50 protein-coding genes (1 of these 50 running past the window's edge) are annotated in these 57671 nt (G+C 51.9%); 16 read left to right on the top strand and 34 right to left on the bottom strand.

All coding sequences use genetic code 11. From position 1 onward, the window contains the following. Positions 1-582: 582 nt before the first annotated feature. On the top strand, positions 583-1185 hold the full coding sequence (locus MHN33_RS21680) for a hypothetical protein (protein WP_239401310.1): 603 nt from the start codon (positions 583-585) through the stop codon (positions 1183-1185). 89 nt (positions 1186-1274) lie between these two features. Here the strand turns inward: MHN33_RS21680 and rplQ are convergent, their stop codons facing one another. The 19 genes from rplQ to MHN33_RS21775 form a co-directional block, all read right to left on the bottom strand. After that, on the bottom strand, positions 1275-1676 hold the full coding sequence (rplQ, locus tag MHN33_RS21685; RefSeq protein WP_239401312.1) for a 50S ribosomal protein L17: 402 nt from the start codon (positions 1674-1676) through the stop codon (positions 1275-1277). Positions 1677-1715: 39 nt separating this feature from the next. Continuing rightward, on the bottom strand, positions 1716-2702 hold the full coding sequence (rpoA, locus tag MHN33_RS21690) for a DNA-directed RNA polymerase subunit alpha (protein WP_010386933.1): 987 nt from the start codon (positions 2700-2702) through the stop codon (positions 1716-1718). 24 nt (positions 2703-2726) lie between these two features. After that, positions 2727-3347 carry a 30S ribosomal protein S4 gene (gene rpsD, locus MHN33_RS21695; protein ID WP_046006900.1) on the bottom strand — a complete coding sequence of 207 codons (621 nt, stop codon included), beginning with the start codon at positions 3345-3347 and terminating at the stop codon, positions 2727-2729. A gap of 22 nt (positions 3348-3369) precedes the next feature. After that, positions 3370-3756, bottom strand: coding sequence for a 30S ribosomal protein S11 (gene rpsK / locus MHN33_RS21700; protein WP_010386935.1), 387 nt, complete (start codon positions 3754-3756; stop codon positions 3370-3372). 13 nt (positions 3757-3769) lie between these two features. Next, positions 3770-4126: a 30S ribosomal protein S13 gene (gene rpsM / locus MHN33_RS21705; RefSeq protein ID WP_010386936.1), complete on the bottom strand. Its 357-nt coding sequence runs from the start codon at positions 4124-4126 to the stop codon at positions 3770-3772. Between the two features lie 129 nt (positions 4127-4255). Continuing rightward, the gene (gene rpmJ, locus MHN33_RS21710) at positions 4256-4369 is read right to left on the bottom strand and encodes a 50S ribosomal protein L36 (protein WP_002959476.1); all 114 of its coding nucleotides are present in this window, start codon (positions 4367-4369) and stop codon (positions 4256-4258) included. Between the two features lie 22 nt (positions 4370-4391). Next, a complete protein-coding gene (secY, locus tag MHN33_RS21715) occupies positions 4392-5720 on the bottom strand; it encodes a preprotein translocase subunit SecY (protein WP_046006901.1) in 1329 nt (442 codons plus the stop codon). Positions 5721-5731: 11 nt separating this feature from the next. After that, the gene (gene rplO, locus MHN33_RS21720; RefSeq protein WP_046006902.1) at positions 5732-6166 is read right to left on the bottom strand and encodes a 50S ribosomal protein L15; all 435 of its coding nucleotides are present in this window, start codon (positions 6164-6166) and stop codon (positions 5732-5734) included. A 4-nt stretch (positions 6167-6170) separates the two neighbouring features. Next, on the bottom strand, positions 6171-6350 hold the full coding sequence (gene rpmD, locus MHN33_RS21725) for a 50S ribosomal protein L30 (RefSeq protein ID WP_010378276.1): 180 nt from the start codon (positions 6348-6350) through the stop codon (positions 6171-6173). Between the two features lie 6 nt (positions 6351-6356). After that, positions 6357-6863 carry a 30S ribosomal protein S5 gene (gene rpsE / locus MHN33_RS21730; RefSeq protein ID WP_046006903.1) on the bottom strand — a complete coding sequence of 169 codons (507 nt, stop codon included), beginning with the start codon at positions 6861-6863 and terminating at the stop codon, positions 6357-6359. Between the two features lie 9 nt (positions 6864-6872). Beyond that, entirely contained in the window at positions 6873-7223 is a 351-nt protein-coding gene (gene rplR, locus MHN33_RS21735) for a 50S ribosomal protein L18 (protein ID WP_046006904.1), read from the bottom strand. Between the two features lie 9 nt (positions 7224-7232). Further along, positions 7233-7763, bottom strand: coding sequence for a 50S ribosomal protein L6 (gene rplF / locus MHN33_RS21740; RefSeq protein WP_125721220.1), 531 nt, complete (start codon positions 7761-7763; stop codon positions 7233-7235). Positions 7764-7776: 13 nt separating this feature from the next. Beyond that, the gene (rpsH, locus tag MHN33_RS21745; RefSeq protein ID WP_046006906.1) at positions 7777-8169 is read right to left on the bottom strand and encodes a 30S ribosomal protein S8; all 393 of its coding nucleotides are present in this window, start codon (positions 8167-8169) and stop codon (positions 7777-7779) included. A gap of 20 nt (positions 8170-8189) precedes the next feature. Next, complete coding sequence (gene rpsN / locus MHN33_RS21750) at positions 8190-8495, bottom strand: 30S ribosomal protein S14 (RefSeq protein ID WP_010386944.1); 306 nt, start codon at positions 8493-8495, stop codon at positions 8190-8192. A gap of 10 nt (positions 8496-8505) precedes the next feature. Next, positions 8506-9045, bottom strand: coding sequence for a 50S ribosomal protein L5 (rplE, locus tag MHN33_RS21755; RefSeq protein WP_010386945.1), 540 nt, complete (start codon positions 9043-9045; stop codon positions 8506-8508). A gap of 15 nt (positions 9046-9060) precedes the next feature. After that, positions 9061-9375 carry a 50S ribosomal protein L24 gene (gene rplX / locus MHN33_RS21760; protein WP_010386946.1) on the bottom strand — a complete coding sequence of 105 codons (315 nt, stop codon included), beginning with the start codon at positions 9373-9375 and terminating at the stop codon, positions 9061-9063. Between the two features lie 10 nt (positions 9376-9385). Continuing rightward, positions 9386-9754, bottom strand: coding sequence for a 50S ribosomal protein L14 (gene rplN / locus MHN33_RS21765; RefSeq protein ID WP_239401314.1), 369 nt, complete (start codon positions 9752-9754; stop codon positions 9386-9388). Positions 9755-10054: 300 nt separating this feature from the next. Continuing rightward, positions 10055-10897, bottom strand: a complete 843-nt coding sequence (locus MHN33_RS21770) for a polysaccharide deacetylase family protein (RefSeq protein ID WP_239401316.1) — start codon at positions 10895-10897, stop codon at positions 10055-10057. 350 nt (positions 10898-11247) lie between these two features. Continuing rightward, on the bottom strand, positions 11248-13194 hold the full coding sequence (locus MHN33_RS21775; RefSeq protein WP_239401318.1) for an AsmA family protein: 1947 nt from the start codon (positions 13192-13194) through the stop codon (positions 11248-11250). A 211-nt stretch (positions 13195-13405) separates the two neighbouring features. Between MHN33_RS21775 and MHN33_RS21780 the strand changes: the two genes are divergently transcribed. Beyond that, on the top strand, positions 13406-14572 hold the full coding sequence (locus tag MHN33_RS21780; RefSeq protein WP_239401320.1) for a hypothetical protein: 1167 nt from the start codon (positions 13406-13408) through the stop codon (positions 14570-14572). A gap of 239 nt (positions 14573-14811) precedes the next feature. Then, positions 14812-15498 carry a TorF family putative porin gene (locus MHN33_RS21785; RefSeq protein WP_239401322.1) on the top strand — a complete coding sequence of 229 codons (687 nt, stop codon included), beginning with the start codon at positions 14812-14814 and terminating at the stop codon, positions 15496-15498. Positions 15499-15515: 17 nt separating this feature from the next. On the opposite strand, the gene MHN33_RS21790 is transcribed toward MHN33_RS21785, so the two are convergent. Both MHN33_RS21790 and purT read right to left on the bottom strand, forming a co-directional pair. Then, positions 15516-16403 carry an aldo/keto reductase gene (locus MHN33_RS21790; RefSeq protein ID WP_239401324.1) on the bottom strand — a complete coding sequence of 296 codons (888 nt, stop codon included), beginning with the start codon at positions 16401-16403 and terminating at the stop codon, positions 15516-15518. Continuing rightward, a complete protein-coding gene (purT, locus tag MHN33_RS21795; RefSeq protein WP_239401326.1) occupies positions 16400-17587 on the bottom strand; it encodes a formate-dependent phosphoribosylglycinamide formyltransferase in 1188 nt (395 codons plus the stop codon). The genes MHN33_RS21790 and purT overlap by 4 nt, the downstream gene beginning before the upstream one ends. A gap of 186 nt (positions 17588-17773) precedes the next feature. Between purT and MHN33_RS21800 the strand changes: the two genes are divergently transcribed. Genes MHN33_RS21800 through MHN33_RS21815 form a run of 4 tightly spaced genes read left to right on the top strand, consistent with a single transcriptional unit; the run spans position 17774 to position 34584 of the window. Next, a complete protein-coding gene (locus tag MHN33_RS21800) occupies positions 17774-22783 on the top strand; it encodes a non-ribosomal peptide synthetase (RefSeq protein WP_239401328.1) in 5010 nt (1669 codons plus the stop codon). Position 22784: 1 nt separating this feature from the next. Beyond that, positions 22785-29171, top strand: coding sequence for a non-ribosomal peptide synthetase (locus tag MHN33_RS21805; RefSeq protein WP_239401330.1), 6387 nt, complete (start codon positions 22785-22787; stop codon positions 29169-29171). An 11-nt stretch (positions 29172-29182) separates the two neighbouring features. Continuing rightward, positions 29183-33304 carry an amino acid adenylation domain-containing protein gene (locus tag MHN33_RS21810; RefSeq protein WP_239401332.1) on the top strand — a complete coding sequence of 1374 codons (4122 nt, stop codon included), beginning with the start codon at positions 29183-29185 and terminating at the stop codon, positions 33302-33304. Next, positions 33301-34584: an MFS transporter gene (locus MHN33_RS21815; protein ID WP_239401334.1), complete on the top strand. Its 1284-nt coding sequence runs from the start codon at positions 33301-33303 to the stop codon at positions 34582-34584. The genes MHN33_RS21810 and MHN33_RS21815 overlap by 4 nt, the downstream gene beginning before the upstream one ends. Here MHN33_RS21815 and MHN33_RS21820 read toward each other — a convergent pair. Continuing rightward, entirely contained in the window at positions 34574-35239 is a 666-nt protein-coding gene (locus MHN33_RS21820) for a fumarylacetoacetate hydrolase family protein (RefSeq protein WP_239401336.1), read from the bottom strand. The two genes, MHN33_RS21815 and MHN33_RS21820, sit on opposite strands and share 11 nt — an antisense overlap. A gap of 252 nt (positions 35240-35491) precedes the next feature. On the opposite strand from MHN33_RS21820, the gene MHN33_RS21825 reads away from it, so the two are divergent. Continuing rightward, positions 35492-36169 (top strand): nitroreductase family protein, encoded by a 678-nt coding sequence (locus MHN33_RS21825; protein WP_239401338.1) that lies wholly within the window; start codon positions 35492-35494, stop codon positions 36167-36169. Here MHN33_RS21825 and MHN33_RS21830 read toward each other — a convergent pair. Genes MHN33_RS21830 through MHN33_RS21840 form a run of 3 tightly spaced genes read right to left on the bottom strand, consistent with a single transcriptional unit; the run spans position 36132 to position 40856 of the window. Further along, positions 36132-37232, bottom strand: a complete 1101-nt coding sequence (locus tag MHN33_RS21830; RefSeq protein ID WP_239401340.1) for an efflux RND transporter periplasmic adaptor subunit — start codon at positions 37230-37232, stop codon at positions 36132-36134. The genes MHN33_RS21825 and MHN33_RS21830 overlap by 38 nt on opposite strands. Further along, positions 37225-40551, bottom strand: a complete 3327-nt coding sequence (locus MHN33_RS21835) for an efflux RND transporter permease subunit (RefSeq protein WP_239401342.1) — start codon at positions 40549-40551, stop codon at positions 37225-37227. The genes MHN33_RS21830 and MHN33_RS21835 overlap by 8 nt, the downstream gene beginning before the upstream one ends. Beyond that, entirely contained in the window at positions 40548-40856 is a 309-nt protein-coding gene (locus MHN33_RS21840) for a metalloregulator ArsR/SmtB family transcription factor (protein WP_239401344.1), read from the bottom strand. The genes MHN33_RS21835 and MHN33_RS21840 overlap by 4 nt, the downstream gene beginning before the upstream one ends. Before the next feature lie 117 nt (positions 40857-40973). Between MHN33_RS21840 and MHN33_RS21845 the strand changes: the two genes are divergently transcribed. Further along, entirely contained in the window at positions 40974-41162 is a 189-nt protein-coding gene (locus MHN33_RS21845; protein ID WP_046006921.1) for a DUF2892 domain-containing protein, read from the top strand. 3 nt (positions 41163-41165) lie between these two features. Further along, the gene (locus MHN33_RS21850; RefSeq protein WP_046006922.1) at positions 41166-41513 is read left to right on the top strand and encodes a rhodanese-like domain-containing protein; all 348 of its coding nucleotides are present in this window, start codon (positions 41166-41168) and stop codon (positions 41511-41513) included. Here the strand turns inward: MHN33_RS21850 and MHN33_RS21855 are convergent. Beyond that, the gene (locus tag MHN33_RS21855; RefSeq protein ID WP_239401346.1) at positions 41498-42004 is read right to left on the bottom strand and encodes a DUF6653 family protein; all 507 of its coding nucleotides are present in this window, start codon (positions 42002-42004) and stop codon (positions 41498-41500) included. The two genes, MHN33_RS21850 and MHN33_RS21855, sit on opposite strands and share 16 nt — an antisense overlap. 194 nt (positions 42005-42198) lie before the next feature. Between MHN33_RS21855 and MHN33_RS21860 the strand changes: the two genes are divergently transcribed. Next, entirely contained in the window at positions 42199-44787 is a 2589-nt protein-coding gene (locus tag MHN33_RS21860) for a serine hydrolase (RefSeq protein ID WP_239401348.1), read from the top strand. Here the strand turns inward: MHN33_RS21860 and MHN33_RS21865 are convergent. From MHN33_RS21865 to speA, 5 genes are all read right to left on the bottom strand, one after another. Beyond that, on the bottom strand, positions 44784-45602 hold the full coding sequence (locus tag MHN33_RS21865; RefSeq protein ID WP_239401350.1) for a transporter substrate-binding domain-containing protein: 819 nt from the start codon (positions 45600-45602) through the stop codon (positions 44784-44786). The genes MHN33_RS21860 and MHN33_RS21865 overlap by 4 nt on opposite strands. Positions 45603-45711: 109 nt before the next feature. Then, complete coding sequence (locus tag MHN33_RS21870; RefSeq protein ID WP_239401352.1) at positions 45712-46917, bottom strand: mechanosensitive ion channel domain-containing protein; 1206 nt, start codon at positions 46915-46917, stop codon at positions 45712-45714. Next, positions 46914-47834: an acetyltransferase gene (locus tag MHN33_RS21875; protein ID WP_239401354.1), complete on the bottom strand. Its 921-nt coding sequence runs from the start codon at positions 47832-47834 to the stop codon at positions 46914-46916. Before MHN33_RS21875 ends, MHN33_RS21870 begins: the two co-directional genes overlap by 4 nt. 25 nt (positions 47835-47859) lie before the next feature. Next, on the bottom strand, positions 47860-48783 hold the full coding sequence (locus MHN33_RS21880; protein ID WP_239401356.1) for an acyltransferase: 924 nt from the start codon (positions 48781-48783) through the stop codon (positions 47860-47862). Positions 48784-48937: 154 nt separating this feature from the next. Next, the gene (speA, locus tag MHN33_RS21885) at positions 48938-50818 is read right to left on the bottom strand and encodes a biosynthetic arginine decarboxylase (RefSeq protein ID WP_239401358.1); all 1881 of its coding nucleotides are present in this window, start codon (positions 50816-50818) and stop codon (positions 48938-48940) included. A 238-nt stretch (positions 50819-51056) separates the two neighbouring features. Here speA and speE point away from each other — a divergent pair, with 238 nt between their 5' ends. Further along, positions 51057-51923, top strand: a complete 867-nt coding sequence (gene speE / locus MHN33_RS21890) for a polyamine aminopropyltransferase (RefSeq protein ID WP_239401360.1) — start codon at positions 51057-51059, stop codon at positions 51921-51923. A 71-nt stretch (positions 51924-51994) separates the two neighbouring features. On the opposite strand, the gene hemE is transcribed toward speE, so the two are convergent. After that, positions 51995-53062, bottom strand: a complete 1068-nt coding sequence (gene hemE / locus MHN33_RS21895; RefSeq protein WP_239401362.1) for a uroporphyrinogen decarboxylase — start codon at positions 53060-53062, stop codon at positions 51995-51997. A gap of 641 nt (positions 53063-53703) precedes the next feature. On the opposite strand from hemE, the gene rsd reads away from it, so the two are divergent. Next, positions 53704-54177 (top strand): sigma D regulator, encoded by a 474-nt coding sequence (gene rsd, locus MHN33_RS21900; RefSeq protein WP_239401364.1) that lies wholly within the window; start codon positions 53704-53706, stop codon positions 54175-54177. Between the two features lie 113 nt (positions 54178-54290). Here the strand turns inward: rsd and fkpA are convergent, their stop codons facing one another. Continuing rightward, the gene (gene fkpA / locus MHN33_RS21905; protein ID WP_239401366.1) at positions 54291-55067 is read right to left on the bottom strand and encodes an FKBP-type peptidyl-prolyl cis-trans isomerase; all 777 of its coding nucleotides are present in this window, start codon (positions 55065-55067) and stop codon (positions 54291-54293) included. A gap of 268 nt (positions 55068-55335) precedes the next feature. On the opposite strand from fkpA, the gene MHN33_RS21910 reads away from it, so the two are divergent. Both MHN33_RS21910 and MHN33_RS21915 read left to right on the top strand, forming a co-directional pair. Beyond that, positions 55336-56328 carry a hypothetical protein gene (locus tag MHN33_RS21910; RefSeq protein ID WP_239401368.1) on the top strand — a complete coding sequence of 331 codons (993 nt, stop codon included), beginning with the start codon at positions 55336-55338 and terminating at the stop codon, positions 56326-56328. Between the two features lie 2 nt (positions 56329-56330). Continuing rightward, positions 56331-56543, top strand: coding sequence for a SlyX family protein (locus tag MHN33_RS21915; RefSeq protein ID WP_239401370.1), 213 nt, complete (start codon positions 56331-56333; stop codon positions 56541-56543). A gap of 58 nt (positions 56544-56601) precedes the next feature. Here MHN33_RS21915 and MHN33_RS21920 read toward each other — a convergent pair whose 3' ends face one another. Continuing rightward, on the bottom strand, positions 56602-56802 hold the full coding sequence (locus tag MHN33_RS21920; RefSeq protein WP_010386993.1) for a YheV family putative zinc ribbon protein: 201 nt from the start codon (positions 56800-56802) through the stop codon (positions 56602-56604). 172 nt (positions 56803-56974) lie between these two features. On the opposite strand from MHN33_RS21920, the gene MHN33_RS21925 reads away from it, so the two are divergent. Further along, a protein-coding gene (locus tag MHN33_RS21925) for an ATP-binding cassette domain-containing protein (protein ID WP_239401372.1) crosses the window boundary here: on the top strand, positions 56975-57671 show its beginning. Its footprint extends 1226 nt past the window's final position; the window shows 697 of its 1923 coding nt (coding positions 1-697); the start codon lies at positions 56975-56977; its stop codon lies beyond the right edge, outside the window.

Genomic DNA, 57671 nt, shown 5'->3' on the forward strand with positions numbered 1-57671 from the left:
TTTTGAAACCGAAGTTTCGTGCTCAATGAATTCTGATTTTGTCTGTTTCTACTTTTCAAAAAAGTAAAATCAAAACGAATTGACTATGTTAGTCACTCAGTTCAGTTGAGACTCTAAATTTTTGTGCGTCATTCAGTAAAACTGAAATCTGCTGTTAGAACTCAATCTGTACGAGTGCCCACACAGATGATTGCTTCATATTTTTAAAGAACAAAATAACTAACCCTGGTTAGTTACCGCAGCCTTGCTGCGAAGTGGAGCGCCATATTAACCGCTTCACTTTTAAAGTCAACTAGAAAATTTAATTTTTCTTAATTAAGCTTTCCGCTTGGCTTCACGTCACTTGGCGCGTTGCTTTTCAGCGTTGTGCCCCGTGTCGGTGGATGCGCATTATAGGGAAATCGAAACCCAGCGCAACCCCTTTTTTGAAGAAAAGTGAGAAAAACAGGTTGTTCGCGCAAAAACAAAGCAAAACGTTCATTTATGCACCTTTTCCTAGCGGATATTTCCTCATTTTCTGTACAAGCATTCTGATTTTATACAAAATCCCTGCCGAATCATTTGATTAAAAATAGGAAGATAATGAAAAAGTTCAGTCTAGCAGTCATAGCAGCGCTCTCCACAACGACTTTTGCATCGGAAGAAAGCCCCAGCCCTTTTTCCTTCTCTGCAACTGCAGGTTATACTTTTGGTGGTGATACACTCGGAACACTGGTATATGAAGACGATAGCGACAACAGCGTAAAAGCAGGGTCGGGGTTGATCCTTGGTGGTGGATTCAACTACGCGCTAAGCCAGAAGTTTGATGTTCGCCTGAACGCGGCAATACACCTTGATTCCGCCGATGCAGAAAACGGCGACTTCACATTTAGCCGTTTAGCATGGGAAGCCATTCCATATTATAAAGTAAGTGAACAAATCAAGCTGGGACTCGGCGCAGGTATAGACTCAGCTGTAGAGCTAGAAAATGACTTTGGTGACGACCTCGAGTTCGACAGCGCAGGCAAATTCATCGTGTCAGGTATGTACAGTTTTGAAAACTGGAGTGCCAGTCTTGAGTTCAGATACAGCATCGTAGAATATGAAGTAGCAAAAGTTGGTAGGTATTCTGTTGTAGACGATCTTGCACGTGAAAATAAAGTAGATGCAAATCACGTTGGTATTCTGCTTCACTGGAACTTTTAAGCCAATGAGATAATTCAGGCGAAATGCGTTACAGCAGACGTAGAAAAGCCGGGCATTGCCCGGCTTTTCTGTGTCTTAACTAGTAAGACTTACTCTGCAGACTGCGCGTCTTCTTGAACTTCTTTAGTCGCAACTGGGCGATCTAGTAGTTCAATGTAAGCCATTGGCGCATTGTCACCTGCACGGAAGCCACACTTCAGAATACGAGTGTAACCACCTGGACGATCCGCGAAACGAGGACCGATCTCAGAGAACAATTTACCAACTACTTCTTTATCACGCGTGCGAGCAAACGCTAAACGACGGTTTGCTACGCTGTCAGTCTTAGCCAGTGTGATTAAAGGTTCAATTACACGGCGCAACTCTTTCGCTTTAGGCAAAGTTGTTTTGATGATTTCGTGCTTCACCAAAGAACCAGCCATGTTGCTGAACATCGCTTTGCGATGGCTGCTGTTACGGTTTAATTGACGACCACTCTTACGATGGCGCATGACCCTATCCTTCTAACTAAACTAATATAGTAACTTAGATTACTCAGCCAGACTTGCAGGTGGCCAGTTTTCCAGGCGCATACCCAGAGAAAGACCACGTGAAGCTAGCACGTCTTTAATTTCAGTCAGAGACTTCTTACCAAGGTTTGGTGTTTTCAGAAGCTCAACTTCAGTACGCTGTACTAAGTCACCGATATATTGAATTTGCTCGGCTTTCAGACAGTTCGCAGAACGTACAGTTAGCTCTAAGTCATCGACTGGACGAAGCAGAATAGGATCGAACTCTGGCTTCTCTTCTTTTTCTTCCGGCTCAGAAACATCACGTAAGTCTACGAATGCTTCCAGCTGCTCAGCAAGAATAGTAGACGCACGACGGATCGCTTCTTCAGGATCCAAAGTGCCGTTCGTTTCCATATCGATGATTAGTTTATCTAAGTCTGTGCGTTGCTCAACACGAGCTGACTCAACCGAGTACGCAATACGCTCAACCGGGCTGAATGATGCATCAAGCAGCAAACGGCCGATTGGACGCTCATCGTCATCAGAGGATAAACGACTAGACGCCGGTACATAACCGCGACCACGCTCAACGCGAATGCGCATGCTGATCTCACTATTGTCAGCCGTAAGGTGACAGATCACATGCTCAGGGTTGGCAATAGTCACGTCTCCGTCGTGCTGGATATCAGCCGCAGTCACAGGGCCTACACCAGACTTAGTCAGGGTAAGGAAAACTTCATCTTTACCTTCTAGAGATACTGCCAGACCTTTCAGGTTCAACAGAATTTCAATGATGTCTTCTTGTACGCCTTCTTTCGCGCTGTACTCGTGCAATACACCGTCAATTTCAACTTCTGTCACAGCACAACCAGGCATAGATGAAAGAAGTATACGACGTAGAGCATTGCCTAGTGTGTGGCCGAAACCACGCTCCAGAGGCTCTAAAACTACTTTAGAACGCGTTGAGCTTACAGCGTCGATATCGACTAATCTTGGTTTTAGGAATTCGGTTACAGAACCCTGCATTTTATCCTCTCTTAACTCTTAACTTTACTTCGAGTAAAGTTCGACGATTAGTTGTTCGTTAATGTCCGCAGACAGATCAGAACGCTCTGGTAGGCGCTTGAAAGTACCTTCCATTTTTGAACCGTCAACTTCAATCCAAGTTGGCTTTTCGCGTTGCTCAGCCAACTCTAGAGCAGCGATGATACGCGCTTGCTTTTTAGACTTCTCGCGAATTACTACCACGTCTTCTGGAGTAACTACGAAAGAAGGGATATTAACAACACGACCATTAACCATAATCGCTTTGTGGCTTACTAGCTGACGAGCTTCAGCACGTGTGCTTGCAAAACCCATGCGATATACAACATTGTCCAGACGTTGCTCTAGAAGCTGAAGCAGGTTTTCACCTGTGTTGCCTTTAAGGCGAGCAGCTTCTTTGTAGTAGTTACGGAATTGCTTTTCAAGTACACCGTAGATACGACGAACTTTTTGCTTTTCACGTAGCTGTAGACCGTAGTCAGATAGACGACCTTTACGTGCGCCGTGCTGACCAGGTGCTGTTTCTAGTTTACACTTAGAGTCAATAGCTCTTACGCCGCTTTTAAGGAACAGGTCAGTACCTTCACGACGACTCAGCTTGAGCTTAGGGCCCAAATATCTTGCCATGTTCTTTCTCCTAACCTATTAATTATACGCGACGTTTCTTCGGTGGACGACAACCATTATGTGGGATTGGCGTCACGTCAGTGATGTTTGTGATACGGAAACCAGCAGCATTCAATGCACGAACAGCAGACTCACGGCCTGGACCTGGACCTTTGATGAATACTTCTAGGTTCTTAAGACCGTACTCTTGAGCAGCAGTACCTGCACGCTCCGCAGCAACCTGTGCAGCGAAAGGAGTAGACTTACGAGAACCACGGAAACCTGAACCACCTGCAGTCGCCCAAGAAAGAGCATTGCCTTGACGGTCAGTGATGGTCACAATCGTGTTGTTGAAAGATGCATGAACGTGAGCCATGCCGTCAACAACCTGCTTTTTGACCTTTTTACGACGAATTGGTGCTTTTGCCATAACTTACCCCACCTTATTTCTTGATAGGCTTGCGAGGACCCTTACGAGTACGCGCGTTAGTCTTAGTACGCTGACCACGTAGTGGAAGCGAACGACGGTGACGTAAGCCACGGAAACAACCAAGGTCCATAAGACGCTTGATGTTTAGTGTAACTTCACGACGAAGATCACCTTCAACAGTGTACTTGCCAACTTCTTCACGAAGGATGTCAAGAGTTTCGTCGTTTAAATCGCCGATTTTAGTAGTTTCAGCGATACCTGTCGCAGCTAAGATAGCCTTAGCGCGAGTTTTACCTACACCATAGATGCTTGTTAAACCGATAACAGCATGCTTATGATCAGGAACGTTAATGCCTGCGATACGGGCCACTAACATATCTCCTATAAATAAACCTGATTATCATCTTGCTGGAAAGCCCGTATAGGATACCCAACCGACATTCAGGTTTTACCAATGAAACAGGCTAAGTAGATTACTTAGCCTGCACGACTAGATTTCTTAGCCTTGCCTTTGCTTGTGCTTAGGCTCACTGCAGATCACGCGTACCACACCGGCACGTTTGATAACTTTACAGTTACGGCAGATTTTCTTAACGGAAGCACGTACTTTCATTACTCAACTCCGTAAACAGACCTTAGCGGCCGTAGCCTTTAAGGTTCGCTTTTTTCAGCACAGAATCATACTGATGAGACATCAGATGGGTCTGTACTTGTGCCATAAAGTCCATGATAACCACAACGATAATCAAGATTGATGTACCGCCGAAGTAGAACGGCGTTTGCCACGCCATGGTCATAAACTCGGGCACCAGACAGATAAAGGTAATATACAACGCACCGGCCAAAGTCAGGCGTGTCATTACTTTATCAATGTATTTAGATGTCTGCTCACCTGGGCGAATGCCTGGAATAAATGCGCCAGATTTCTTCAGGTTGTCTGCTGTCTCACGCGGGTTAAATACCAACGCAGTGTAGAAGAAGCAGAAGAAGATAATCGCTGCTGCAAGTACCATCGCATACAGAGGCTGACCAGGAGTCAACACTGCAGAGACGGCTTGTAAGAAGTCAGCAACTGGACCTTCACCTTGACCGAACCAGCTTGCAATTGTACCAGGGAACAAAATGATGCTGCTAGCAAAGATTGGTGGAATAACACCCGCCATGTTTACTTTCAATGGTAAATGCGTGCTCTGCGCTGCGAAGACCTGACGGCCTTGCTGACGTTTTGCGTAGTTAACAACGATACGACGTTGACCACGCTCAAAGAACACTACCAAATAAGTTACAGCGAATACGATTACCGCAATCACAACCAAAGCTAATACGTTCAGATCACCTTGACGCGCCATTTCTGCTGTCGAACCGATTGCAGACGGCAGGTTAGCTACAATACCAACAAAAATCAGAACTGAGATACCGTTACCAATACCGCGCTCTGTGATTTGTTCGCCCAACCACATCAGGAACATAGTACCGGTTACTAAGCTCACCACAGCGGTGAAGTAGAAACCGAAACCAGGATTTACGACCAACCCATCCATCATATTAGGGAGGTTAGTGGCAATACCGATAGACTGGAATGTAGCAAGCACAAGCGTACCATAACGCGTGTACTGACTGATCTTCTTACGACCTTGCTCACCTTCTTTCTTAAGCTCTATCATCGCAGGATGTATGTGCGTTAATAGCTGCATAATAATTGAAGCTGAGATATAGGGCATAATACCCAGCGCGAGTACCGAGGCACGCTCAAGCGCACCACCGCTGAACATGTTGAACATTTCAACAATGGTGCCCTTTTGTTGCTCGAAGAATTCGGCAAGTACGGCGGCATCAATCCCAGGGATCGGCACGAACGAACCTAAACGGTAAATAATGATAGCACCCAATACAAACAGTAGTCGGCGCTTCAGTTCCGCTAGCCCACTCTGTGCGCTTTGCATATCTTGACCTGGTTTAGCCATAGTGTACTTCCTTAGTCTTCTACCTTGCCTCCGGCAGCTTCGATAGCTTCGCGAGCACCTTTAGACACTTTGATGCCTTTAACGGTAACTGCGCGTGAAACTTCGCCAGATTTAACAACTTTTACGAACTGGATGTTCTTTTTAACGATACCAGCTGCTTGTAACGCGTTTACGTCTACCACATCGCCTTCAACTTTAGCGATTTCGTATAGGTTAACTTCTGTAGATACTAGTGATTTACGAGAAGTGAAACCGAACTTAGGCAGACGACGTTGCATAGGCATTTGACCGCCTTCGAAACCAACGCGTACTTTACCGCCTGAGCGTGATTTTTGACCTTTGTGACCACGACCACCAGTCTTACCAAGACCAGAACCGATACCACGGCCAACACGCTTACCAGCTGTCTTTGCACCAGCAGCAGGTGAAAGTGTATTCAAATGCATCGAATTAACCCTCTACCTTAACCATGTAAGAAACTTGGTTGATCATACCGCGAACTGCTGGCGTATCTTCTAGCTCAACAGTGTGGTTGATACGACGTAAACCAAGGCCACGTAATGTAGCTTTATGCTTCGGTAAACGACCGATTGAGCTACGTACTTGAGTTACTTTTACTGTGTTTGCCATGGTGTCTTACCCCAAAATTTCGTCAACGCTAAGACCACGTTTAGCAGCAATGCCTTCTGGAGAATTCATGTTCTCTAGAGCGGCAACTGTTGCACGAACGATGTTGATCGGGTTAGTAGAACCGTATGCTTTTGAAAGTACGTTCTGCACACCAGCAACTTCTAGTACTGCACGCATCGCACCACCGGCGATGATACCTGTACCTTCTGATGCAGGCTGCATGTATACTTTAGAACCAGCATGGCGACCCTTGATAGGGTGCTGCAAAGTATGACCGTTAAGGTCTACTGAGATCATGTTACGACGTGCTTTTTCCATTGCTTTTTGAATAGCAGCTGGAACTTCACGTGCTTTACCGTAACCGAAACCTACTTTACCTGCGCCGTCACCAACTACAGTCAGTGCTGTGAAGCTAAAGATACGACCACCTTTAACTACTTTAGACACACGGTTTACCGCGATTAGCTTTTCAGCCAATTCAGGCTGTTGTGCTTTTGCTTCTACGTTAGCCATTGTCTACTCCTAGAATTGCAGACCGGCTTCACGCGCTGCATCAGCAAGCGCCTTCACACGGCCGTGATATTTAAAGCCACTGCGATCAAAAGCGATTTTTTCAACGCCTTTGTCAGCTACGCGCTCAGCGATTGCTTTACCAACTGCTTGAGCCGCTTCGATGTTGCCTGTGCCTTTAACTGTTTCAGCAATTGCTTTTTCAACAGTAGAAGCAGCAGCCAGCACAGTACCCTCAGCGTTGATCACTTGAGCGTAAATGTGACGTGGCGTGCGGTGGATAACAAGGCGAGTTGTGCCCTGTTCGATAATATTTCTACGAGTGCGCTTAGCACGACGTAGACGAGCTGTTTTCTTATCCATCGTCTTACCTTACTTCTTCTTAGCCTCTTTACGACGCACGTATTCGTCAGCATAACGTACACCTTTACCTTTATAAGGCTCTGGCTCACGGTATGAACGAATGTTCGCAGCAGTTTGACCAACAAGCTGCTTGTCTGCGCCCTTAACAACAATTTCAGTCTGGCTTGGAGCTTCGATAGTGATACCCTCAGGGATCTCGAAGTTCACAGGGTGAGAGAAGCCAAGAGTTAAGTCTAATACTTTACCCTTAACTGCCGCACGGTAACCAACACCTACTAGTTGTAGTTTCTTCTCAAAACCTTCGTTAGCACCGATGATCATGTTGTTGATCAAGGCACGTGCAGTACCTGCTTGAGCCCAAGCATTAGCAACTTCACGTGGAGCTGTAGTGATAACGTTGTCGTTAAGTGAAACTTCAACCGCATCGTTGATCGTGCGCGTTAATTCACCATTTTTGCCTTTAACTTTGATGTCCTGGCCGTTAACTGTAACTTCAACACCGGCAGGAACAGTAATAGGAGCCTTCGCTATACGAGACATAGTTCCCCTCCGATTAAGCTACAAAGCCAATGATTTCACCACCAACACCAGCGTTACGCGCAGCGCGGTCTGTCATCAGGCCTTTAGAAGTTGATACGATAGCGATACCTAGACCACCCATTACCTTAGGTAATTCGTCACGTTTCTTATAGATACGTAGACCAGGGCGGCTAACACGCTGGATGTTTTCGATAACAGCTTTGCCTTCGAAGTACTTAAGTTCGATAGTCAATTCTGCTTTAACGTCACCAGATACTGCGAAGTCACCGATGTAACCTTCGTCTTTTAGTACCTTAGCAATAGCTACTTTCAGCTTTGAAGTTGGCATAGTTACAGATACCTTCTTCGCAGTCTGACCGTTACGGATGCGTGTAAACAAATCCGCAATTGGATCTTGCAAGCTCATGTCTTACTCCCGTGATTCTATTACCAACTAGCCTTTTTAAGGCCAGGAATTTCACCGCGCATAGCAGCTTCGCGAACTTTGATACGGCTCATGCCGAACTTGCGAAGGTAACCATGTGGGCGGCCCGTGATGTTACAACGATTACGTTGACGTGAAGGGCTAGAATCGCGTGGTAAAGACTGTAGCTTTAACACTGCATCCCAACGCTCATCATCAGATGCATTAACATCGCTGATGATAGCTTTTAACGCAGCACGCTTTTCAGCATACTGAGCAACTAATTTAGCACGTTTTACGTCACGTGCTTTCATTGAATTCTTTGCCATAACCCTACCCTTACTTTTTGAATGGGAAGTTGAACGCTTCTAACAACGCACGGCCTTCGTCATCTGTTTTCGCAGAAGTAGTGATTGTGATGTCCATACCGCGAACACGGTCGACTTTATCATAATCAATTTCTGGGAAGATGATTTGCTCACGTACGCCCATAGAATAGTTACCGCGACCGTCAAAAGACTTAGCGCTAACACCGCGGAAGTCACGAATACGTGGCATCGCGATAGAGACTAAACGCTCTAGGAAATCCCACATACGCTCGCCGCGTAGGGTTACTTTACAGCCAATTGGGTAACCTTCACGGATCTTAAAGCCAGCAACAGATTTGCGTGCTTTAGTTACCAGAGGCTTCTGACCAGAGATAGCTTCTAAGTCTGCTACTGCATTCTCTAGAATTTTCTTGTCAGCTAGGGCTTCGCCCACACCCATGTTTAGTGTGATCTTTTCGATCTGAGGGACTTGCATGACAGAGCTGTAACCGAACTTTTCGAAAAGTTCTTTTACTACTTTGTCTTTGTACACTTCATGCAGTTTCGCCATCGTCTACTCCAACTATTAGATAGTTTTACCAGTAGACTTGAAGAAACGGACTTTTTTACCGTCTTCAAATCTAAAACCTACACGATCTGCTTTGCCAGTTTCGGCATTGAAGATCGCGACATTAGATACGTCGATAGACGCTTCTTTCTCAACAATGCCGCCAGCTTGCTGTAGTTGTGGTACAGGCTTCTGGTGCTTTTTGATGATATTGATGCCTTCGACAAATACTCGACCAGTTTCAGTTACAAGAGAAAGCACTTTACCGCGCTTACCTTTGTCTTTACCGGCTAGTACGATTACTTCGTCATCACGACGGATTTTTGCTGCCATGATCGACTCCTTATAGTACTTCTGGTGCTAGTGAAACGATCTTCATGAACTTTTCGTTACGTAGTTCACGAGTCACAGGGCCGAAGATACGAGTTCCGATCGGCTGTAGGTTATCGTTAAGGATAACAGCAGCATTACTGTCGAAACGGATCAAAGAACCGTCTGGACGACGAACGCCTTTTTTGGTGCGCACAACTACTGCGTTTTTAACATCACCTTTCTTCACTTTACCGCGAGGAATTGCTTCTTTAACAGAAACTTTAATGATGTCGCCAACCGCTGCGTAGCGACGGTGCGAACCACCTAAGACTTTAATACACTGCACTTTGCGAGCGCCGCTGTTATCAGCAACGTCCAGCTGAGTTTGCATTTGGATCATCTTGATGAGCTCCGGTGTAATTACAACACGCCTAGATTTTGTTTAAAACCCAAGCATTTAGATTAATTTCCACTCAAAATACGAACGTGTCGTGCTTCAAGGGCGGGCAATTGTAACAGCAAAGCAGCGCTAAAGATAGTTCAATTTTTAATTAATTTGAGTACGCCGCTATGCCGAACTTGCTGTAAAACAGGGATATGGGGACAAACCAAATCTTCACAAGTCACACTGCCAAACTAATTATGCAAAACGATTACAAAGGCAATCTACATAACCTCTTATCTGCGAACAAAAAATAGACTAACCGGGTTCTTTGCGGTGCATTTTTATGTAACTGGCGACCTTTTCGACGGTGTCCACCCAGTAACCGTTTTCAGGCGCTTTTAAATATTGAATTAGTTGTGACAACACCCTGGCATCGACACTATAGAGGCCATTTTCACCTACTTCATGGCCTGCAAGGATGATCCATTTATTGTTTTCTCGCAGTGTTTCCAGGGTTGTTTTTAGTTCGTCAAAGGTCATACCATCCATTCTTATCCCTGTGAGTTGAGCAAAATCAGTGTAAGCCGGGTTATTCGCTGTTTCATCCAGCCAGGTACGGCCGGTATCAAAATGACGGGCGATCAGCGGCACATAACTTTTCACATTTGCGCCACGGCCAACAAAGGTATTGCCGCACGGATAGGCAAAGCTTCTAGGTTCAATACCAAGCTGGGTTTTCAGGTATTGGTTCGTCGTCAAGATATCCTGTTCGAGCCAGGCCAGATCGACCTGTTCCAGCCCTTTATTCTGCGCTCTCAGCCAGGCGAAGTTGCCCGTGCACAGGTGAGAATGTGTGTGATTGCCCAACTCATGGCCCGCCGCAACCACTTTACGCCAATCAGAAAGGCGTGCGCTCACGGGCGCCGACATAACATAAAAAGTGGCTTTGACCCCGAGCTTTTCAAGTATAGGAACGCCCACGTCGAGCTGACTCTCTCTGGCATCATCAAACGTCAGGCTAACGGCGTATCGGGCACCCTGTGGATATTGGAAGTCATCGCTCAGTTGTTTACCCGGCTTATTATGGCTATCAGCCAGGGCAAAAGACTGGCCCAGCACACAACTCAGCAGAGTCAGCAGTCTTATCATTTTTATCATGGATTACTCCGGAGGAAAGAAAAGAGAAAATCATAGTCAGGAGTTCAGTGTGGCCAAGTCAAGAGAGTGACGCCACTTAAGGTTTTATGAAGAAAGCTTATGATGGGCTAGCGCTTTGAATTTATAGCAAAATACCAATCTGTATAATTAAGTAACTAACCTTGAGGCGAGGAAGTCTCGGCGATAACAAGGCATAAATTTGAGACCATTTGTCTAAGGTTTAGGTTCTAAATAAGAAACTTCTAATTTAATTATCGGCAGATTTAATCACTCTAATTCGTTACGTATTATTTCGGGTTGGTATTGTACACCGAGCCGGGTGGCCCGGTGTAAGCTGTATGTATGCCAGGTTATCCGCCAAAAAACCCTTTCAGTTTGTCTTTTAGCTTATCTTTTACGGCATCTTTGGCTTTGTCTTTAGCCGCACCACTTAGGTCCAACTTAGTTTCTACTTGATGAAATGGCCCTTTAATTCTGACCGGTACTTTAAAACCGGTGCTGTCGTCCTGGCTCTGCTGACCTTCAATGGTGTCCACAATTCCAGTTACAACCCGATAGTTAACATAAGTTTTCGGCAGATCGACCTCTCCTTCCCCGGTAATTCGGATCAACGGGCTCGCCAGATTCAGGTCACGGTTACGGCCAACCCCATTGAGAAACTGAAAGCTGCCTGTCAGTGCAGAAAAGTCCGTTTTCTGGTTCGGGTCAAAGTCTGCATTCAGCCCTTCAGAGACAGAAGAAAAGTCCCCTTTGAGCATCTCCTTGCCTTTGCGCACCATTTCTGCCAGGTTGGCACCTTTGACGCCACCATCTTTAAACTCAAACGCCAGTTCCCCGGCCAATGCCGAGACAAACTGTTTCTGGCTGACGCCACGCGTTTCCAGATCCCAGTTCAGACTACCTTTACCCAGCACCTTGTCAAAACCAATCGCATCGGTCAGCAGTGGCTCAGCATTGATGCTGTTAAGCGCAAAATTAGTGGTGATTTGATACGGCTTAGACGCTGCATTGACATGAACTACCCCTTTGCCGTTGCCTTCATAGGCAGTAAATTTGTCCATCGACAGCTTTGCCTTGCCCTTGTTCAGCGCCACAGAGAACTGATTTGCCCCCAGTTTAACCTCTCTGGCAAGCAGACCGCTGGAGCGGATCACCACGTTGGCATCGAGCATATTGAGCGCCGATAAATCCATTTCGCTGTCATCCCAGACAATCGGTTGCGGTTCACTAGATGATGTGTCTGGCTGCTCTGGCGCTTTAACAGGCTCAGGCAAATATGGATTAAGGTCGAGCATACCCAAATCGACATTCGCCTCAACACGCAGGCGTTCACCCAGTTTAATCTCACTACGGCCCTGGATTTCCAGCTTATCCAGTTTCGCTTGTAATGATTGCAACGAAAAAATATCGTTCGCAAAACGCATTTCCCCGGCGACTTCAAACTGGTTAAAAGCCTCGGCCTTAGCCTTGAGATCGACTTTTTGCCACTGCGCAATATCTTTCACTGAATCGCCGGCTAATGTCAGCGCCCCACTGAACACCTTACCCTGCTGAGTTATTTGACCATCAAAGGTCAGATTGACCAATCGTGATTCCAGCGTTTGTGCAAAACTAAAGTCTTTGTTTTCGATGGCTTTAGCAGGTGTGTCGACGGTCATATTCAACGCAAACGTTTCCCCCTGAAAGGTTACTTTCCCCTCCAACTCCAGCGCTTTGTAAAGTGAGGGTAGCGTGATGATTACATCCAGCCCGGATAATTCCTGGCGCGCACCCGACATACCATCAATATAGATGAGCTCCCCTCCATAAATCGCCACTTCTCCAAGGGAAATATCGAATCCGGCTGGCAATTTGACAGGGCCAGATGCCCCTGCTTGCTGTGCAGACTGTGCGGATGCTTCCCCTGCGCCCAATGCCAGTACCCAATTAGCCTGCCCCGCTTTATTCTTCTCAAGTAAAATTTTGGGATTGCGGATCACAAACTGTTCCAGCTGAAACTCCCCTGAGAACAGAGAAACCCAGGGAATGTGTACAGCCAGCTGGTCCATCGTCAGCATATGGGGTTGGCTGCCCCCCGCCATATTCTCAAAACGCACATCATTGAGGGTAATATTCAGGCGTGGCAGAATGCTGAGTTCACTATCACCTGCGATTTCCAACTTGCGTCCGGTATTCGCCTCAACCTGTTGCTCCAGCTGCGCAATAATGGTGGAGGTCGGGATCAGCATTGGGGCTACCACGACGGCAATCACCAGTAACAGTACCAGAGCGCCAGCCAGTTTGAGCACGCGTTTCATAACTCTTCCTTTAAAAATCATCTATGACTCATTCTATGATAGCGATTTAGTTAATAAATTCACCTTCACGCGGCAAGATTTTTTAATCCGCCCGATCTCGCATTGCACTTGCGGGAGATCCCGGTATGATCCACGCCCTTGTCAGTTTTACCGACCTTTCGCTAAACTGAATAGTCTGTATTTAATCCTCTAGTTGGAGAACCGTTGCGACATGAAGAAGCTGCTCATTTCACCGTCGAATATGGCTTTGGGCGAACAAGAAAGTCAGATTTACCAGAACATCCTGAAACAGGCCACCGAGATCAGCCTTAACCTGATGGCCGTTAAGGTCGAGAATCATCCGGAAGATTTTCTGGGATGGTGCTATGAGCTACTGGATGTAGCCAAGAATCGCATTAATTTTGAGCTGCTTGACGATCACCAACTGCCTATCGTTAAGAAGCTTCAGGACATGCTGATCAGCGCGATCAGCTTTTTGCAGCTAAAAACCTTACGGATTGCGCCCTGGCCTGTGATCTGCGAATTCATTCGTCAACGCGAGACGGAGCTGGCACTGGACGAACAGCTCAAGCTGGTTGACTATCTTGCCTCATTACGTGCGACCCCGTTACAGGACATGATCAGTGAAGACCGTCTGGCGTTCAGCGGCAAGCACGCCGCCAGCCTGGATACGGGTGTGTACCAGTTCGATGTCGAGTGGTTTGCCTCAACCAAAAGCGCCAAAGGGTTCCATCAGTTACTCGCCGACTTGCCGGGTGAGTTCGATACTGCACTGGCGTCTATTCCACTGGAAGGTGAGGTAACTGCGCAGCACTATCAGGAGTTTGTGCTGGCTTACCTGATGGCATTTAGTCACAGCGATGAGAAGCCCACTCTGGCGCCCGCCACACGCCTGCTGGCAATGCGTCGCCCGGATGTGTTTACGCCGCTGGTTAACAGTAAATTGGATGCCCTGTGCCAGGCATTAGGCATTGCGAAACTGACCAACCGAGACTTTGAACGTTACTGGCAGGATGTGGTGGTGGCCATCAACAAGATGCCCTGGTTTGCAACGGGCAGCGCCGCTGACGAGCTTGAAACCAGGCTGAGTGCCATTAAAGCTTTACTGCCGTGCTTCTTCTATTATGCAGACAAAGACACGCCGCAAAGCTCCAACTATTACAAATTGCTTAATAAGCCAAAGCGGACCACAAGCAGTGGCGGGACTAAAACCACGCGTCGCAGCAAAGAGTCGGCAGAAACTCTGGTTGACCGCGCCTTGAGTGATGAGAGCATCCCGGAGCATATCCGTGCCAAGCGTGACTCTATCATCGCTGAAGTCGAAAAAGGCCGTAGTGTCGATGAGACCATTTCACTGATGCGCGCCATCTTCGGTTAATCGCTCAGAGACGATTATCAGGCAGTCAACGATACTGCCTGATAATTGTGCAATCTCAGCTATCTATGCACCAGCGACGTGCATACTCGCCCCCACTTCAAGCTACTCTCCAATACCTAGAAACCTAAATATATTAATAAAAATCAAACTATTAAAATTTAAAAGCGCATTTTTTTAAGGCTGGCTTAGCCATTGCAACCTCGTGCACGACAACAATTTTGTGCTCCAGAGGACTCTACATGAATAATAAATACTCACTTTTTTGTGCAATCTCACTGCTGTTCACCCACGCGCAGGCATTCGCCGACAACCCCAGCTCTGTCAGCGCTAATGTCGCCGCCAGCTCCAATTATTTCTGGCGCGGTATTACCCAGTCGGATGATGGTGCCGCCGTCTCAGGCGGGCTGGATTACGACAGCGGCAAAGGCCTTTACATTGGCACCTGGGCATCCAACGTGGATTTTGGTGATGCCGCCAGCACCAGCTATGAACTGGATCTCTATGCAGGTTTCAGTGGCGAGTACAATCAGCTCAGTTACGACCTGGGTTATATCCATTACGCCTATCCGGATGCGGCCGGGGATATCGACTTTGGCGAATTGTACGCCTCACTCGGCTGGCAATTTTTCACCGTGAAGCTTAGCCACCTGACCACAGCGCAGGATGACTCAACCAGCGAAGAAGATATGCTGTATCTGGAGTTCAATGCCGCATTTGCGGTGTTTTCTGAATCTGAGTTGGGCCTGCATATCGGCCGCTCCAGTGGTGATACCGTCATGGAATGGACCGGTGAGGATGACAGCTATATGGATTATGGTGTCAGTTTAAGCACCGGAGGACTCACGCTGGGACTGGTCAAAACAGACCTTGATGCCGATGATGACATCAAGGCCTATGTGAGTTACGCACTGGACTTTACGCTCTGAGCCCAGCAGCCACTGAGTTAAGGCACACTATGGCCGGTCGATGCCTGCCAGATACGGTACCATTGCTCGCGGGATAAGGTCAGCGTACGTGCCGCCACGGCCGTACGTACCCGCTCAATGTTACCCGTGCCCAGCACCACAGAGGGCTTGCTTGGGTGCATCAGCAACCAGGCATAGATCACCGCGTCGATGCCGCTGGCACCCACTTCTGCTGCCACCTCACTCAGACAAGTACGTAAACGCACCGCTTTGTCATCTTGTGCTGCGAAGATACGCCCACCCGCCAGCGGTGACCAAAGCATGGGGTGAATACGCAGCTGCTGACACTGATCTAAGGTGCCATCATTCAGGGCCTTGAGCTCATAAGGTGAAAACTCTATCTGGTTGGTGAGCAGGTCAAAGTCTAAGCGAGACTGCAGCAGGCTCAGCTGCGAAGGGGTGAAATTCGATACCCCAAAGTGCAGCACATCACCCTGTTGTTTGAGCGTGTTAAACGCCTCAGCCACTTCGTCGGCATCCATCAGATAGTCGGGACGGTGGATCAGTAATGTATCGATGCGATCTGTGCCAAAGTGCTTTAAAGACTGCTGCACCGAGGCAATGATATGGGCTTTACTTGAGTCATAATGATTGGCTTTGCCCCCCAGTCCCTTACTTGCCAGAGCCGGACGAATGCCGCATTTGGTGATGATACGGATCTGCTCACGGACCGACGGCTCTAATGCCAGCGCACGACCAAAAGCCGCTTCGCATTCATACTGGCCATAGATATCGGCGTGATCGGTGTCACGTATACCCAGCTCTGTCAGTTGCTTTACAAAATCTAAAGTCTGAGCCGGGCTGTGCTGCCAGTCCAGTAAACGCCAGAACCCGGCGACCAGATCGCCCATTACCTTGTGTGTCATAAAATCGTGCCTATGGTTGAACTTACTCGTTTTGCTTTCTCTGTGGCCAGTTCACAGCTTTCATCACGCGCCAGTGCAACCCCCATGCGGCGTCGGCCTGCCACTTCAGGTTTACCAAACAAACGTAAATCGGTGTCGGCTTCAGTGAGGGCCTCGGCAACCTGGGTGAAACTCAGCTGTTGTGACGTGCCGTCGACCAGTATAACACTGGATGCCGACGGGCCGTGACAATGAATATTGGGGATAGGCAGCCCCAGAATGGCCCGCACATGCAGAGCAAATTCACTCAGATCCTGAGAGATCAGGGTCACCATGCCGGTATCGTGTGGCCGCGGCGACACTTCACTGAAGTACACGTCATCGTTTTTAATAAACAGCTCAACCCCGAACAGGCCTCGGCCACCCAGCGCTTCAGTGATTTGCTCGGCCATCGCTTTAGCACGCGATAATGCCAGCTCAGACATCGCCTGCGGCTGCCAGCTTTGCTGATAGTCGCCATCCTGTTGTACATGTCCAATCGGCTCGCAGAAACTGGTGCCATCAATATGACGAATGGTCAGCAAGGTAATTTCATAGTCAAAGTCGACAAAACCTTCAACAATCACTCTGCCCTGGCCGGCACGCCCGCCCTGCTGTGCATATTCCCAGGCAGCGTTGAGATCAGCCTCAGTGCGCACTACACTCTGCCCTTTACCTGAGGAACTCATAATCGGTTTCACCACACAGGGCATGCCAATTTCGCCAACTGCCGCGATGAATTCCTGCTGGGTATCGACAAAACGATAAGGCGATGTCGCCAGTCCCAGCTCTTCAGCAGCCAGCCGGCGGATCCCCTCACGGTTCATGGTCAGTTGTGTGGCTTTGGCACTGGGGACCACAGTAAACCCCTGTTGCTCCAGTGTCACCAATGTGTCGGTCGCGATTGCTTCGATCTCTGGCACAATATAGTCGGGTTGTTCCTGCTCTATAATTGCAGCCAGTTTATCACCATCCAGCATAGATAAAGTGTAACTACGGTCGGCAACCTGCATGGCGGGTGCATGTTCATAGCGGTCCAACACCACCACCTCTGCACCCAGGCGCTTAAACTCAATCACCACTTCCTTGCCAAGCTCCCCGCCACCACATAACAACACCTTGCACGCGGTCGCACTAAACGGCGTACCCAACTGTTTAATTTTCATAATTTATTCCTAAGTAACGATGCGTTTGAAGTATGCACTACAAAATAACATAAATTGCAATACCGAAAGCACAAAAAAAAGCGTGAAAACACCCAAATAAAAACAATAAAGACACATTTTGCACACAGTTAAGACACATTATTCACACTCAACCAAGTTGAACATGTTAGCGAAGGACTAGAAGACGTGAACACGAAGCATTTTTCAGACAGTGGGATGCCTCCACTGGCGAAGACTCTCTCACAGGTTTATGGCAAATTTGCGGATCGAACTGCACTTATTTATGAAAATAATCATATCAGTTATCAGGAACTAGCGCAGCGAGTCGTTTTTCTTGCCGGACACATTCGCCAGCAACTTCCTGATCAGGCACAAACAGCGCCTTCTTCTCAGTACATTGCACTCTATCACGAGCGCGGTATTGATATGGTCGTCAGTATGTTGGCAGTTCTGCATTGCGGGTTTGGCTATATTCCTATTTCCACTGATGCGCCTGCGCAGCGAACGCAATTCATTTTACAAGACAGCCAGCCAGCGCTGATCCTGACTCACAGTGACCTAAGGGCAGCAGACGCCATTACGGGCCATCCTGTGCTCTGCGTTGATAAGCTGAGCACACAAGCCGTGCTTGATACTGCCCCCGCCCAAACGCAAGATGCGGTAGGGTACGTGATTTATACCTCAGGGACAACCGGACAGCCGAAAGGCGTTCAGATCCCCGCACAGAGTATTTTACACCTGGCCGATGCGCATATCGATTGGTTCAACACAGGGCAATATCAGCGCGCCTTGTTGTTTGCCTCGTATATCTTTGATGCCAGCGTGTTCGAGCTGTTTGTTCATTTATTACTGGGCCAGAGCGTGTATATCACCAGCGAACACGAGCGCACAGATGCGCAGGCGCTGAGCAAGCTGGTACAGCAAAATGACATCGAATTTGCTTCCATCCCGCCCGCGCTGCTGGCCTTGATCCCGCCGCAGCAACTCAGTGCACTGAAGTGTCTGATAGTCGCAGGTGAGACGCCGAATGTGGCCATGCTCGAAGCCTACAGCCAGGTCACTGCAATCTATAATGGTTATGGCCCGACAGAAAACACGGTTGCCACCAGTTTGCATCGCTTTGCGCCACAAGACAGCGAATTGAATATTGGCCAGCCACTGAACGATACCCGGCTATATGTGCTGGACCCTCAGCTGAATCCCTGCCCACAGGGCGAAGTAGGAGAGCTTTATATCAGTGGCCCACGGCTGGCGCTGGGCTATCTGAACCGGGACGACCTGACCCAGAGCCGCTTTATCGCCAACCCTTTTTACGACCCTCAGTGCGATCCGGCGGGTTTCAGCCGCTTATATAAGACGGGCGATCTGGCTTCTTTTGACGGTCAGGCATACCACTTTGCCGGTCGTGATGATGGCCAGGTTAAGTTACGTGGCTTTCGCATTGAGCTTGAGGAAGTCGAACAAACCATCGCGACTTTGGATAGCGTCAAACTGGTCAGCTGCGTGATCAAACAACAGGGGAATCGTCGCTTACTCGCCGCCTATGTAGTGGCACAGGACAGCGACGCTGAGCAGACTCAGCACATCGCCGCTCATCTGAGCCGTACCCTGCCAGATTATATGCAGCCCGACCTGATAGTGCTGCTCGACAAGTTACCGATGACGGAAAATGGCAAAACCGATAAGCGTGCACTGGCGGCCCTGCCTGTTGAGGTCGAACACACTCACGTGGGTGCCCAGTTATCTCATACTCAGCAGGTATTTTTAAGCCTGATGCAAGGTTACTGCCCGGCTGAGCTGCACTGGCACAGCGACTACTTTGAGCAAGGTGGCGACTCGATTTCTGCTATCCGTATTGCCAATGAAGTTCAGCAGCAACTTAAGCTGCACCTGGACACTCAGCTGATTTACCGGCTGCGCACCCCGGCGCAGATCTGGCAGGCCCTGTTGACGCACAACGTCCGTCCGCCTGCTGCCATTGCACATCGCCCGGCGCACCACCAGCACACGGCACCTCTTTCGGCGCAACAAAGCGGGTTATGGTTTTTAGCGCGCCAGGCACCGGACAACCTTGCCTACCACTCGGTCAGCCGACTGACGCTAAACGGTGCCCTGGCGCCATCCAGATTGCATGCGGCGCTCAGCGCGCTGGTTCAGCGCCATGAAATTTATCGCACGTCGTTTGATTTGCACGAACCGCTTCAGCATATCCACCCGGACTATGTGCCTGACCTGCCGCTGCTGGATTACAGTGAACTGAGCGAAGCCGAAGCCGAGTCGCAGCTGACGCAGCAGCTAAATCAGCTGAATGTCCCGTTTAAGCTTGACTGCCTGCCACTGGCACGCTGGGCGCTGGTGAAGCTGAGTGACCAAAAACATGTGCTGCTTCAAATCGAGCACCATCTGATCCACGATGGCTGGTCGGCCAATCAGTTTGCAAGCCAGTTGCTGGCCCTGTATGCCCAGCTGGATAATGGCGAAACCCCTGCCGCCCAGCCAAACCAGATCCAGTATGCCGATTACGCCTGTCATCAGGTGCAGTGGCTCAGTGGCGAGCAGGCACAGCAGCAGCGCATGTACTGGCAAACCCAGTTAGAGTCAGCGCCGCCACGCATTAACTTACCCGTTTCTCAGCTGGCGCAGGATGTGCCTGTCAGTGCAGGTACTCATCAGATTGAGCTGCCCAGAGCACTGTGGCAACAGCTACAACAGTTTTGTCAGCGCAACCAGGTCACGCCGTTTTCTGCCACTTTGGCCACATTATATCTGGTACTGTCGCGCTTTAGCGGCGATGAGGATATCTGTATTGGCTCGGCTTTGGCTAACCGGGCGCACCCGCAACTGGAAACCACACTGGGGATGCTGGTCAACACTGTGGTGCACCGCCTGCAAAGCGCGCCTCAGACGACCATTGATGAGCTGATCCAGCAGAGTTTTGAAGTATGCAGCGAAGCACAGGCAAACCAGGCACTGCCTTTCCCGGCGCTGGTTGAGGCCCTGAATGTGCCGCGCATCCCCGGTGTGAACCCGCTGTTTCAGGTGTGCTTTACCTTTCAGGATACGCCGCTACCGACGCAGCACCTGGATACCTTTACGCATATTGCACTTGAGCACGGTGCACCAGCTCAGGATACCAAGTTCGAGTTGAACATTGCCCTGCAGGACATCCACAGTCAGAATCCGGAGCGTCCGGTTATCATGCAGTGGGAGTATGACCGCAGCCGCTATGATCTGTGGTTTGTTGAGTCCATGGCCAGCAACTTTGCCCACCTGCTGGCGCAACTGGTGAACTGCACCTCGCAATCCGAGCTGATGCAACCGCTGAGTGCGCTGGTACCTGCGGCAACGCTGCCTGAGCCACTCACCACGCCACTGTATTCAGAGCAGAGTCTGACAGACTTATTTGCTCAACAGGCGCAGCGCTACCCCAACAATACCGCCCTGCTCACCACAACGGGCACCATGAGTTACGATCAATTGGCGCGCCGGGCCAATCAACTGGCCCAGTGGCTGGTTGAACAGAATATGAGCGGCCAGTTTGTCGGCTTATATTTACCACCGGGCCCGGATACGCTGGTCGCCATTCTCGGGGCCTTAAAAGCCGGTGCCGCCTATGTGCCTTTATCGACCCGGGCACCGGCCAGCCGCAATGGGTTTATTCTCGACGATGCCGAAGTGCAGGTGGTTATCAGTTATCGTGAACTGAGCGAGGAACTGGGCGCCCCGCAGCTGACGTATCTGCTGCTCGACGACGAGGCAACACTGTGTGACTATCCGGACACGCCGCCCGCATGCAACATCAAAGGCGCCGATCCGGCCTATGTTATTTATACCTCTGGCACCACGGGCAAGCCTAAAGGTGTTGTGCAAACCCATGGCAATGTCGCGCGCCTGCTCAGTACTGCCGAGCAGCATTTTAGTTTTTCAGAGCAAGACACCTGGGTGCTGTACCATGACTACATCTTTGACTTCAGTGTCTGGGAGATCTGGGGCGCGCTGGCCTATGGCGGCAAGCTGTTTATTCCCGACTACCTGGAGATCCGCGACAGCATGCAGTTTGTCGGGCAATGTCAGCAATATGGCGTCACCGTACTGAACCAGACGCCCAGCGCATTCTATACCTTTACCGATATCGCCAGCACAGCTCAGGTGCCACTCAATACCCTGCGCTATGTGATCTTTGGTGGCGAGCAGCTCAATTACAGTAAGCTGGCCCCCTGGTGGCAGCACTATGGTGACCGTATCACACTGGTCAACATGTATGGCATTACTGAGACCACAGTGCATGTTACCGCCCTGACCCTGAGCGCAGCCATGCCGCGTCATATTGCCGACATCGGCAAGCCATTGTCTGACATGCAGGCGCTGGTGCTGGATGAACAGCATCGACCTGTGCCGCTGGGCTGCCCGGGCGAGCTGTATATTACCGGCGCGGGCCTGGCAAGCGGCTATCTCAATCGCGAGGCACTGAGTGCCGAGCGCTTCTTTACCCTTACGACGGGTTCGCGTCAGTGTCGGGTGTATCGCACCGGCGACAAGGCACGGCTGCTGCCAACCGGACACCTGGAATATCTGGGCAGACTGGACGACCAGGTGAAGATCCGCGGCCACCGCATAGAGCTGGGCGAGATAGAAGCGCAGCTGCTGACCTTCAGCGAAATCTCTAAGGCCTGTGTGCTGACCTATGACAATCAGGGGCAAACGGCACTGGTGGGATATATCGTCACCACCGGCAATGCGCATGAGTGCGAAACGCTGCGTCAGCGCCTGGGCACACGCCTGCCCAGTTATATGATCCCGGATCAGTTGATTGCACTGGAGACCCTGCCACTGACGGTCAATGGCAAGCTGGATAAAAAGGCGCTGCCTGCCTCCAGCCTGACACCTCAGGGCGGCTATGTGGCACCCGAAACCCCATTACAACAGCAACTCTGCACGCTCTGGCAGCAGGTGCTCGGCGTCAGCCAGGTTGGCATTCAGGATGACTTTTTCCAGCTTGGCGGCAACTCCATTCTGGCTGTTAAGCTGGTACGCGAAGCACAGGAGTCCTTGCAGCTGGCCATCCCGTTATCGGCCCTGCTGAGTTACCCCAATATTGCCGCTCTGGCAGAGCACCTGAGCAGCACTCAGGTAAACACCATAGTTCGTTCACAGCATGCAACACAGACCAGCGCGAAGCAGGTCATGGAGCTTTAATATGTTATCTTTTGTTCAAAAACTACACACACAAGGCCTGCGGGTCTGGCTGGGTGACAACAATTCGCTGGCACTGGGATATGAGGAAACCGTCGCAGCTGAATTGATTGCCGAGCTAAAAGCCAACAAGCCTGCCTTGCTGGCTTTGCTTGAAGAGCATCAGATACACTCGGAGCAGGCCTTTTTAAACTGGTCTGTGTTGCAGCTTTCTTTACTATCTAATGCTCAGGCACGACTGTTGTTTGTCGACCGCTTACAGCCACAGCGCTGTGCCTATCATATTCCGATGCTGGTCGAGCACCAGCAAACGGACATGGTAGCCAAACTGGACAACGCCATTCAGGCACTGACGGTACGCCACCCGATCTTAAACAGCCAGATTGTGGAGCACGACGATCAGCTCTTTTGTCAGCCCCGCAGTCGCGCACTGACCTCAGTACAAACACGGTGCAACGATCCTGAGCAACTGAAAGCGCAGGTTCAAACGCAGGTGCTGACACCGTTTGATTTAAGCCAGGATGCGCCGCTGCGAGTGGTGCATTATCACTGTGCCTCGAGCACTTACACGCTGTTTTTATGGCATCACATTGCCTTTGACGGCTGGTCTATGCAGTTGTTTTTCAAAGAGCTCAGTCAGCTGATGGCCGACCCTTTATGGGCGCAGCAACAGCCATCGCCTTTGTCCTACTTTGACTACGCAAGCTGGCACCGGACACTGGATCAGCAACAGGCGCATGATTACTGGCAGACACAATTAAAAGATGCGCTGCCAACCCGGCTACCCAAAACGCTGGACGCGCCTTTAAATGAGCCACTCACCCGTGGCAGTAATCTGTATTTTACTTTGCCCGACACACTGAGCACCCAGCTTCGTCAGCTGGCAAGCTCCCTCAGTGCCACGCCATTCAGTGTCCTGCTCAGTGCCTACTATTATACGCTGATGCTCTTTACCAATCAGAACGATATCCTGCTGGGAGTGCCATCAGACAACCGGGATCACCCGCAAACCCAGGACATTATGGGCTTTTTTGTCAATACCCTGGCGTTACGGGCAGAGCTTGATAAACAAGCCAGCTTTGCGCAACTGGTCACTCAGGTGAAAGACACCCTGCATCAGGCCAAACGCCATCAAGATCTGCCATTTGATGAGGTGGTTCAATACTTTACACAGGGCGACCGTGAGCAAAGCGCACTGCAGATCATGTTCAGTGTGCAAAAACTGGCCAGCCAGCTGGACCCGGCGTTGTCACTGCCCTTTTCAGTCAGCCCATTGCTCAGTGATGATGAGCTGTATCAGCCCATTAAAGTAGACCTGTTGCTGGCACTGGATGACAGTGAAGCGACTATCTCAGGTCAGATTGATTACAACCCAAACCGCTTCAGCCAGGCTTATATTGAGGCATTTCGTCAGACCTTTATCCACCTGCTTGAGTGCAGTGTTGCCTCGCCCCACCAGCCGCTGCAATCGCACACGTATGTGCCGCCGGGTCAGTGTCTGAGCGAACCGCAGACACCTGACAAACCTGCCTATGAGAACCTCTATGCACGCTTTGTTGCCCAGGCCAAACAAACTCCGCAGGCCAATGCCCTGATCTACCAGGAGCAGGAGATAAGTTATCGCACCCTGGCCCGGGAAGTAAAAACGCTTGCAAGCCATATACGCGCACAGATAGCACAGCATGACGACCCTAAGGTCGCTTTGATGTTTGTTCGTGGACCACAGATGGTCACCGCGATTCTGGCCACCTTAGCCGCAGGCGCGGCTTATGTGCCACTAAGCCCGACTCAGGCCAGCAGCCGTAACCAGTTTATCCTTAATGATTCGGGGGCGGCACTGCTACTGACCCAATCTCAGCTGGCGGCACAGGCGCAACAACTGGCCCAGTCCGATGCCACCCCAGTACTGACAACCGAGGCCCTGCTGTCAGACCCTGCGGAATATGACTTAGCACAGGGCGATGCTGGGCAACTTGCCTACGTTATTTATACCTCGGGCAGTACCGGCCAGCCTAAGGGCGTGATGGTCGAGCATGGTCATGTTGATGCGCTGGTACGCAGCACCAGCGAGGTCTATCAATTTGCCAGCGACGAGCGGACCTACTGGCTAACGCCCTACTTTTTTGATGCCTCAGTCGAGCCGCTGTTTATGACTTTACTCAATGGTGCCTGCCTGGTCATTCCCTGCGAGCGCAGCTGCAACGACCCGCTGGCCATGCGAGAGGAAATTCTCGACAGAGCCGTCACCCACCTGGTGGCCTCACCATCGCATTTACAAGCGATTGGACACTGCGGCAAAGCCAGCGCCATTCGGCGGGTGGTGTTCGGTGGTGAATCCTGTAGCCAAAGCCTGGTCGATACCTGGCAACAGCGCCTGTTCAGTGAATATGGCCCTACCGAAGCGACGGTCACGGCCACAGTGCACAGGCAGTTTGCTCAGCAGCAAAACCTCAAGGCCATTGGCCAACCTTTGCGCCATGTTACCATCGACATAGTCGACGACGCACTCGCTTCTCTGCCGGTCGGTTGCCCCGGTGAGATCCTGATCTCAGGCCACAGTGTTGCCCGTGGCTATCTCAATCTGCCAGAGCAAACTGAAGCACGTTTTATTACCACAGCGCGCGGGCGCGCCTATCGCACCGGCGATATGGCCCGTCGGCTGCCCTGCGGTAACCTGGAATTTATGGGCCGCAATGATGCGCAGGTTAAACTTCGTGGCTATCGTATTGAGCTCAATGAAATCGAAGTGGTGCTGCTTAAGCACCCGGATATTGAGCAGGCCTGTGTGAAAGTGCAAACTCTGGCACAGGGGCCTGCGCTGGTTGCTTACCTCGGCACCACCAGCATGCTAGCGCTTGATGAGTTGCTGCCCTGGCTGAACGAACGGCTGCCCGATTACATGCATCCGGCAGCACTGCAATGCAGCGCGACTTTGCCCTTACTGCCTTCGGGTAAGGTTGACGCCCGCGCACTCGCACCGCTGGATATCAGCGTCAGCACTACCTATGTCGCCCCGCAAAGCGCGCTGGAAAAAGATCTCTGCGCCTTGTGGGCCGAACACCTGGGGGTTGAGCAGGTAGGCATGCAGGACAGCTTTTTCGCGCTGGGCGGAAACTCGCTAAGCGCCATGACCCTGGTGGCTAAAATGCAGCGTACTCTGGCGCTGCCTGTCACGCTCAAAGCGCTGCTGAGCCACAAGACACCGGCCGCTATTCTGGCTAATCTGGATACCCAGCACCGCATCGAGCCCATTCCCGTACTCGCCGATCCAACTCAGCCTGTGGCAGTCACCCCTCAGCAGCAAGCTATGTTACTGAGTGAACGCCTTGCCACCACTGCGGGGGCCTATCATATTCCTCTGATGCTGAGCTGCGAGTCGCTGGCACAGCAGCAGGCGCTGATGGAAGGGGTGCAGCAAGTGATCAGCCGCCATCAAATATTACAGCAGGGCTACGATCAGGATGAGCAGGGACACTGGTTTATCAGTCAGACGCGCTACCCGGTGCCCTGTCAGGTGCTGGCGTTACAGAGCCATAATGACAGTGCCTTGCAGGAATTTGTCAATGCGCCGTTTACGTTAGACACCTCAGCGCCGGTGCGAGTGGCGCAATTGCGTGTAGGCCCACTGCCCAGCTACAGGTTGTTACTGGTGTTTCACCATGTAGCCTTTGACGGCTGGTCGGTCGAGCGCTTTATTCGTGAACTGGATCAGCAAATGGCCGGTCAGGTACTTACCCCGCCCACACTGACTTACCGGGACTATGCCCACTGGCGCAGCACCCTGGACGAGCAGGCAGAGCTGGATTACTGGCAACAGGCGTTTGCCGGTATTGACTTGACCCCATGGGAGAGCGACTTTAGCCGCAGCGCCAGTTATGATCCCCAGGGCAAGGCGCTGAGCTTTACCCTGCCCGACGCACTGACCCGCTCGTTGCGTGCGCTGGCACAGCAACAGGGGGTCAGCCTTTATGCAACCCTGCTCAGCAGCTTTCAGCTCGCCGCAAGTTTCTGGGCCGATCGGGATGACATTGTCATTGGCACACCGAGCGACAACCGCGCCCATCCGGACAGTCACGAGCTGATGGGATATTTTGTCAATACCCTGGCACTGCCGCTGCGCCTGGACAGCACACTCAGTTTTACGGCATTAATGAAACAGGTGCAGACCCAGGTGCACGATGCAAAAAGCCATCAGGGCACCTCTGTGGATGTGCTGGCTGATGCGCTCAACGTTGAGCGCCAAAGTGGCCTGTCGCCGCTGTTTCAGCTGTTTTTCACACTGGATCAGTTTAACCCGCTGACTCAGGCATTTAACGGCTTTGAGGTGATCCCGGAGAACCCGCAAGATTACGCCTATACGCCGGCCAAATTTGAATGGAATATGGTGTTTAAGGACGACGGCGACCAGCTGCAAGGCCAGTTTACCTATGCCACAACCCGCTATGATGCCACGCGCTGTGAGCAGTTTCTGGCATTTTATCAGGTGCTGTTAGACAACCTGATGGCGGCCCCGGAGCAGCCGGTGCGCGACTGCCCGCTGCTCAGCCACGCGCAATTTCAAACCCTGGTGACACACCAGGCACAGCAACACAGTGATCCACACACAAACTGGTTAGCCTGTTTTGCACAGGCCTGCGAGCGTGCGCCGCACAATATTGCCTTGTCGTTTGAAGATCAGCAACTCAGCTATGGCGAGCTGGATAGCCTGTCATCACAGTTGGCTGCCACACTGCATCAGCGCCTTGGTGCGCCGGGTGCCGAACCCGCCCGCGTCGCGCTGCACTTTCACAAAGGCTGTGACATGATCATCGCCATGCTGGCCACGCTCAAAGCCGGTGCTGCTTTCGTTGCCTTGTCGCCCAACCACCCGCAGGCACGCCGTGAAACCCTGTTGCAACAGGCGCAGTGCACACTGCTGCTCAGTGATGATGCGTTAAGCTGGTCAACGGTGCCCACCTTGCTGTATCACTGGCGAGACTGGCCAGAGACACAGACCGAGCATAATGATATTAACTTCAACCACAACCCGGACCGCCTCGCCTATCTGATCTATACCTCCGGCACCACAGGCACCCCCAAAGGGGCCATGCTCAGCCACCGCGGCCTTATCAACCTCTCAGCACACATGATGCACAGCCACCGCTTAATGGGTCAGTCACGTCAGGTGGTTGCCAGCCAGTATGCCGAATATGTCTTCGACGCCTCCATCATCGAAATTTTCCCGGCGCTGGCTGCGGGTGCGCGACTGGAGATCATTCCTGAGCCCATACGTCGCGATGTACCCAGGCTGTGTGAGTTCTTGCGTCGCCAGCGCGTGGATGTGGCCTTTGTGCCCACCGTGCTGGTCAATCAGTTTGCGGATCTGCTGGCCGGTTGCCAGCTGGATGTGTTGTTTGTTGGTGGCGCGCCGCTCAACCCGGTGCATCAGCCCCTGGCAAGCACACTCTACAACGAATATGGACTGAGTGAAACCAGCGTGTGTGTGACTCAGGCTGAGGTCACACCCCGGCAACCAGTCACCATAGGGCGCGCCATTCGCAATACCCGTCTGTATGTGCTGGATAAATATCAACGACCTGTGCCACCGGGCGGCTTTGGCGAGTTGCACAGCGCAGGCTGCAGTACCGGGCTGGGATACTGGCAAAATGCCGACAAGACGGCGGCCCACTTTATCACCCTGACAATGCACCATGGTGCGCAACAACTACATGAGCAGGTCTATCGCACCGGAGACTTAGTGCGCCGGGTTGATGCGGACACCCTGCAGTTTGTGGCACGGACCGATCAGCAGCTGGAGATCAATGGCTACCGCATTGAGCCGGGTGAGATCGAGGCAAAATTATTGACCCACCCGGATGTCGGCCAGGCCGTGGTCTGTCAGGTTCAGGGGCATGCACAGCAGCTGATCGCCTACTGTATGTTGAACCAAAGCGCCACCTCCCCTGTAGCAGACTCGCACTCGCGTGCCCTGCTCAACTGGCTGAACGCCCAGCTGCCGCCTTATATGCGACCAAAACATTTGTTGTTTGTGTCTCATTTCCCGCTGACCTTAAACGGCAAGCTGGATCTTAAGCAGTTGCCACAGCCTGAGCTGGAGCAGCTTCAGGTTGAGCAGCGCGCCGTGCAAACGCAAACCGAACAAACCGTGCTCGAACTTTGCCAGCGCTTGCTGGGCGTGTCTGAGCTGAATATCAATCATGACTTTTTCGAGCTGGGCGGTTCTTCTGTACAGGCTGCGCGGCTAATCGCCGAGTGTGAAAAAGCCTTTGTGGTCAACATTGAACTGGCCACCTTACTGACTCATCCGGTGCTGGCCGAGTTTGCCGCCGCCGTTGATCGGCTGCTGACGGAACAAGCCATCCCCGACGCCGAATTTGAAATGGAATTATAATGAGGTTCTCCATGCACCAGTTAATGTATACCCTAAAAGCCCAGCAGATCAGTGTCTGGCATGATCAGGGCAAGCTGAAGCTTGCCAGCCAGAGCGATGTTAGCCAGTCAGACATAGTGGCAACGATCCGGGCACACAAAACCCAGCTGCTGGATTATTTGCAGCGTCATCACATCAACAGCCGCCTGTGCTTTGAACAAACTCAGATTTTTGCCAGCGAAAGTGATGCCGCACCGCTGACACTGGGCCAGACACAAATGCTGTTTTCTCAGCAGGTCAGCGATCAGACCCATACTTATCACATTCCCTGCCTGCTCAAGCTCAGTGCTGAGTGCGATATGGCGACTATGGAGCAGGCGTTGCAGCGCTTGTGTCAGCGACACAGTGCGCTGGATACCTGCTTTACCAGCAACGCACAAGGTCAGATGCAACAGCTACGTTGCACAACGCCCTTTACGCTGACACAACAAAACTGCGATGAAGCGGCGCTGGCGCCAACATGTCAGCAGCTGTTTACCCAGCCTTTTGCATTGCATGAAGCGCGCCCGTTTCGTGCCACCTGGATAAGCACACAGTCGCACCAATATCTGTATCTGGTGTGGCATCACATTGCCTTTGATGGCTGGTCGCTGGGGGTCTTTTTAGCGCAGCTGCAAGCCAGTTACCAGCAAACGCCGCTGGCAGACACCTTGCAGTTTAATGACTACGCACACTGGCAGGCACAGCGCCTCAGTACCCTGCGTATTGCTACACTGAAAGATTATTGGCAAACACAACTGGACAGCCACAGCGCCCTGCATCTGCCCTGTGCCAACGCAAGACCCAAAGTCTTTGACCACAGCGGGAAAAATATCACACTGACCCTGCCTGAGGGCAGTGACGAGCAGCTCCAGGCACTGGCAAAACGTCACAAGATCAGCACCAACACGCTCGGTCTGGCGGCCTGGTTCCATACTTTGTGTTTATACAGTGGCCAGCAGGACCTGATCATCGGTCTGCCCAGCGATAACCGCCCTAACCAGGCCTGTCAGCAGATCCTTGGCTACTTTGTTAATTCCCTGCCGATCAGATTACAGGCTGAACTGACCCTGTGTGTGAGCGACTGGCTGGCACTGGTGCAGCGTCAGGTCAATGAGGCCAAAGCCCATCAGGACTTGCCTTTTGAAGAAATCAAATCGGCGCTGGCGGTGACCATGGACACCAGCCGCCACCCAATATTCCAGACCATGTTCACCTCCAGTCAGTTTCAGCAAGGCAGTGTGCACACGCTGTGGCAACAACACCACACAACAACGGATGCCGATGTGACCGCTAAGTTTGACCTGACCATGCACCTGGAATTGGCTCCCGGACAGGCGCAAGTGAACCTCAACTATGCCAGCGCGCTGTACAGTGAGGCACATGCCAAGCGTATCGCCACCTTATATACCCGGATATTAGCCGCTTACGCAGACAGCCTAACAACTCAGCAGACGCCGCTGTTTAACCTGCCGCTTCTCAGTGAGGCCGACCTCGCGGAGCAACAGCAGCTAAGCGGCATGTCAGAGGCTTTTCCGGCACCGCACACCATCACTGAGCGCTTTGCTGACATGGCATCGCGCTGTGCGCAGCGCCCTGCGCTGGTCACGGCTGAACGACAGTGGACCTATCAGCAGCTGGATCAGGAAGCCAATCGTCTGGCTGCGCAGATCCAGGCCTTTGCGCCTCAGGCTCGGGTCGTCGCCCTGCATTTACCGGGCGATGCCGCTTTGGTCATCGCCATGCTGGCCACGCTCAAGGCCGGGGCTGCTTACACTACCTTGCCCTGTAAGGACCCGTTGCCACGACGTGCCTATCAGCTGGAAGACAGCCAGGCAGCGCTGCTGCTCACCCAGGGCACCCAGGTTGAAGAGGCAGAGATGTTGGCCGACGCAGCCCAGCTGCCGTTACTGAATGTCGACGACATCATTGGCAATACCTCACTCAGCACACAACCGGTGCGCAGTGAAATCACGCCACACAGCCTGGCGAATATCATTTATACCTCGGGCACCACGGGACAGCCCAAAGGCGTGATGGTCAGTCACTATGGCTGTACTTCTTTAACCCTGGATAACACTTATATTAGCGTCTCGCCTCAGTCGCGCTTTATGCAACTGGCAAACCCGGCGTTTGATGCCACCACCTTTGAGGTATGGATGCCGCTGCTCAATGGCGCGAGCCTCTACTGTGGCTATAACGACCTGCTGAGTCAGGTGGCCGGGTTTAAGGCGCTGCTGAATGAGCAAGGCATCACTACACTGTGGCTGACCCGGGCATTATTCGACACGCTGTATCAGCAAGACCCCACGCTGTTTGCCTCGCTGGAACATCTTCTGGTGGGCGGTGAAGCCCTGACCTGCGAGCTGGTCAATCAGCTGCTCAGCTCCGCTTATGCTCCGGCACATTTTATCAACGGCTATGGCCCGACCGAGTGCACCACCTTTACGACCTGCTATGAGCTCAGCGAAGCACATGCTCAGATCCCGATTGGGGCACCCATCGCCGGACGCGCTGCGGTGGTACTGGGTCAACAAGGCCAGCTGCTGCCGCCTGGCTGCCCCGGCGAGCTATACATCACCGGAGCCGGTCTGGCCCAGGGCTATCTCAACCGCGAGGCGCTGAGTGAAGAAAAGTTTGTCACCCTGAGCCTGTTTGATAAGGCTCAGCGTTACTATCGCAGTGGCGATCTGGTGTACTGGCAAGCAGAAGGCACGCTGGCCTATCTGGGCCGCAATGATGAGCAGGTCAAGATCCGTGGCCACCGCGTGGAGCTGGGAGAAATCGAGCAGCAACTCAATGTGCTGCCTCAGATCAGTAATTGCGCCGTGGTGGTGCGCCAGCATCAGGGCCACAGTCAGCTCGATGCCTATGTGGTGCTTACCCAACAACAAGATACCGCAGCGCAGCTTGCTGTGATCCGGGACACACTAAACCAGCGTCTGCCGGGCTATATGCAGCCCCATACCCTCAGTGCCATTGAGCAACTGCCACTGACCGCCAATGGCAAGCTGGATAAGCGTCGCCTGCCGGCGCCACAGCAAGTTGCAGACACAGTGATTGCACCCGATACGGCGACAGAGAAAAAACTGCTGCTCCTCTGGCAATCCCTGCTGGGCTTAGACAGCATGTGTGTGACTCAGCCTGTGATGCACTATGGTGCCGACTCCATCCGGCTGCTGCACTTTTGCAGCGCGGCCAGTAAAGAAGGCTGGCAGCTGACCCCCAAACTGGTGATAGAGCACAACACCATACGTGCCCAGGCCCAGCTACTGGATCAACAAAACCGCGATCTGTTTAACGGTATGAATGATGACGAAGCACTGCAGGCCGTATTACAGCTGCCACACTTTGAGCCCGGCTTGATCCGTCCGGCCACGGTATCCGATGCCGCTGTGCTCCACCTGTTCCCGGCCGCCGCCAGTGCCGACAGCTTTAATCCATTGATTGCCAGATTAAATGAGCACTTCGCAGTGCACGCGCTGGAGAATGTGAAAATCTTCACCGGTCGTCACCTCAACCAGCTGAGCCTGATACGGTATTATGCCGAGCGGATCATCGCGCACCAAAGCGAAGGACCTTACTATCTGGGTGGCTTCTGTGAAGGCGCAGCTCTGAGTCTGGAAGTGGCCAGGCACCTGGAATCTCTGGGCCATGAAGTGGCGCATAGCTTCCTGATTGACCCCATCATTCCGCAACTAAGCGCAACACAGCTGGCCGAGGCAGAGCAATGTGTACAGGACAGCGATCCAGGTCTGGAAACCTGGCCGGTAGGACGCGCCTTTGTCGACTTTGTGCGTCACTTCCACACCGCCGACCCTTACCCTTATTCGGTGAGCTTTTTTACAGCCGACAGGGTGAATGATGACGCCATGCCCACCCAGGTGCTGGGGCTGTTCGAGCCGGTGTTTGATGTACCTACCGTGTATAAGGCCACCTTTGCACTGCCCGATAACGGCTTTGCGTCACTGCTGCCACAGGCCGAGTACATCCGCCTGCACAGCGCCCATGATGAAATTATGACCGATGAACAGGACCTGCACTGTATTGCCACGCGCATCAATCAGGTTTTGGCCTCGGCCCATCCCCACCTTGTTCAGGAGCGACGCGCATGAACAAACAACAACTGTGTAAGCGCTACGGCATACACCTTGGCCTGACCATGTTTGCGGCCATGCTGCTGCTGCCCATTCTGACCCCTTATCTGCTTGCCCAGGGGTTTGTGGTCAGCCAGATTGCCATTGCCATGGTGATCATGAGCGCGGTGATCATTGTCAGTGAAGTGCCAAGCGGGGCCCTTGCCGACCATTTCGGTCGTCGCCGGTTGTTTTGCTGCTCGCTGATCTTTGCCCTGCTGACCAACTTATTGCTGCTGGTAGCCACTGATTTTGTCACTTTGCTGATCGCGGTCAGCTGCTGGGGACTGAATCAGGCCACCCTGAGTGGCACGCTCAACGCCTGGTTTGTCGAGCGCTTCAAAGAAGCCGAGGGCGAGCAAACCCTGAATCAGGGGTTTGCATCGGCCTACGGACTGGCCTATGGTATTGGCGCATCTTCTGCGGTGCTCTCTGCTGTGTTTCTGGCCTTTGGCAATCAGCTGGGGCTTTCGACCTTGCAGATGTATCAGCAGATCTTTATCGTTTCCAGTATCGGGTTTATTTTGCTGCTGCCGCTGACATTTCATTGGGTCAAAGAAGTGAAGTCCCCTTCTGAGCATAGCTTTAAACAGGCACTGAACCATCATGTTGGCACCACCATCAAAACAGTACGGCAACCCGCACTTGCGAAGCTGCTGATTGCATTGGTGATAGTCATTCCGGTCAGCGCCAGTATCGAAAAGTTCTGGCCTATCTTTGTGCACCAGCTGGAGCAGGTGGACATGGATGCGGTGGCCTGGTTATTCCCGGCGGTAATGGCGGCGACCTTTGCCCTCAACGGGGTGGCGGCGGTCCTCAGCACGAAGCTGTGTACACTGCTCAATCAGAAACTGGGACAAGCTATGGCCGTTGCTCACCTGCTTAAGCTGGTTGCCTTAGTGGCCATGGCACTGGCCCCGGGCCTGAGCTGGTTTGTGGCAGCGTTACTGCTGTTCTTCCTGTGCTTTGGCCTGACTCAGCCTGCGCAGTTACAGTTGCAGCACCAGCTGTGCGACAACAGCGTGCGGGCCACCATAGAGTCACTCGGTTCCTTGACCACCCGGATGGGTGGGATGCTGGGCGCTGCGCTGACGGGCGCTTTACTCAACCTGGTGTCTCTGCCAGTCAGCTGGTTGCTGCTTGGTGCCCTGTCGCTGCTGGGCATAGTGCTGTTATTCAGCCCATCGCTCAACCAGCCAGAGCAGTCAGAAGACAAAGAAACCACGCCTGAGGCGGCGCCCGCAGACGTCAGCGTCTGACGGTCACACTCGACGTATAACGGGGAGCATCCTGGAGCTGTAGTGTCAGGGTGTCGCCCTCCTTGAGTGCGCCAACGCCCTGCGGGGTGCCCGTCATAATGATGTCGCCCGGATGCAGGGTGAAATAACGGCTGATCTCGCTCAGCAAAGTGGCCAGCGAAAAAATCATCAGGCTGCTGTCGCCATGCTGTTTAAGGACGTCATTTTGCCAGAATCGATAGTGCAACTCGGTGTTTTCATCGAGACCCTGAACGGGCGTGAAGGGGGTCAGCGCACAACTTTGATCAAACGCCTTCGCACATTCCCAGGGGTGCCCTTGTTGTTTCAGTTTGGTTTGTAAGTCCCTGAGAGTCAGGTCCAGCCCGGTTGCAATACCGCAGATGTGTTGCAGCGGCGCGCGGGTGTTGCTGTTTATGGTTTCCCCCACCAGCAGCACCAGTTCAGCTTCATAATGGTGTTCACCCAGTGCGGCATTGAGTGCCAGTGGCGCTTGAAAGTCGCAAAACGCCGAAGCAGGTTTAATAAAAAGCAGCGGGCTGTCCGGTATCGGATTGTTTAACTCTTTGGCATGTGCCACATAATTGCGACCCACACACACGGCCTTGCCAACTCCCAGAGCAACTGCGTCGCCCGAATTCCATACATGCTGGTACATAAAGACCTCCGTTCATAAATGAGTGACAAGTATAACGGATCGATGTATCAACACAGAGTCCGGAGCCCTGATGTTGGATATAACCAATATGAATAACAGTCGCCTTTTTGCTCTAGCCGACAAAGGTAAAGTTAAATTGCCGCAGCCTCACCGTTTGCTTTACATTGTCACTGCAGCCGATAGGCGCGCCAGTTGCAAGGGATCCGCAGTCAGGATATAACAAAATATAAACAAAAAAGACAAAGGTAAATCATGAAACAACATGCGAACGTGCCCCTCAACGACTTTGTTGAGTACCCACAGGAAGAAATGCTAAGCCGGGCCAAAGAGTTTTTGGATGAAGCAAAGCGCCGTCACACTATCCGCAGCTTTAGTGATCGGCCGGTACCTAAAGCAATTATTGAAGCCTGCATTAAAACGGCAGGCTCTGCCCCCAGTGGTGCCAATCACCAGCCCTGGCATTTTGTGGCCATCCACAGCCAGGACGTGAAGCAACAGATCCGCGCTGCCGCAGAGCAACAGGAACAGGCCTTTTATGAGGGCCGCGCCGGTGAAGAGTGGCTCGATGCTTTAAAACCGCTGGGCACCGATGCCGATAAACCCTATCTGGAGCATGCCCCCTGGCTGATTGCCATCTTTAGCCAGAAAAAAGGCGGTATTCACAGCGAGGACAAGCATACCAACTATTATGTCCATGAATCCGTTGGTATTGCGACTGGCTTTCTGATCCAGGCTTTGCACCATGCCGGGCTGGCCACGTTGACCCATACGCCGAAACCCATGAGCTTCCTGATGGAGATCTGTCAGCGCGATAAGGAAAACGAACGCCCTTATATGCTGCTGATCGCCGGTTATCCGGCCGAGGATGCCACCGTGCCAGAACACGCGCTGGTTAAAAAGCCGCTTGAGGAGATTGCGACTTTTCTGTAGCGGCAGTCACGCTTGTCGGTGCGCCTGCAACCAGCAGCTCACCGACTTGCAGGCCACTTATCACCTCAACCTGATCGCCATACTCCCTGCCAAGGCGAATAAAGCGGCTTTGCACCTGGCCGTTATCCAGCACCACCACTTTACTGAGCTGGCCATAATGTTGCACTAAGGCCGTTGGGATCAGCACCGCCGGGTGCTCGCTCCCGGGCAATTTTAACATGGCGTACATGCCCGGTATCACGCCCTGCGCCCACTGCATATCCAGCTTCACCGTAAAGCTGCGTGCGCCGCGATCGGCCACCGGAACCAGTTCACTGATGGTGGCATATTGCGTCGCCTCGGCCGCCGGAATACGCACCTGATGACGCGCCCCGATTGTCAGCTCGCTGAGCAAGCGCTCACGCACCGAGACCTCAACCTGCAACTGCGCCGGGTTATAAATGGAGACCAGCGGCGTGCCGGGATTGAGCATAGCACCCGGCTCTTGCAAGCGCGCGACCAAAGTGCCGGAGATGGGCGCCCGCACTTGGGTATAACTTAAGGCCACTTCAGCACCAGCATATTGTTGGGCCAGGGCCGCTTCTTTGGCGGTCAGTTCATTCACCTGAGCCTGCCACTCATCCACCTGATTATGGGCAACCAGGCCTTTTTGCTGGAGCGCCTGTGCGCGCGCGAGCTGTTTTTTTGCCTGAATCAGCTGTGCCAGATTAGCCTGCTGTTCGGCTTTCACCGCCTCCAGCTGTGCGCGCAAGTCGGCATCATCCAGCGTGGCAACCAACTGACCCGCCTGGATCGGATCGCCAGAGCGCACCGTCAGGGTTTTCAGCTGTGCCAGCACCCGGCTGGCGACTACCGTGTTGTGTTTGGCAATCACGCTGCCCGGGATCTGCTCTACGTCTTTGACCAGCCGCAGCTCAACTTGGTGCAAGTTCAGCTTTGGTATAGTGCTGTGCGGCTTATCCCCGGGCGACACTTTGCTGTTAAACATCCCGGCCATCCAGGCCACTGCCACCAGTAACAAGGCAATCGCCAGCACGGGGCGCAAAAATCGAATATCAAACATAACGAGTCTCCGGAGCAACAGAATTGGGGTCGGCTATGGCCGTGTCGTCGGGCGTTTTGAACACCAGGAAATAGACCACAGGCACAACCAATAAAGAAAACAGGGTTGAAGCGATAATGCCAAACATGATTGCCAGCGCCAGACCACTGAACACGGGGTCGAGAATGATCACCAGATTGCCCAGTAAAGTGGTGCCAGCGGTCAGCAGCACCGGCCGCATACGCACGCTCCCGGCACGGATCAGGGCCGCCTGCAGTGGCATACCGGCCTGTCTGGCCTGAGTAATAAATTCCACCAGAATGAGTGAGTTTCTGACCACAATCCCGGCCAGTGCTACCATGCCTATCATGGCCGTAGCGGTGAACAACACCGGCTCTGGTGCGCCTGCAATGGTGCGCTCACCAAACTGATTCAGTGCCCAGAAGCCCGGCATAATACCTATCATAGTCAGGGGAATAGCTGACATGATGATCAGCGCCAAGGCACTGGATGCGGTCTGCCAACGCAGGATCACGAAAATCGCCGCCAGCGCAAAGACAAACGCTATCCCCATATCCCGAAACACCCTGACGGTGATCCGCCACTCCCCTTCGCCGCTGAAGCGATACTCGGTTCCCTCGGGGAGCTGCCAGGGCACGCCGCCACCGCTACTGAGAAAGGTACGCTGCTGCCAGGCGCTTGCCTGTGTTTCATCCGCTATAACTGCGCCAACTGGTTGCTCATCGGCCACCACATCGGCAATCACCTCGGCCGGGGTGCGGCCATTTAATTCAGCATAGACATACACCACAGGTGCCAGATCTTTACGATAAATCGCCGGCTCAACCGTCAGCGTATGTACTTCTCCTAACTCAGACAGGGCCACCATAGGACGGGCTGCCCGGCTGAGGCCAAAACTGCCCTGCTGCTGCGTGACATCACTGCTGCCACGGATCTGGGTGGCAAGCAGATCCGCCCATCGCTGGCGATCTGCATAGGCGAGTTGCAAGGTAATAGGCACGGGCTGCGCTTCTCTTGGCTGATACAGCAGTCCGGCCTGCATGCCTCCGCTGGCCATGGCCAGGGTTTGGTTAATTTCCACACTGCTTACCCCGGACAACGCCGCTTTGTGTTTATCCGTAACAAAACGCTGCAAGGTAACCGGCGCCGACAAAGACGTGTCGACTTCGACCACATGAGCTTCCTGACGCAACCGTGCCGCCAGCTTGAGGGCCGCATCATGGTGGGTGTCGGCAGAAATAAAGGGCTCCGCATAGACCTCCGCCGTCAGCGTACTTAACACCGGCGGCCCCGGCGGGACCTCAACCACTTTAATCACCACGCCGTCTCGATTGAACTCAGACAGAGCCTGGCGCAGTCGCAGCACCACAGCATGAGACTGGTGTGCCCGCTCGCGTTTATCCAGCAATAACACCCGCAGCTCGGCCAGATTATCACTGTGGCGACGATAATAACCGCGCACCATACCGTTAAAATCCATACTCGACGGCTGACCCACATAGGCGGCAATGGCGCTGACCTCACTGAATTGCCAGACCCGTTGCTGCACGGTGCGGGTCAGGCGCGCGGTGGCTTCCAGCGTGCTTCCCTCGGGTAAGTCGATCAGTATCTGAACTTCGTTTTTATTGTCGTAGGGCAACAACTTGAGCGGCACCGCCCGCAGTACAGGTAAGCTAGCGCTGAGCACAAACAACGCCAGCACTGCCCATAACACCGCTTTGGCACGCCATGGCGAGCGCAACAACGGGGTAAGCAGAGCCCCATACCAGGCGTTATCCTGTGCTGATGCCGCCGACGGCTGAGTGCGCAGTAAGCGACTGGCCAGCCAGGGAGTGATAAAAAAGGCCACGACGGTTGAGATCATCACACTGACGGGCACATTAAACGCCATAGGTGCCATGTATGGCCCCATCATGCCGGTGATATACGCCAGCGGCAAAAACGCCATCATAATCGTCAGCGTTGACATTAATAAAGCGGTACGGATCTCCAGCATAGCGGCGACAATCTGCTGGCGACGGGGCTTGCCGGGCACCAGCATACGGCTGATGTTATCTATCCCGGTAATGGGATCATCCACCAGCAAACCCAGCGAGAGGATCAGGGCAAACAGGGTGACCCGGTTAATGGTATAACCAAACGTCCAGTCCAGTGCCAGCGTGATCCCATAGCACACAGGAATGGCCAAGCCCACCACGATAGCCGGTCGCCAGCCGAGGAAAACCCCCACAAAGATCACCACGGTCAGCACCGCGAACGCCAGACTGGCCATCAGGTCGTTAACCTTTTCATCGGCGGTCTGACCGTAATCCCGTAATACCCGGACAGCCACTTCCGGCGGTAATAACTGTGTTTGCAAGCGGCTCATCAGCTGATGCACTTGTTCGGCCACCGCAACGGCATTACTGCCTTTTTGCTTTGCCACACTGATGGTGACCAGCGGCAGGCCTTGTTGCTGATCGCTGAGCGCCAGCCATTGATAATGCTCCGGCTCGCCCGGCCCCTCTGCAATGCGCGCAACATCCCTGAGCTTCACAGCGCGCCCGTTCACCACAGTGATCACTAAGTCACGTAACGCCGCACTGGTACGCAGCACATCGCCCGATTCCAGCACAATCTGTTTGCTGCCCGCACTGCGCTTGCCTACCTGTAGCAACTGATTGCTGTTTTGAATGGCCTGTAATACATCCAGCGGCGTGCTCTGATGCGCCGCCAGCGCGGTTGCATCCAGCCATACGTTCAGCTGGCGCTGCCGCCCGGCGACCACGTTGACTTCACTGGTGTCGGGCAGGCGCTGTAATTGCGTTGAAATTTCCTGGGCAAAACGGGTTAAGTCATAATCATCGTATTGGGCTGGGTTTTCGCTGTATAGGCCCAGCATCACGATGGACACGTCATCGACTTCCACCGGCCGGATCTGCCAGTCGCTGACCACCGCGGCCATCTGATGCTCGTTGGCATAAAGTTTTGTGTAGGTATTCAGGATGGCCTGCTCACGGCTCTCACCCACCTGAAACCGCAGCGTGACGACCGCGCGGCCACTGTGGGTGGTTGAATACACATGCTCCACCCCCGGAATTTGCAACAGCAGCTTCTCAAGCGGCGTGGTCACCAGACGCACCACTTCCGGCGCTGCAATGTTGGGCACGGTGACATGAATATCGAGCATGGGTACCACAATCTGCGGCTCTTCCTCTCTTGGTGTGAACTGCAAGGCCAGCACACCCAGGACCATAGAAAAGAAGAACAACAGCGCCGGTAAACGACCCGTCAGGCTTTGGCCAATGACTCGCTCAGTGAATCCCCCGGACCCGCTCATGATCCCTCCTTGTCGGCACAGAACAGCTGATAGAGCTGTTGCAGGATCACCAGCACTTTGTCATCGGCAATGCGGTAGTACACCGTTGCCCCCTCGCGCCGCGACGCGACCAGCCCGGCTTTTCTCATGGCTGCCAGATGCTGAGATAAGGCAGACTGAGCTAGCGGCACCTGGGCATTTAACTCACCGACACTGAGCTCCGTGCTTTGCAGGCTGCATAAAATCATTAACCGATTGCGGTTTGCCAACATCTTCAGTAATGCCTCAGCTTGTGCGGCGCTGTCGGCCATTGCGTGTAAATCCATACTTCCCCCTCAACATTGGTTACGCAGGGAGTATAGGATGAAACATTAGAAATTGCTAATATTAGATCTTGCTAATATTCAATCTTGCAATATACTTGAATGCAGGAGGTAATTATTATGAGACTTGAAGCCGCTATCCGGCTGGTAGCCGGCAGTATGCTGATACTGTCATTTTTACTCACCTGGTTTATGGATCCACGCTGGGTGTGGTTCAGTGTATTTATTGCATTGAATCTGATGCAATCCGCCTTTACCGGCTGGTGTCCTATGATGACCTTGCTCAAAAAACTTGGAATGGAGAATTAATTTATGCTGACATCCCCGCAGGACATTTTAAAAACCGTCCGACCTAACCAGCGTTGTATCAGCGCGCAGCAAGCCAAAGCAGAAATCGCCACCAACCAGGGCCTGCTGATTGATGTGCGTGAGCCTCAGGAACATCAGGAAAAAGCGGCCCCGGGCGCGATGAATATTCCGCGCGGCGTGTTGGAATTTCAATTACCTAACCTTGAAAAAGACCCAAGCCGACCGCTTTATCTGCACTGTGCTGCCGGTGGCCGGGCAGTATTTGCCGCCGAGCAGCTGACCCGCATTGGCTACCAGAATGTCAGCGTGATCACCTGTAAAGCGGAGGAAGTGTGTCAGGTTTTTGCCTGACGCGCTGCCATCCCGGTGCTTGATGGGGTCACACTCTGATAGAGCCAGACCATGCGATCCAAAAACCAGGTTTTACTCAGGATCACGCCCAATGCGCCAACACTGGTGCTGATGGCTTCCTGAAACCACAAGCCTGCAGCGCATACCAACGTGCTCACGCTTAGCACCGTAATGATCACTTTAATCACCTGATAGTGCACCAGCGGCACCCGTTCCAGCTGATAGATCAGGATCTGCTCGCCCAGCACCGCTTGTGACGCCCAGTTATGGGTGTCTCTGGGTTTACTGAAGCATCTGGGATTGAGCCAAACCCAAAGCAACAACACCACCAGCACAGGCCAAAAAGCCATTCCCAGCCAGTCACGCCACCACAGGCAGGCAATCAGCAAAGGCAAACAGGAATAGCGGCTCCAGACACTCCACGGGTTGGCATGGCGCGCCCATACTTCTTCGCTCATGGCGAAATACTTGGCAGCAGTTCGTTGCATCATATCGACCTCACGGGATCAGTTTACTTATCAGGCAGTGTAGCCAGAGTTCACGTTACCCTCTGTTTAAAAATGTCAACGACCGGGTACATTTTCTGACCTTTTGGCGCAACTCGCTAACAGCGCACGTAGTCCCCGAACCTTAAACTGAGCACACACCAGTTAAACATTTGGCTCACTCAGTAAGGGATATCACTATGGTTAAAGGCTTTTCTCTTCTCGCCTCGGGACTCATTATCAGCGCACTGCTCGGTGGTTGCGGCGACACCACAGATCATCGCACCGCAGTACAAAAGCATCCCGGCGTGTGGCAAAAAACCGCTTATGGTGAAGTGCTTGATATCACACCACAGCGCGTGCAACGCTATGAATTTAATACGCACGCATGTATTAAAGTTGCACAAATTGGGCTGCCACAGAGCAGCACTGAGCCGCGGATAACCCAGGCGCAGCAACGCAGCAAAGCGCAACTGCAACTGACCTATGCCGGTGAAGTCTATCCACATATTTATGAGCGTAAGGCGACGCTTCCGGATGTTTGCCGCTCCCCGCTATCCGTCGATGCCACAGCCAGTCCAACTCAGGTCTTCGAATACTTCTGGCACGCATTTAACGATTACTATGCTTTCTTTGCCCTGCGCGACATGGACTGGCAAGCACAATACGCCCATTACCGTGCAAAAATCCACGACGAGATGTCCGATGACGCGCTGTTTGAGATACTGACCGAGATGATTACGCCGCTTGCCGATGGCCATGTGTCGGTCGCCAGAACGCCGGGGCGTCCTTTTTTTGTGATGAAGGACGCCCCTATTTTGCGCGCGGCTCGGGGCACCGCCAGCTATTATCTGCGTTACGACATGCAGCTGAGCGACGAACAGGTGTTCTCTGAGCTGGTGCTGGACTCGTTGAATGTGAGTCAGCAATACCTGAGCCGTGACAGCATCGGCAGCTTTGGGGCCCGGCAGCAGGAGAAAACCTTGCTATGGGGTAAGACTGAGGACAACATTGGTGTGCTGGTGATCAATAACTTCTCCCAGTACAGCAGTGATCCGGATGCAGACGAGACCGAACACCTCAGTGCAGCCACAGCGCTGATAGACCGCATCATCGCGGAGCTGGCCGATACCGATGGTTTGATCCTCGATATTCGCAACAACATTGGCGGCGATGATGCCATTGCTCTGGCCATCGCCTCCCGATTCAATACCTCTAAGCGCCTGGCATTTAACAAACAAGCATTGAATCGTGCGGGCCAGGGGGTGTTGCTCAGTCAGTCTCTTCAGGCTCACCCCGAGGCATACACCCAACCCGTGTATTTGCTGACCAGCCAGCTAACCATCAGCGCAGGTGAGGTCTTTACCCTGGCCATGATGCACCTGCCGCAGGTCACTTTGCTCGGTGAAGAAACCGCGGGTGCCTTATCGGACATGCGTTTTTTCACCTTACCCAATGGCTGGGAAATTTCGCTCTCCAATGAAGTCTACCGGGATGCACACGGCACTTTGTATGAACACAGTGGCATTCAGCCAGATATTTTCGTGCCTGCCTTTACTATGCATGCACTCGAAAGTGGTCGCTTTGAAAGTTACGATCACGCCCTGACGTTACTCGGCAAAAATCCCACACCACAGCTGACAGTGAAGGAGTTTGAGCGCCAGCTGAGCGCGCTGCAGCAACAGGGCAATATTCCGGCCGTGGCCGTTAATATTATTCACGATGGCCAGTCGGTCTATCAGCAAGGCTTTGGCCGCTCGGATGAACTGGGCACTGCAGTCGATGCACACAGCCGCTTCTATCTGGGATCTGTGAGCAAAACCCTGTTGGGCGCTACGCTTGCCGATGCGGTTGAGCGGCAACTCGTTGATCTCGATGCGCCGGTCATGGATTATCTGAATTTCGCCATCGACTTTCCGGCTCCTTTATCTCAGGCCATTACCTTACGCCAGCTGATCACCCACACCAGCGGTATTATGGACACAGAGGAGGTGTACCGCTGTAATTACTTTGTACATGCCGACGGCAGCAGTTTGTATAACCGACTCACTCAGACCGAAGCCTGTGGCGAGCCAACAAACACAGATTTGGGCCATTTTTTTGCGGCGTACCTGTCACAGTCCGGCAGCAACTATCAGCCCAGTCACTTTGTCAGCCGCTTTGGCCTGGTTAATAATGAAGCCGCTGTGTATACCAATATCGGCGCCGCACTGGCAGGGTATGTCACCGAGCAGGCAAGCGGACAGCCCCTCGCTCAATTAACCCAGGACAGCGTTTTTACACCACTGGCAATGCACCGCAGTGAATGGGCCATTACCCAGCCAGACACCCCCGTGGTACAGCGCTATATTCACCACCCACAGACGCATACTCTGATCCCTTTACCTGACTACGGCAATATCACCTACGGTGAAGGCAGTGCCATCTCTACCGCCCATGACCTGGGGAATTTTCTGATAGCCGCCATGCAACAGGGCAAGCTCAACGGCGCGCCTGGGCTCAAAGCCAGCGCGGTGGCAACGATGCTGAGCCCGCAAACGGCTATCCCGAGCATCTCGGTAGAGCGAGGCTTTTTCTGGGGCCTGGATGGCGAAAAAATCTATCACAGCGGCGATGATCCGGGCGTGCTCACCCAAATTTACGGTGATTTACGTCAGCAACGCGGTTTTGTTCTGCTGACCAACGGGGATTCAGGCAATGACAGCAGCGCTCAGGCTTATGATGAGATAGCGCAGCTGGTGATCACTTTCAGCTACGGCTTCACTCGGACGGGGACCAACCAGCCTTAAAACGTACGGGTTTGTGTGCTGCCCGCCTCTTCTGACAGCAGTTGGGGTGGGATTGCCGGGAGTTGATACGGCGCAACCAGCTTATCAAGTACTTTGTTTTTTGCCATCTTGCGCATGTGCTCGCTAAACGCCTGCCCCACCTGGCTCTGTGCAAATGAACGACTCATCGCCATATGGCCGTAAATCACCTGAGTATGCCGATAGTCCATCTTTTTCAGCTGATGCGCAGGCTGAGCCAGCACATTCATTGCCAGGTCGGCCGTGTCTTCCACCGCAATCACCAGATCGACCCGTCCTTTCAAGACCAGATCGACGGCCACCCGCTCTGAGGGCACTTCAACCTTATCCAGGCGCGTGTCCTGGTCAAAACGAGGAAAAAAGGCCGCACCTCGCATAATGGCAATCCGTTTACCAATCAGATCTTCGTAGCGCTGTACTGAAATTTGACTATGCTGATGACCATAAAAAACATAAGAAGAAGACAATGCCATATAGGGGGGTGTTACAAACGTCATCTGCTGCTCACGATCCACCGTTCTGACCAGTCCACCCATCACATCCACCTCACCCTGTGCCAGCATGCGAATACAACGAGAGAATGGACAGGGCACGGCTTTAACAGCGATGTCTTCATCACTGTGGTGTTTAATGTAGTTGAGAATATCGAGGATCAGGCCTTTGGCGTTGCCCTTATCATCCAGAGCACTATAGGGAGGAGCGTGGTCAATCGCGACCAAAATTTGCTGATGATCTGCCAGGGCCCGCTTGGTTGAACACAAGCTCCATACCAGCATGATTGCTATAAAATACTTCATTGCACTACCTACCTCTTGGGCAATTCAGCAACCTCATTCGTCTCCATGTCACAAATATGTCATAAAAAGATAAAATCTGAGTTGTTAAGATAACACAAGGGCACAAAGCTTACTCTGGTTTTTTGAGATTTATTTCGCTTTGATGACTTGAGATCACCTGGTAGGGGCGCAGCCCAAAAGACGGCAATACCGTCAGCACATGATCAAGTAAGTCAGCTTGTAAATGTTCATATGGTACCCAGCGTTTATCCTGGCTAAAGCAGTATAACTCTACGGGCAACCCATACTGCGTGGGTGCCAGCTCTCGCACCATGCACAGACAATCCGGATTCACCTGCGGGTGCGCTTTCAGATAGGTTTCGGCATATCGACGAAACAAAGACACATTATTCCACTGCTGATCTGGCGTGTCTTGCATTATCTGTGCAACCTCGGGCAGTGTTTGGCTTAGCCTGGTCAGTTGAGCCTCGCTCAACAGCTGAATTGAATCAAAGTCGACATAGACAGCACGCTTGATCCGCCGGCCATTGGACTCCTGCATGGCGCGCCAGTTCTTAAACGAGTCTGAGATGATTTTGTAGGTAGGGATAGTTGTAACCGTGTTATCCCAGTTGCGCACCCGCACTGTGTTGAGTCCCACTTCAATGACCTCACCGTCTGCGCCAAATGCATCAACCTGGATCCAATCTCCGGTCGCAAGCAGTCGGTTTGCAGCTATCTGAATGCTGGCCACCAGGCCCAAAATGGTGTCCTTAAACACCAACAAGGTCACGGCAGCAATGGCACCAAATCCGGACAAAATATAGGTGGGCGATTTATCAACGGCCAGGCTGATCACCAAAATGGCGCAGACAATAAAAATCAGTAATTTGCTGACCTGCACTAAGCTCTGTATTGGCACACTCTTGGCAAACGGCTGCTGGTTATAAATCGCATTCACAATATTGACCAGGCTACTCAATAAGAAGCCGATGCTGATCACCAGCAACACCTGAGAGATCACCCCAAAGACTTTGAATAACCACACCGGTGCGATAAACAGGGCTTCTTTAAACGCAATGAACATCAGCGTACACATCACCAGGGAGAAGCGCCCGCTGAACTTGCTCAGATAGGGGGCAAGAAAGCCAATTTTGGATGTTGAGTACTCACTTAAAAAATGCTGAATACGTGGCAGTAACCACTGTCGGATCAGCCAAAAGACCACTAGCAAAATCACCAGTGCGAGAACATTAGTGCCTAGTATCAGCAAGCCGGAATAGGGCGTGGCGCCGACCCAGGGGGCCAGCACTTCACTGAGATGCGTTACCTTCATGCTTGCTTCACCTCATCGCCACACACAGTCCCCATCGCGTGCTGTTGCTCCCAGTGCGCCTTTAGTTGTGCATCTTTGTCCAGCCATAGCTGATTCAGATACCCCTGAAAGGCCACCCGATATTGCTTGTCAGTCTGATAATTGCCAAGCGGTACACTGTCCATTGTCATTAAGCGGATCTGCACGTCAATTCGCTGTAACTTGCCACGCATAAAGCTACGGCAAATATGTTGGTCCGGGCTCTGGTAAATCACCGTAGCGTCGAGCATGCCGTCCAGTTGCTGCGCCAATACCTCTAACGCAAAAGCCACTCCGCCCGCTTTAGGCTTGAGCAGATATTGAAACCCGGCTCTCTGACGCTGGTGTTTTTGTGCAGTAAAGCGGGTACCTTCAACAAAGTTGATCACGGTCGTCGGGTGCTGTCGAAAATGACGACAACTGTGCCGGGTGCGTTCTACATCCATGCCCTTAAGCTTAGGATTTTTGGCTATTTTCGCCTTGCTGGCACGCTTCATAAAGGGCATGCCCAGCGCCCAGGCACCGGTGCCGATCAGCGGCACGTATTTAAGTTCGTCTTTAAGAAAAAACTTAGGGGCCGGTAAGCGCTCGAGTGCACTGAGCACCACAATATCTAACCAGCTGATATGATTGGCCACCAGCATATACCAGGCCTGCTCGCTCATTTTCTCAGGCAAGTCCAGCGATATCTCAGCACAACCCAGCCAGAGCCCCAGGCGATTGCCCCGGCACCAGCCTTTATACGCCCAGTGCAATATGTCTGACACCCCCCGCAGCGGCAAAATACATTTCACCAACCCCAGTGCAAACACCACAACCCCCCACAACAGGGTATTGGCCAGTAGTATCATCGTGGCTAGCATACCGACTAACCAGGCTGGTAAAAACCTTCTCAACATACCACCTCCTTTACCTGAAGAATGCTCAGGGCTGCTGCGACTTTTGATGCTGCTCAGCAGACACCTGGGGACTGCTGTGGTTTGTAACCAGGTCTTCTAACTGCTGATCTTTTTGCGCCCACAGCCGGTTCAACTCGCTTTGAAAGCGTACTCTGAACTCGTTGTCATTGCTGTAGTCGCCAATCAGATCGGCACTGACCGGCATCAGTTCGATCTGAACTTTGACCTCGTCAACACGCCCGGCCACAAAGTCCATAAAGCTGGGAATACCGCCCGGATAGTGAATGGTGACATTCACCACCTGGTTGATCTGCTCACCCATTGCCTGCATCACAAACGCGATGCCGCCGGCTTTTGGTTTGAGCAAATGCTTAAACGGGCTGTGTTGACGCTGATGCTTTTGCGTTGTAAAGCGCGTCCCCTCGACAAAGTTAACGATACTTACCGGCATGGTTTTAAACTTTTCACACGCCTTGCGCGTGGTTTCAACGTCTTTACCACGCAGCTTAGGGTTTTTCTTCAACTGACTTTTACTGGTCCGTTTCATAAACGGGAAATCCAGCGCCCACCAGGCAAGCCCGAGTACTGGCACGTACAGTAACTCTTTTTTCAGAAAAAAGTTCAGAAAGGGAATTTTACGGTGCAACACCCGCTGCAAGATCAATATATCTACCCAGCTCTGGTGATTGGCAATGACCAGATACCAGTCTTTAGGTTTGATCGTGTCTGGCATGGAGACAGTGAGACGAAATGGCGACACAACCGATTGATTAAGATTGTTGCCTGCCACCCATAAACTGGCACACCCTTTGGCAATGCGACTGGCGACTTTTTGCAAAGGTGCAATGGGCAATAGTTTGATCACACCCAATAAAAAAATGGGAATAAACCAGACCAGTGTATTGATAGCGTATAACAGTAACCCCAGCACCTGACGGATTAGCGACATGCAATGTTCCTTTACTACGACTGATGATGGCCTGACTGACGGAGCAAGCAGACCATTAGATAAGAATGACGAACAGGCCCTATTACATCATACCGGGCCCTTGGCTGCCAAGACTAGTGAGGCAGCCGGCGTAGACTTATGGATTTCCGACGAATTAGTCTTCAAAATAGGTATAGCCGCTGAGTCCGGCATGCAGCTGTGCCAGGTAGTCAGCTTTGGTTGCCTCATCGACTGACAATGTAGAGATCTGCATGGTAAAGTTCTCTGCCAGTGCTGCTTTATCATAGTGTACAAATCTCAGCACATCTTCAACACTGTCACCCTTGATGGCATTGCTGAGCTCGTAACCCGTCTCGGTAAGCTCCACATGAACCGAATCCGTGTCTCCAAACAGATTGTGTAAATCGCCGAGGATCTCCTGATACGCCCCGACCATAAACATCGCAATGTGATATTGCTCACCAGGCTGATAAGGCGGAATAGGCAAGCTTGACTCGATCCCCGCACCTTCAACGTATTCCCGGATCTGTCCATCCGAGTCACAGGTGATATCCTGGATCACTGCACGCTGAGTGAGTGGCTGATCCAGCGCCGCAATAGGCATTACCGGAAACAGCTGCTGGATCCCCCAGACATCAGGTAAAGACTGGAATAAAGAGAAGTTCACGAACAGTTTATCGGCCAGTTTCTCATTCAGCTCATCGAGCACTTCGCGGTGAGAGCGCGAATGAATATTCAGGCACTCTCTGACTCTTTGCAAAATGGTAAAATACAGCTGTTCAATTTGCGCCCATTGCTGCATGTCTATCAGGCCGTGTACATATTGATCATGGCCATCGCCAAACAAGTGCATGGCATCGTGGTAGGTTTCTATGGCCAGTCTGGGAGTCAGTCTTTGCAATGATGACCACAGCTCCTGCTGGATATGATGGGCAGATTGTGCCGGCATACTCGGGATGGTCTGGTATGGGGCTTTTTCAACGTCAATCACATCAGTGATCAGCACCGCGTGATGTGCCGTCAGTGCCCGACCAGATTCGGTAATGATATCCGGATGACGGAGCCCGTGCTGCTCAGCGACTTCAGCAAACGCGCCGACCACATTGCGGGCGTATTCTGCTACGGTATAGTTCATTGAGCAAGCGCTGCGGGATCCGGAGCCTTCATAGTCCACACCCAGACCACCGCCTACATCGACCGTTTTTAATGGCACGCCCAGCTGAGACAATTCCGCATAGTGGCGAGCACACTCGCGCAGGGCGCGCTGAATATCACGGATGTTGGCTATTTGCGAGCCAATATGAAAGTGCACCAATTGCATCAGGTGCAACTTGCCTTGTGCTTTGAGCTTATCGACCGCACTGAGCACCTGGCTGGCAGTCAGGCCAAATTTGCCTTTCTCCCCCCCGGTGTTCTGCCACTTGCCTTTACCAATTGAATTAAGACGGATGCGAATACCTATGGCTGGCTCAATGCCCAAAATCGCGATCTCCTTGAGCAAAGTATCCAGCTCAGAGAGTTTTTCAATCACGATTTGCACCTTGTGGCCCATCGCCTGGCCTATCATCGCCAGACGCAAAAACTCGCTATCTTTATAGCCATTGCAGACAATGGTGATGGGATCTTTAGCAACCCCCAGAATGGCCATCAACTCGGGCTTAGAGCCCGCTTCGAGACCAACCAGGCCACTCGGATGTGCCAGTAATTTGCTCACTACGGAGCGCTGCTGATTCACTTTAATAGGATAAACACAGGTGTATTGCCCCTGATAAGACTTGGTTGCAGTGGCCTGTGCGAAGGCCTGTGTCATGGTTTCAACACGGCTATTGAGAATATCAGTAAAGCGCACCAACACAGGCAAAGTCAGGCCCTGCTCCTTAAAACGCTCGGTTAACTCAACCAGCGAAATAGCCGGCTTTGCACGATCGCCATCGGGATAAGCGACCAGCTCACCCTGATCATTGATGTCAAAATATCCTTCACTCCAGTGAGTAACATTATAAGTGGCACGCGCGGTTTGCAAACCCCAGGTCATGGCAATCTCTATTAACTAGCTTTACAGACTATATATTTTAATACTTTAGGCCAAGATGTGACAATCTTTTGCCACCCTAAGCGCAAAACACGCCCGCCAGTTGTTACTCCTTGCACGAGTTTGCAAGCCCGCAAGCCACTTGTCTCTAACCGAGTCGGCGTTTATGCGCTAAAATAGATTGAGCTGGGGCGAAAGCGCTGGCAAAATCTCTGAAAATTACATCTGCATGAAGGCAACAATGTCAAATTTAGAAGCAAACCGCTGGTTTACTGAGATCAGTGACCGTGATGGCAGCGCGTTCTCACTGCGCGTCAACCGTAAACTGGACGAGATCCAGTCGCCATTTCAGAATGTTGAAATGTATGAGACCACAGACTTTGGCAATCTGATGATCATTGACGGCTGTACTATGGTCAGCACCCGGGAAAACTTTTTCTACCACGAGATGATGAGTCATCCGGCTTTGTTTTCTCATCCGGCACCAAAGAATGTGGTAATTATTGGTGGTGGTGACTGCGGTACACTCCGTGAAGTGCTCAAGCATCCGGATGTCGACACTGTGACACAGATCGATATTGATGAAGTCGTCACGCAAATGGCATTAAAATACTTCCCGGAACTATGTGCCTCTAATGAAGACCCGCGTGCCACTGTGATGTTTGACGATGGTATAAAATATATGCACGACGCCGCACCGGAGTCAGTTGATGTGGTTATCGTCGATGGCACCGATCCGGTTGGACCGGGTGAAGGCCTGTTCAACCACGCCTTTTACACCAGCTGCCTGAAGGCGCTGCGCCCGGGCGGTATTCTGGTGCAGCAAAGCGAATCTCCCCTGATGCACATGACCTTGCTGAAAGAAATGCGCCAGGCCATGCTGGACGTGGGTTTTGCTGATCTGCAAACCCTGCCATTCCCGCAGCCTATCTACCCAAGCGGTTTATGGTCAGCAACGCTGGCACGTAAAGGCGAGCCATTTAATGGCTTCCGTGAACAGGATGCCGCTCAGGCGAACTTTGACACTGAGTACTACAACACAGGAATCCACAAAGGTGCGCTCGCAACCCCAGGGTTTATGCGCCGGGCCTTTGAAAGCAAGGATTAATACCTGCGCACTGGCAGCGTTTATTCGGACATAAAAAACCCGGCATCAGCCGGGTTTTTTATGTCTGTCAGTTATTCCTGATGATACTGACGGCTGAATTCATGCACGGCGTTGATGAATACACCGGCATTTTCCGGGTCAACATCCGGGGTAATACCATGACCCAGATTGAACACATGACCCGACCCCTGGCCGTAGCCAGACAGGATGTGTTGTACTTCTTCACGAATACGTTCAGGCGTGCCGTGCAGCATAGATGGGTCCATATTGCCCTGCAGGGCCACTTTGTCACCCACGCGGCGTCTGGCATCCGCAATGTCAATCGTCCAGTCCAGACCAACCGCATCACAGCCCGTTGCTGCAATGGCTTCAATCCACTGGCCGCCATTTTTGGTGAACAGGGTGACCGGTACTTTACGACCATCGTTTTCACGGATCAGACCATCAACAATTTTATGCATGTATTGCAAAGAGAACTCTTTGTAGTCGCGTGGGCTTAGCACCCCACCCCATGAGTCAAAGATCATCAGAGACTGGGCACCAGCTTTGACCTGTGCATTCAGGTAGTCAATGACTGAGTCCGCAACTTTATCGAGCAGCAGGTGCAAAGTCTGTGGTTCGGCAAAGGCCATTTTCTTAATTTTACCAAAGGTCTTACTGCTACCGCCTTCGATCATGTAAGTCGCCAATGTCCATGGTGAGCCAGAGAAGCCGATCAGTGGCACTTCACCCTTTAATTCACGGCGAATAGTGCTTACGGCGTTCATCACGTAGCCCAGCTCATCGGTGGGATCCAGCTTAGGAAGCTTTTGTACATCGCTCAGCGAGTTGATAGGGCGCTCAAACTTAGGGCCTTCGCCGGTTTCAAAATACAGGCCCAGTCCCATCGCATCCGGGATGGTCAGGATGTCGCTGAATAAGATCGCGGCGTCAAGCGGGTAACGACGCAACGGCTGAAGGGTCACTTCGCAGGCCAGTTCAGCGTTTTTACACAGACTCATGAAGTCTCCGGCTTGCGCTCGGGTCGCTCGGTACTCAGGAAGATAGCGACCAGCCTGACGCATCATCCAAACGGGCGTAACATCTACGGGTTGTTTCATCAACGCACGCAGATAACGATCATTTTTCAACTCGCTCATAGCGTAATTTCATTCCAATGCTGTAAAAATTGCTCAGATTGTATCATTAACTTCAATACGTCACTATTGAAACAGCATGCAAATTCCCGTCACTGTGATCTGGATTAAACGTTTTCTTTTCGATAGGTTGTTTTTCGCTCAGATCGCATGAAATTAAAACCCTTTTACTTCAACATATTACAAACCAGATTAAAAACACTCGATTAAACTGTTTGCAACAAGGGTAAAAGCTTGCTATAAATTTGCTGCGCTAAGAAGAATAAAAACACCTTTAAAACCAATAATAATAAAGCTCTATTGCTAAACTGCATTGATAGCCGCTCAGGAATACCCCCTGGAGCGGCTTTTTTGTTTAACTAATTTTAAACATACTCTCTGACTCTCCCGTGAACCAGATTAAGCAATGGGTAAACAAGAGCTATTCCCGCCCCTACATCAGAAACGCGCTCTGTTATTTACACACTTGACAAAAAAAGTGGTTGACCTTTGCATCAGATTTCCTTTTTATAGAGGACAGATAAACATAATCGGCATCACCGCTTTTTGGTGGTCACTGTCAAGTTTTGACCCCGTTTTGGGTCACACTGTGCCGATGTTTTTGGCAAGCCACGGGCAGATAATGACCCGCTAAGGAGATAACTATGCTGTCACGCTTAGAACAAGCCCAACAAAGGTGGGGAGGTAGCCATAGCGTTATCGACAACTGGTTAGCTGAACGACAGGAGCTTTTGCTGCTGTATTGTAAGGTTGCAGGACTGTCACCTTTCGAACAGGATGACCACGCCCTGCCTGACCAGCTACAGATCCAGACATTTTGTCAGATCCTGATGGATTACCTGTCAGCCGGACACTTTGAAATTTACGATAACCTGGTCGCCGCCTGCAAAGAGAAAGGTCCACAAAGCCTGAAACTGGCGCAGTCTCTGTATCCACGGATCACGGATACAACCGATCTGGCACTGGACTTCAACGACAAATATGCCGAGATGCAATCAGAGAACCGAATGTCAGACTTTGATAAAGATCTCTCCGAGCTGGGAGAAGCCCTGGAGCTGCGATTTGCGCTCGAAGATGAGCTGATTGACAACCTCTACGCCAATCACAGTGAAGACTGATCACACTGTAAAACGCATTACAGACAATAAAAAAGGACCGCATGAGTCCTTTTTTATTGGGTCTTAATACCTGGTATTATGGGCCCCACAGATTGATGGGGCTTAGACAGAAATTACTCTGAGTCGTGCGCGTGGTCGTGACCTTGCTCTTTCTCTTCCTGGATTTCAAGTAGTTCTACTTCAAATACCAGAGTTGAGTTCGCTGGGATTTTACCCAGGTTACGCTCACCGTAGCCAAGCTCTGAAGGGATAGTGAACTTATACTTAGAGCCAACCGCCATCAGCTGAAGACCCTCAGTCCAGCCCGCGATAACCTGATTCAAAGGGAAAGTAGCAGGCTGATTACGTGCATAAGAGCTGTCAAATTCAGAACCATCCAGTAAAGTACCTTTGTAGTGTACTTTGACGATATCAGTCGCAACCGGCTTTTTACCTTCACCTTCGCTCAGTACTTCATACTGCAGACCAGACTCAGTCACGTTGACACCGTCTTTCTTGGCATTTTCAGCCAGGAATTCAGCGCCTTCAACCTTGTTTTTCTCGGCGTCCGCCTGTGCTTTTGCCGTTTGCTTTTCACGCACAGATGAATCTAATGCTGTCAGTACTTCGCGAATTTTCGCTTCGTCCAGCTTTGCATTGCCGTCCAGTGCATCTTTGAAACCGCGCATGATCAGTGCCTGATCCAGCTCAATGCCCAGCTCTTTTTTGTCTGCCATATCTTTTTGCAGGAAGTTACCAACCGATGCACCGATACCATAAGCCTGCTGCTGAACTTCAGTTTCCAGCTTGACTTCTTCAACTTTCGCTGTTTTTTCTTCTGCTTTTTGATTACAAGCGGTCAGTGCCAGAACCGCGGCAGCCACTAAGGATAACTTAATTGTTTGTTTCATGTTTTCTCTCCGACAAACCCAGGCTCAGAGTGCGACAATCACTATCCTGGTTGGGTGTCTTTGTTAAAATTATATTAATCTTAAAAAGGGCGGATGCCACATTAACATCCGGAGCGCATAAAGCCAAATTTCTCTTTTTGACGCAAAATTCATTTCAGGATCGGCGACATTCATGTACCGATAGGCTAATATCAGTTTTGAGGCCTCTGCAAATTACCCATTAGTCTACTCGGTGCAAATCATGGAGTTAAGAGGAAATACCGAATTTATGCCCAAATTTTTACGGCACAACGCACAAATTGCATTAATTTTCATCACCTCACTGTTATCAGGCTGTTCCGGGGACAGCTCAGATGCGCTGTTGACCGTAGAACATGCCGCACGCGGTGCTTTTGCCGCAGCTATTTCACACGATGGGCGTTACAGTTTAGTGTCATCCATCGAACATGGGGTGGTTTTATGGGACAACACCACCCATGGCTTAAAATATCAGTGGTCCCAGTCACAGCAAACCGACGAGCTGGTGCATTCACTGGCCATTGCCCATGATAATTCCAGCGCCGTAACCGCAGCCAACGACCGCTTTGCCGTCTGGCGATTATCCGACGGCCAGAATATAGGCTACTACCAAATAGAACAGGGTACCATACGCGACATCGCCATCAGCAACGAAGGTCGCTATGTCCTGTATGGACGCAGCGACAATGTGGTTGTGCACCTCGACTTAGAAAGCGGCAGGCGCATAGAGTTCCTTGGTCATCAAGAAAAAATTAATAGTATTGCGCTGTCACCCAACGGCCACTTTGCTTTAACCGGAGCCAATGATTACAGCGCTTACTTCTGGGACACACGTACCGGCCAGGTGATCCATCGCTTTAATCACCCAAGCCGAGTTACTAAGGTCGCGCTGGATCCCCGGGGGCGCTATGCGTTTACCGCAGACAGTATGAAAAAGGCCAGCATCTGGCAGCTCACTTCAGGTGAAATCAAAGCACAATTACAGTATATTGCGCGACAGAAGATATTCAGTGCCGTACGCTTTAATCAGGATGGGCGTTTAATCGCGACGGGCTCACCAAACCGACAACTGACCCTGTGGCAGGTTGAAGACGGTGAAAAGCTCGCTACCTGGCGTGTTAAGCCGCGCGAGGGCAGTCGACCTAAGTCCGCCGTAGTCTTTGCTGTGGCGTTTACCGGGAACGATGGCACCCTGCTGACAGAAAGCTCCAGTGGCCTGTTAGAACAATTTGCAAGAGAGTAACCATGACCGAACTCGAAGATCGCATTAACGAGCTGGAAGCCAAAGTGGCATTTCAGGACGAAACCATAGAGACTTTAAATAATGAACTGAGTGCGCATCAGGTACGCCTTGCCAAAATGCAGCGCCAGATTGAATTACTGGCAGAGAAGATTAAAGAAGGCAGAGATCCGGGCATGATGCCGCAGCATCAGGAGCCACCGCCGCCACACTATTAGTGGCCCAGTCGGGCGGGGTTAAACCCGCTCTGACTACTGAATTCTGAAACAGCTATCGCTATTCAGGCCTGAATACCCCGATCACCTGCTCAAACTGACGCGTTGATGCCTGAACGGCTTCTTTTGGCTGCGTCATAATATGACCACACTTCACGCACTCAACCTTTTCCACGTCGTGCTCTTTGTACAGCATCATGACATCCGCTTCATGACACTCAGGGCAGGATGCTCCTGCAATAAAACGCTTTTTCTTTCTCACCTTTTGTTACCTCAGCTTAGCTGAACAAGCCACTGTTCAGCTGACGATTTATATCGCGGGCTTACCACCCGGGTGGCCTATTTTATCCTATATTACTCGCTGTTGATACGCTTGGAGTGTCTGCGGGGATCCGTGTTATGATGAGCGCATTATCAAACAGTAATGTAACGGTATGATCCAGCTTTCGAATATTGAACTTATGCGCGGTGGTAAAACACTGCTTAAAAATGCCAGTGCCACCTTGTTTCCACAGCACAAAGTGGGTTTGGTTGGTGCCAACGGCTGTGGCAAATCTTCCTTGTTTGCTTTGCTTAAATCAGAGCTGCACCTGGATGGGGGCGAGCTGCAAATTCCGAAAGACTGGTCCATCGCATCCGTTAAACAGGAAACGCCGGCACTGGCCGTCAGTGCGCTGGAATACGTGCTGCAGGGCCATCCGGAGTACTATGCCCTGCGCAGTGCGCTGCACAGCGCCGAAGCATCCGGTGATGGTGCTGAGCAGGCGCGTCTGCACCAGCAAATAGAAGTAGTTGGCGGCTATGGTATTGAAGCCAAGGCGGGAGAGCTTTTGCATGGTTTGGGATTTAGCAATGCACAACTCAGCGATGCCGTAAGTGCCTTTTCCGGGGGCTGGCGAATGCGCCTGAACCTGGCGCAGGCACTGATCCGCGATGCCGATCTGCTACTGCTGGATGAACCAACCAACCACCTTGATCTCGATGCGGTATACTGGCTGGAGCGCTTCTTAAAAGCCTATCAGGGCACCTTAGTGCTGATCTCACACGACCGCGAATTCCTCGATGCAGTGGTCGATCAGATCTGGCACGTCGACCAGCAACAGCTCAACGTCTATAAAGGCCATTACTCGC

The sequence above is a fragment of the Pseudoalteromonas sp. OOF1S-7 genome (genome assembly GCF_022347765.1).
GTDB lineage: Bacteria > Pseudomonadota > Gammaproteobacteria > Enterobacterales > Alteromonadaceae > Pseudoalteromonas.

Coding starts and splice junctions, on each gene's coding strand:
- MHN33_RS21680 (WP_239401310.1), top strand. CDS start 583: ATGAAAAAGTTCAGTCTAGCAGTCATAGCAGCGCTCTCCACAACGACT.
- rplQ (WP_239401312.1), bottom strand. CDS start 1,676: ATGCGCCATCGTAAGAGTGGTCGTCAATTAAACCGTAACAGCAGCCAT.
- rpoA (WP_010386933.1), bottom strand. CDS start 2,702: ATGCAGGGTTCTGTAACCGAATTCCTAAAACCAAGATTAGTCGATATC.
- rpsD (WP_046006900.1), bottom strand. CDS start 3,347: ATGGCAAGATATTTGGGCCCTAAGCTCAAGCTGAGTCGTCGTGAAGGT.
- rpsK (WP_010386935.1), bottom strand. CDS start 3,756: ATGGCAAAAGCACCAATTCGTCGTAAAAAGGTCAAAAAGCAGGTTGTT.
- rpmJ (WP_002959476.1), bottom strand. CDS start 4,369: ATGAAAGTACGTGCTTCCGTTAAGAAAATCTGCCGTAACTGTAAAGTT.
- secY (WP_046006901.1), bottom strand. CDS start 5,720: ATGGCTAAACCAGGTCAAGATATGCAAAGCGCACAGAGTGGGCTAGCG.
- rplO (WP_046006902.1), bottom strand. CDS start 6,166: ATGCATTTGAATACACTTTCACCTGCTGCTGGTGCAAAGACAGCTGGT.
- rpmD (WP_010378276.1), bottom strand. CDS start 6,350: ATGGCAAACACAGTAAAAGTAACTCAAGTACGTAGCTCAATCGGTCGT.
- rpsE (WP_046006903.1), bottom strand. CDS start 6,863: ATGGCTAACGTAGAAGCAAAAGCACAACAGCCTGAATTGGCTGAAAAG.
- rplR (WP_046006904.1), bottom strand. CDS start 7,223: ATGGATAAGAAAACAGCTCGTCTACGTCGTGCTAAGCGCACTCGTAGA.
- rplF (WP_125721220.1), bottom strand. CDS start 7,763: ATGTCTCGTATAGCGAAGGCTCCTATTACTGTTCCTGCCGGTGTTGAA.
- rpsH (WP_046006906.1), bottom strand. CDS start 8,169: ATGAGCTTGCAAGATCCAATTGCGGATTTGTTTACACGCATCCGTAAC.
- rpsN (WP_010386944.1), bottom strand. CDS start 8,495: ATGGCAAAGAATTCAATGAAAGCACGTGACGTAAAACGTGCTAAATTA.
- rplE (WP_010386945.1), bottom strand. CDS start 9,045: ATGGCGAAACTGCATGAAGTGTACAAAGACAAAGTAGTAAAAGAACTT.
- rplX (WP_010386946.1), bottom strand. CDS start 9,375: ATGGCAGCAAAAATCCGTCGTGATGACGAAGTAATCGTACTAGCCGGT.
- rplN (WP_239401314.1), bottom strand. CDS start 9,754: ATGATCCAAATGCAAACTCAGCTGGACGTTGCTGATAACAGCGGCGCT.
- MHN33_RS21770 (WP_239401316.1), bottom strand. CDS start 10,897: ATGATAAAAATGATAAGACTGCTGACTCTGCTGAGTTGTGTGCTGGGC.
- MHN33_RS21775 (WP_239401318.1), bottom strand. CDS start 13,194: ATGAAACGCGTGCTCAAACTGGCTGGCGCTCTGGTACTGTTACTGGTG.
- MHN33_RS21780 (WP_239401320.1), top strand. CDS start 13,406: ATGAAGAAGCTGCTCATTTCACCGTCGAATATGGCTTTGGGCGAACAA.
- MHN33_RS21785 (WP_239401322.1), top strand. CDS start 14,812: ATGAATAATAAATACTCACTTTTTTGTGCAATCTCACTGCTGTTCACC.
- MHN33_RS21790 (WP_239401324.1), bottom strand. CDS start 16,403: ATGACACACAAGGTAATGGGCGATCTGGTCGCCGGGTTCTGGCGTTTA.
- purT (WP_239401326.1), bottom strand. CDS start 17,587: ATGAAAATTAAACAGTTGGGTACGCCGTTTAGTGCGACCGCGTGCAAG.
- MHN33_RS21805 (WP_239401330.1), top strand. CDS start 22,785: ATGTTATCTTTTGTTCAAAAACTACACACACAAGGCCTGCGGGTCTGG.
- MHN33_RS21810 (WP_239401332.1), top strand. CDS start 29,183: ATGCACCAGTTAATGTATACCCTAAAAGCCCAGCAGATCAGTGTCTGG.
- MHN33_RS21815 (WP_239401334.1), top strand. CDS start 33,301: ATGAACAAACAACAACTGTGTAAGCGCTACGGCATACACCTTGGCCTG.
- MHN33_RS21820 (WP_239401336.1), bottom strand. CDS start 35,239: ATGTACCAGCATGTATGGAATTCGGGCGACGCAGTTGCTCTGGGAGTT.
- MHN33_RS21825 (WP_239401338.1), top strand. CDS start 35,492: ATGAAACAACATGCGAACGTGCCCCTCAACGACTTTGTTGAGTACCCA.
- MHN33_RS21830 (WP_239401340.1), bottom strand. CDS start 37,232: ATGTTTGATATTCGATTTTTGCGCCCCGTGCTGGCGATTGCCTTGTTA.
- MHN33_RS21835 (WP_239401342.1), bottom strand. CDS start 40,551: ATGAGCGGGTCCGGGGGATTCACTGAGCGAGTCATTGGCCAAAGCCTG.
- MHN33_RS21840 (WP_239401344.1), bottom strand. CDS start 40,856: ATGGATTTACACGCAATGGCCGACAGCGCCGCACAAGCTGAGGCATTA.
- MHN33_RS21845 (WP_046006921.1), top strand. CDS start 40,974: ATGAGACTTGAAGCCGCTATCCGGCTGGTAGCCGGCAGTATGCTGATA.
- MHN33_RS21850 (WP_046006922.1), top strand. CDS start 41,166: ATGCTGACATCCCCGCAGGACATTTTAAAAACCGTCCGACCTAACCAG.
- MHN33_RS21855 (WP_239401346.1), bottom strand. CDS start 42,004: ATGATGCAACGAACTGCTGCCAAGTATTTCGCCATGAGCGAAGAAGTA.
- MHN33_RS21860 (WP_239401348.1), top strand. CDS start 42,199: ATGGTTAAAGGCTTTTCTCTTCTCGCCTCGGGACTCATTATCAGCGCA.
- MHN33_RS21865 (WP_239401350.1), bottom strand. CDS start 45,602: ATGAAGTATTTTATAGCAATCATGCTGGTATGGAGCTTGTGTTCAACC.
- MHN33_RS21870 (WP_239401352.1), bottom strand. CDS start 46,917: ATGAAGGTAACGCATCTCAGTGAAGTGCTGGCCCCCTGGGTCGGCGCC.
- MHN33_RS21875 (WP_239401354.1), bottom strand. CDS start 47,834: ATGTTGAGAAGGTTTTTACCAGCCTGGTTAGTCGGTATGCTAGCCACG.
- MHN33_RS21880 (WP_239401356.1), bottom strand. CDS start 48,783: ATGTCGCTAATCCGTCAGGTGCTGGGGTTACTGTTATACGCTATCAAT.
- speA (WP_239401358.1), bottom strand. CDS start 50,818: ATGACCTGGGGTTTGCAAACCGCGCGTGCCACTTATAATGTTACTCAC.
- speE (WP_239401360.1), top strand. CDS start 51,057: ATGTCAAATTTAGAAGCAAACCGCTGGTTTACTGAGATCAGTGACCGT.
- hemE (WP_239401362.1), bottom strand. CDS start 53,062: ATGAGCGAGTTGAAAAATGATCGTTATCTGCGTGCGTTGATGAAACAA.
- rsd (WP_239401364.1), top strand. CDS start 53,704: ATGCTGTCACGCTTAGAACAAGCCCAACAAAGGTGGGGAGGTAGCCAT.
- fkpA (WP_239401366.1), bottom strand. CDS start 55,067: ATGAAACAAACAATTAAGTTATCCTTAGTGGCTGCCGCGGTTCTGGCA.
- MHN33_RS21910 (WP_239401368.1), top strand. CDS start 55,336: ATGCCCAAATTTTTACGGCACAACGCACAAATTGCATTAATTTTCATC.
- MHN33_RS21915 (WP_239401370.1), top strand. CDS start 56,331: ATGACCGAACTCGAAGATCGCATTAACGAGCTGGAAGCCAAAGTGGCA.